Here is a 57671-nt window from a genome sequence, read left to right as displayed (position 1 = left end):
GACGAGATCGTCGAGCAGGACGTCGAGATCAACCGCGGCATCGCCGGCAACGGCCTGAAGCTGATCGAGGCGATCGCGGCGAAGAAACCGGGCGAAGTGGTCAACGTGCTGACCCATTGCAATGCCGGCTGGCTCGCGACCGTCGACTGGGGCACGGCAACGGCGCCGATCTATCTCGCGCATGAGCGCGGCATCAAGGTCCATGTCTGGGTCGACGAGACCCGCCCGCGCAACCAGGGCGCCTCGCTCACGGCGTGGGAGCTCGGCCATCACGGCGTGCCGCACACGGTCATCCCCGACAACACCGGGGGACACCTGATGCAGCACGGCATGGTCGATCTCGCCATCGTCGGCACCGACCGCGTCGCCGCCAATGGCGACGTCTGCAACAAGATCGGCACATACTTGAAGGCGCTCGCCGCGCACGACAACGGCGTGCCGTTCTACGTCGCGCTGCCGTCGCCGACCATCGATTTCGCCGTCGATGACGGCATCCGAGACATCCCGATCGAGCAGCGCAGCGGCACGGAAGTCACCGACATGACCGGCCGCACCGCGGATGGAAGGCTGGAAACGGTTCGCATCGTGCCGGAGGGATCACCGGTGGCGAACTATGCCTTCGACGTGACGCCCGCGCGGCTGGTGACGGGGTTGATCACTGAGCGCGGCGTGCTGAAGGCGGATCGAGCTTCGCTGGCTGCTGCGTTCCCCGAGCGGATTGCTGCTGCGGCGGAATAGGTCTCGTAGGGTGGGCAAAGGCGCGAAAGCGCCGTGCCCACCATCTGCTTGTGGTGGGCACGCTTCCGCTTTGCCCACCCTACGGTCTTTGCGAGCTAGCTCAGCTTCAACCCCGTCGCCGCCTCGAGCTCCGCGATCGCTTGCGAGCCGCTCGTGACCTTGATCGTGGTCATGCCCATCTCCCGCGCCGGCTTCAGGTTGACGCCGAGATCGTCGAGATAAATGCACTTCTTCGGATCGACCTTCAGCGTCTCCACCATCATCCCGTAGATTCGCGGATCGGGCTTGCGCAGGCCGATCTTGGCGGACTCGATGACGTGGTCGAACAGCACCATCACTTCGGCAATGTAAAGCGAGCGTCCGGTCATGCTGCCGATGGCGTTGGCGGGGAGATTGTTGGTGATGCAGCCGGTCTTGAATTGCGCCTTGATGCGCTTGAGCGCCTCGACCATCTCGGGGCGCAGATCGCCCTGGAGCAGCGGCAGCACGTCGCGGCCACGCACTTGCGCGCCGAGCGCGCGCGACTCCTCCGAGAACAAGGCATCGAACGTGTCGATGTCGACCTCGGCCCGCTCGAACTTGGCCCAGGCGTTTTCCAGGTGATTGGCAGCGTTGGTGCGGCGGATGATGTCGGCGGGCAATCCGCGCTCCGTCTCGAACCGTGTGAATGCCTCGAACGGCGAACTGGTCAAAACGCCGCCAAAATCAAAGATCACTGCCTCGATCGCCACTGTCCTGCCCTCGTCAATTCCTTTCCAAGAGCGCTAGCATGCGTTATCGGCAAGGACCAGTCCGAAGCAATCCGCGCCCGCATCGACTCCGCTCCAATACGTGTTCCCATGAAGAAGCTCGCAGCCCTCATCATTGCCGCTCTGCTCGCCACCCCCGCTCACGCCATCGTCGGCGGCGGCACGCCGCAGGCCGATGGCGTTGCACGCGCGGTCGTCACCATTGTCGGCTCGCGCGGCAATTTCTGTACCGGCAGCCTGATCGCGCCGAAAATCGTGCTGACGGTTGCGCATTGCGTGCAGCCCGGCGCGGACTACAAGATCGTCGATCGCGGCACCGACGGTGCGCCGCAATTGCTGAACGTGCGCACCGTCGCGACCCATCCGAGCTTCAACATGCAGGCGATGCAGGCGCATCGCGCCACTGCCGACGTGGCGCTGTTGCAACTCGATATTCCACTCAAGGGAAAATCGACGGTCGTGGTCGGCGCGCCGAATATTCCGATCCAGGTCGGCGGCCGCTTCGTCATCGCCGGCATCGGCGTCACCGTGCGCGGCGACGGCAAGAGCGGCGGCGCCACGCGCGTTGCCGGTCTCGTTGCGACAGGGCAGCCCGGCACGCTTCAAATTCGCCTGGTCGATCCCGTAACCAACGGTGTTCGCGACGGAATCGGCGCCTGTACCGGCGATTCCGGCGGTCCCGTGTTCGAGGACAAGCCGAGTGGTCCCGTGCTTGTCGGTCTTATCAGCTGGTCCACAGGACCGAATGGCGCCGCCGGCTGCGGCGGCTTGACCGGCGTCACGCCGCTCACGCTCTATCGCGACTGGATCTTGCAGACCGCGCGGAGCTGGGGCGCAGCGTTGTAGTTTGACCGCGAATTGATCTATGTCATTTTAATGCGGAAGCGCGATGGGCGACCATGCCCGTCGCGGAGGAAACGCGTCGCCAATAAGGCGGCCTGAAAAAGACAAGGCATAGAAGCAACAATGAATGTCGCTGTTCGCAGTCACGCCATGGCCAAACAGGCTTCTGAACATTTCGACGTGATGATCGTCGGTGCCGGCATCTCCGGCATCGGCAGCGCCTATCACATCGAAAAGCAGCTGCCGGGCACGAGCTACGTCATCCTGGAAACGCAAGAGACGTTCGGCGGCACCTGGTCGACGCATCGCTATCCCGGCATTCGCTCCGACAGCGACCTCCACACCTTCGGCTACAGCTTCAAGCCCTGGGTCGGCCCGCCGATCGCGACCGCCGAAGAAATCCTCACCTACATGAAAGAGGTGATCGACGATAACGATATCGCCGGGCATATCCGCTACAAGCACAAGATCAACTCCGCGAGCTGGTCGAGCGAACAGAATCTCTGGACCATCGAGGCGACGACGACCGATACGGGCGAGGCAAAGACCTTCACCGCGAATTTTCTCTGGATGTGCCAAGGTTATTATCGCCATTCCGAAGGCTACACACCGGAATGGAAGGGCATGGACCGCTTCAAGGGCCGCATCGTCCATCCGCAGACCTGGCCTGACGATATCGATCTCGCGAACAAGAAGGTGGTCGTGATCGGCTCCGGTGCGACCGCGGCGACGCTGGTGCCGAACATCGCCGACGCATGCGCGCATGTCACCATGCTGCAGCGTTCGCCGACCTATTTCCGGCTCGGCCGCAACGCCATCGAGATCGCCGAGGAGCTGCGACGGCTTCAGGTCGACGAGACCTGGATTCACGAGATCGTCCGCCGCAAGATCCTGTTCGAGCAGGACGCGTTCACGAAGCTCTGCATCTCCAAGCCCGAGCAGGTGAAGAAGGACCTGATCGGCCAGATCAGCGCGGTGCTCGGCCCCGACTACGATGTCGAGACACATTTCACGCCGACCTATCGGCCGTGGCGGCAGCGCATCGCCTTCGTGCCGGATGCCGATCTGTTCAAGGGCATTGCCAGCGGCAAGGCTTCCGTCGTCACCGACGAGATCGAATGCTTCGTAGAGAACGGCATTCAGCTGAAATCGGGCAAGCTGCTGGAGGCCGATATCATCGTCACGGCGACCGGCTTCAATCTCTCGGCACTCGGCGACATCGCCTTCGAGGTCGACGGCAAGCCGCTCGCCTTCGGCGACACCGTCACCTATCGCGGCATGATGTTCACGGGCGTGCCGAACATGGCCTGGGTGTTCGGCTATTTCCGCGCGAGCTGGACGCTACGCGTCGACCTCGTCGCCGATTTCGTCTGCCGGCTGCTCGGCCACATGAAGGCGAAGGGTACGAAGAAGGTCGAGGTCAGGCTGCGCCCCGAAGACCACAACATGCCGATCCTGCCGTGGATCGATCCGGAAAACTTCAACCCCGGCTACATCATGCGCAACATGAACCTGCTGCCGAAGCGCGGCGACAAGCCGGAATGGCAGCACAGCCAGGATTACTGGACCGAGAAGGACGAGATCCCGAAGACGGACCTGGACGACAAGGCGTTCGTTTACGGGTGAGGTGCGCTAGTGATAGCCACGGACGATCAAGGTTCATGTGAACGGCGGTCAACACTGCAACGGGGCGGCACAGGCTGCAGATGCGCGGATTGATCATTCTGCGCGGCAAAAGCGTGGCGCAGTTGCAACATGGCGGCCGGATTCTGCTCCGGTTGTGGGGCGAACGGACGCATTTTGGCGCTGCCGTAGTGTTACGGAGCCTCGTCATGACCTAAGTTCCCGGCGGAATTGCTGGGAACGGGGGGTGTGGCGTGCAAGGCGAGGGGCTTTGGAGGCGGCAGGATCGACTGCGCCGATCCGTCGCTGCGTCGCTTGTAAGCGTATCGGCGGTCTTCGTCGGCCTCAGCCTTTGCACGACGCCGGCAAACGCGCTCTGCGCGCCCGATCCGGCCACCAGCGGCCAGACCGTTACATGTAGCGGCACGGACGCGGACGGCTTTCAGGCCGGGGCCGGGGTCGACAGCCTCAATGTCAACGTGCTCTCCGGCGCGACCGTGAACGATAACGGGACGGTCTCGATCGGCGTCAACAATACCAGCACGGTCGTTAACAACGGCACTCTCTCGGCTGGCTCGGGCCTGATCGGCATTGGCGCCGGAAATTCGAACACCGTGACCAACAACGGCAGCATCACGGTGCTGGACAACGGCCTCGGCATCCAGGTGATCGATCACAACGTCGTCGCCAATGCCGGAACGATCACGACAGGTGACAACGGTGCCGCGATCTCGGTCGGCGACAGCAACACCGTCACCAACAGCGGTGCGCTGTCTGTCGGTGCGTCGGGGGTGGGCATCTTCTCGGGCCAGAACAACACGATCACCAACGCCGCGACGGGCACGATCACGGGCGGCGACGGTGCAAGCGGCATTTTTGGGTTTGGCGGCGCGACCATCACCAATGCCGGCACGATCACGGTCGGCGCTTCCGCCGGATTCTCCGGCGGCATCATGGCGATCAGCAACAACAATACGGTCGTCAACACCGCCACCGGCACGATCACGGTCGGGCAGTTCGCCGCCGGCATCTTTCTGCAAGGCAACGTCCAGACCGTCAGCAATTTTGGCTCAATCACGGCCGGCGATATTGGCGTTGGCATCGCCGCGCTCGGCGATGATGTCAAGATAACCAACGGCGGTACGATTACGGCGGGGGATACCGCATCGGCCGGCATTTCTGTGTCGGGTGATCGGGCCATCATCAGCCAGAGCGGCACGATCAATGTCGGCGTGGGCGGTGCGGGCATCGCCTATTCCGGTTCGTCGGCCACGATCACCAACAACGGACGAATTACGGGTGGCGATTTCGCCCAAGCCATTTTCGTGGCCGGTGACTCCAATGTCGTCACCAACGGCGGTACGATCACCGTCGGCGCCACCGGCGTCGGCATCAGCGTGAGCTCGTTCAGCACGACCAACCAGGTCGTCAATACCGGCACCATCACCGTCGGGGCCGGCGGTATCGGCATCACCCTGAGCGGCGGCGGAAGCGTGTTCAACTCGGGCACCATCAACGCCGCGACCGGTCTGGCGGCGATCGAGTTCTGTAGCTGCGGCCCGAACACGCTGACGCTCGGCCCGGGCAGCATCATCAACGGTCAGGTGCTTGGCGCCGGCACTGACACCTTGCAGCTCGGCGGCACCGGGAAGGACACGTTCGACCTCAGCCTGATCGGCAGCCTCCTCCAGTACGACGGCTTTGCGACCTTCAACAAGGTCGACAGCTCGACCTGGACCGTGACCGGCACCGGCAATCAGGACTGGAACGTGCTCGGAGGTACGCTTCTGCTCGCCGGTACCATCAACGGCACCGTGACCGTCGCGAGCGGTGGTACCTTCGGCGGCGTCGGCACGGTCGGCACGACCACCGTCAATGGCGGTACGCTGGCACCGGGCAATCCGACCGGCACGCTCACCGTGTCCGGCGACCTCACATTCACGTCGGCGTCGAACTACCTGGTGCAGGTCTCGGGCGCCAGCAACGGCCTTGCGGCGGTGACGGGAACGGCGACGCTTGGCGGTGCAACGGTCGTGGTCGTCCCAACCGGCTCGATCGCAAAGCACTACACGATCCTGACTGCGACGACGCTCCCCGATGCGTTCAATCCGGTCGTTGCCGGGCTCTCGTCGAACCTGAAGGCGGTGCTGAGCTATGATCCGAACAACGTCTTCCTCGATCTGTCGCTGAGCTACGGCTCCGGCCTCAATATCAACCAGCAGAATGTCGCCAACGCCCTGACGCGCATCTTCAACACCACCGGCAGCCTCCCGGTCGCGCTCGCCAATCTCTCGCCGGCTGGGCTCACCCAGGCCTCCGGTGAATCGGCCACGGGATCGCAGCAGACCACGTTCAACGCGATGAACCAGTTCATGAGCCTCTTGACCGATGTGTTCGGCTCGGGACGCAGCGGTGCGCCCGGTGCGACGCCGCTGGCTGAGGAAACGAACGCGAGCGCCTACGCCGCGCGTGGCAGGGACGCGCGCGACGCCTTCGCCTCGATCTACCGCAAGGCGCCGGCTGCGACCTTCGCGCAGCGCTGGGACGTCTGGGCGGCCGGCTTCGGCGGCTCGCAGACGACCGACGGCCATACCGCGCTCGGCTCGAACAACACCACCAGCAGCATCTATGGCACCGCGGTCGGTCTTGATTATCGCTTCTCGCCCTCGACCATCGCCGGCTTTGCGCTTGCTGGCGGCGGCACGGGCTTTGGCGTCAACGGGCTCGGCTGGGGCCGCTCCGACCTGTTCCAGGCTGGCGCCTTCGTGCGTCACACGGCGGGACCGGCCTATATCACGGCCGCGCTGGCCTATGGCTGGCAGGACGTCACCACCAACCGCATCGTCACAATTGCCGGCGTCGACCAGCTGCGCGCGCAGTTCAATGCCAACGCCCTCTCGGGCCGCATCGAAGGCGGCTATCGCTATGCCATGCAGTGGGTCGGCCTCACGCCCTACGCGGCGCTGCAGGCCACCATGTTCAGCCTTCCGAACTATTCGGAATTCGCCGTGGTCGGCAACAACACCTTCGCGCTCAATTATGGCGCCAAGGATGTGACCAGCACCCGCACCGAGCTCGGCCTGCGCGCCGACCAGTCGTTTGCCGCGGCCGGCGGGCTGATGACCTTGCGTGGCCGGCTCGCCTGGGCGCATGACTACAATCCGGATCGCGCCGTCGGCGCGGTGTTCCAGACGCTGCCGGGCTCCGCCTTCGTCGTCAACGGCGCCGCGCAGGCGCGCGATTCCGCGCTGACGACGGCGGCAGTGCAGATGAACTGGATGAACGGCTGGTCCGCGTCGGCGACCTTCGAGGGCGAGTTCTCCAACGTCACCCGCTCCTATGCCGGCAAGGGCCTCGTGCGCTACGCGTGGTGAGGCGAGGTCGATAGGCCACGGCGGGATTGCCATCCTCCCCTGGAGGAGTAGGGCAATCGCATGTGAATTCCACGAGAATTGTCTGCGGGCTTGCTCCGCCTCTCCCGCTTGCGGGAGAGGCCGACGCGCTCGCAGAGCGCGGCGGGTGAGGGCTCTTTCCTCTTGGGGATTATCCCGTTGAGGAGACACCCTCTCCCCAACCCTCTCCCGCAAGCGGGAGAGGGAGCCCAGTGCCGATGCCGCCGCATCGTGCAAGCCATATGCGATTGCCCTGCCCCTCCAGGGGAGGGTAAGAGGAATCACCGTTTCTGCTGCTCGGGCCGGCGCGGCGGCCGCGGTGCGACGGGGGTGCCGGCCATCTTGTTGGCGGTCTCGCTGACGTCGAGCAGCGAGCGGCGGATGTCCTCGATGTAGCTCGCCGACTTCTTCCGCATGGTGTCGGCGAGCTCACGCAGCCCCTGCACCTTCTCGAACAGCTCGTCAGCCTTGCCGTCGACGAAGCCGGGCACCACGCCCTCGATCTTGGTGACGGCCTTGTCGAATCCCGCAAAGGCGCTGTCGACCTTGGCCATCACGGAATCGATCTCGCCACCCTTGCTGCGGAGATCGGCGGTATTGGTCTCGAACGTGCGCAGGCCCTCCTTGATCGCGGGGGCGTTGCTCACGATGGTGCGGTCGACACTGTGCAGGGTCTCAACGATGGATTCGGCATCGCTGAGATCGGCGGTCAGCACGGGGATGCCGTCCGAGTCCAGCGGCACGGGTGGGGCCGAGGGCGCGCCTCCGACCAGCGAGATCGCGGCAACGCCGGTGAGGCCCTGGAACTCGATGCCGGCGACGGTGTCCTTGCGGATCGGCGCGGCGTTGTCGAGCATCACCAGCGCCACGATCCGGCGCGGACTGTCCAGCTTGATCGACAGGATCTGGCCCGCAGGCACGCCGTCGAAATTCACCGGCCCGCCGCGGCGCAGCCCGCTGGCGGAGCCGCCCTCGAACACGACGCGCAATTGGCTCCGGCTCTGGATCGTGCGCCACTTTTGCACGCCGAGCAGGCCGCCGAACGCCACGGCGATCACCGCCAGCGTCGCGGTTCCGATGACGAGATTGCTCGCGCGTGCCATGCGGGAGATTTTACGGCCAAAGCGGGGAAGTTGGAAGGCGCCCGCAATGATACGCAGGACGGGTTAACGCCCGCCGAAGCTCGCAGAGCGAAGGCGCAAGCGTAACCCGCCGTCGCGACCTCAATGCCCGGCCGCTCGTTTTGCCGCGGCATTGTTCAGCACGATCAGGGCATCGACGGCCACACCCGTCTTCGCATTGATCAGGAACGGGTTGATGTCGATTGAGGCGATCCGGTCGCCGGCATCCGCGATCAAATTGGACAGGCCGACCAGCGCCTTCACCGCGGAGGTCTCGTGCAGGGCCGGCTTGCCGCGATAGCCGCGCATCTTGATGCCGGCCTTGGTGCGGCCGATCAGCAGCCGCGCCTCGGCCTCGTCCAGCGGCGCACCGGCGAGCGCGACATCCTTCATCAGCTCGATATCGATGCCGCCGGTGCCGAACAGCACCACAGGCCCCATCTCGGCATCGAGCGAGGCGCCGACGACGAGCTCCAGGTCGGCCTTGACCTGCTGCGCGATCAAAATGCCGTCGAGCTTCGGCTTGCCCTTCAGCTTCGCCACCCGCGCGGAGATGTCGGCGAAGGCCTTCTTCACCTCGGCCGCACTGTTGAGGTTCAACACCACGCCGCCGATGTCGGATTTGTGCAGGATCTCGGCGCTGACGACCTTTGCGACGACCGGGAAGCCGATTTGCTTGGCGATCTTCGCAGCCTCCGCCGCGGTCTGCGCGATGGCTTCCTTGGAGATCGGGATGCCGTAGGCCTTCAGCAGCTTCTTCGAGGCGACCTCGTCGAGCGCGGCGCCGTTCGCCGCTTTCAATGCCTTCTCCAGCATCGCGCGTGCGGCAGGCTTGGAGCTCGAGACGATGTCGGGCACTTCTTTCCGTAAGCTGGCATAGGCGAGCAGCGACTTGATCGCGGTCACTGCGCGGTCCATGCCCTGCATCACCGCGAGATGCGGCAGCGATTTGCGCAAGCTTTTGGTGAACTCGGTGAAGCCGATCGACATCGCGCTGATATAGATCACGGGCTTTGAAGCCCGGCTCGCCATCTCGTTGACGATACGCAAATTGCGCTCGCGCAATTCGTGCGGCGCCTTCGGCAGCTCGGCATCGATGATGACGATGTCGATGTCGGGATCGTCGATCATCAGCTTGATCGACTTCATGTAGACGGAGGGATCGACCACCGCAGCAAAGCCGGCGTCGAGCGGATTACCGACGATCGAGCCCGGCCCGAGCATCTTTGCCAGTTCGGAACCGACGTGCGGGCTCAGCGGCGCAAAGTTCAGGCCCTCGGCATAGAAGGCATCAAGCAGCATGCCGCGCTTGCCGCCCGACAGCGTGACTGCGGCGAGCCGATCGCCCTTGGGCACGGCCGAGTGGACGAAGCATTCGGTGGTCTCGATCAGCTCGTCGAGCCCGCCGACCCGGATCACGCCCTCGCGCGTCGCAATGGCGTCGAAGGTCTCGATCGAGCCGGCGAGCGCGCCGGTATGGGCCATTGCCGCCGCGCGGCCGCCCTCGGATGCGCCGAGCTTGAGCGCAATCACCGGCTTGCTCGCGGCGCGCGCCGCCTTGCAGGCATCGCGGAACGCCTTGGTGTTGCGCACGCCTTCGAGGTAGACGACGATCACCCTGATGCTGGGATCCTCGGCGAAATAGCGCATCAGATCGGGCGTCTCGAGCCCGGCCTCGTTGCCTGTCGTCACCATGTAGCCGACACCGACGCCGCGATCTTCCAGCGCCTGCCGGATCGCCATGACGATGGCGCCGGATTGCCCGGCGATCGCCACCGCGCCCTGCTCCATGGTGACAATGCGGTCGTCGATATTGGTGAACAGCTTTTCGCCGGCGCTTAAGTTGCCGAGGCAGTTCGGGCCGGTGACGGCAAGGCCGGTCTCGCGCACCGCCGCCTGCAATTCGGCGGCGAGCTTTTGGCTCTCCGCATCCTGCAACTCACTGAAGCCCGAGGTGACGATGGTGGCCGAGCGCGCGCCGGCCGCAGCCGCATCGCGGATCACCTGCACGGCAAAGCGCGCCGGCACCAGCACCAGCACGTGATCGGGCTTTTCCGGGAGGCTCGCAAAGTCCTTGTAGCAGGGGACGCCCCAAATGGTCTCGCGCTTGGCGTTGACCGGATAGAGCCCGCCCTCGTAGCCGTACTTGACCAGATTGTTCCAAATGCGCTCGGCATAGTTGCCGGGCTTGTCGGTGGCGCCCACCAGCACGATGTTGTGCGGGTGCAGCATGGCGTGGATGCCTTTGACGACATCGCTTGCATCGGGTGGCGGAGACCATGGGCGGGGAGACGTCGACGCAGCAGGCACCTGGGCTTCCATGCGCTCACCTCTTGTTCTTGTTGCAGCGCGCGCTCGGGCGCCGAGGTCTGGCGGGACTGATCGTGACATCTTCATCCCGCGTGGCGGAATGGTGAGACGTCACATCGAGGCTAGCATCACCAGAGTTTTGGCGAAAGTGCGAAGGGCCGTCGCTGATCTTCGCCTGCTCAGTAGCGCAGCAGGTTCAGCTTGTAGGCGTAGTGACAGGCGAGTTGCTTGGCGAGATAGGGAGCGATGGCGCGCCGGATCTGCATCTGCGTCGGATCGAAGCCGAGCACCCGGCGCCGCAAGATGCCCATCTCCCTGACGCCGACCGCGTAGGTCGACGCCGTCTTCTGTGCGTCGTGGATCCGGAAGCAGGCGATGAATCGCGGCAGGCGCACGAACTTGAATCCCGCGGCCTGCGCCCTCAGGATGAAGTCCCAGTCCATCGCGTAGTGGAAACTCTCGTCGATCGGCCCGATCCTGTCCCACACGCGCCTGCGCCAGAACATTGTCTCCTGCGGAATGTAGTCGGCATATCGCAGCGCCCTGCCGTCATGCGGCGGCAGTACGGCACGTCCGACCTCGAGCCCCTCGCGATCGACGAAGACGCGATGGCCGTAGACGATATCGACATGCGGATGCGACATGAAGTAGTTGGCGACATAGGCAAGCGTCCCCGGCAGCAGCATGTCGTCGCTGTTCAGGTAAGCCATGATCTCGCTGTCAACGCCGGCGAAGCCGAGATTGATGGCGTTCGATTGTCCCTCGTCCGGCTCGCTCTTCCAGCTGATGCTCGCGCCGCGGCTTTTCAGGAGATCGAGCGTGCCGTCGATCGAAGCACCGTCCTGCACGTGATAATACAGGTTCGGATAGTTCTGGCTTACGATGCTGTCGATCGTAGCGCCGAGATATTGCGCATGGTTGTAGCTCGGCGTGACCATTGCGATCCGGGGTGCATTGTCGCGGATTGCGGGCGCCGGCGGGAAAGCCTTGAGGTTGAGCAGGCGCGGCGGATATTGCTCGAAGGTCCACATCGGCGGACGCCGCCACACGCTCCGCAGCGAGGATCGTCTTTGGCCGGCGGCGATGAGATCTTGGTTCCTCTCCAGCAGCGCGACGCGGTTTTCGAGTTGCTCGAATCGCTGTTCGAAACGCTGCCTGAGGTGGTCGTCCATTACCGCTTGTCCTGAAATTGCAGCGTCAAAAGATCAATCGGCCATTCTTATAGGTCTCCCGGCGATGACGCCAGTTCAGCGGCTCCAACAGGTGCGATGAATCACTGCGAGAGGCCCCGACTGCGAACCGCTATTCATCAGGTCCGATCAAGGTGGCGTGCAACACGTAGCGCTCGGGACCGGAGGTGACGGCGTCGAACGGCCAGCAGGTCGCGAGCACCAGCTCGAAATCCTGCGCCGCGGGATCGATGCCAGACTCATCGAAGCGAACCACGGCGGAGGAATCCGCGCGATAGCGAAAATGCTTGCCGTCCCTGCGCGTGACATCGATGACGTCTCCGATAGTAACATTCCGCAAGAAGCGGAAATGTGTGTCGCGATGGGCGGCATATACGGCAATACCGCGTTCGCCCGCATCAGCCGTTCGGCGGATATGGCCGGGTCCGAACGCGAGCGCCTGACCGCTCACACCGTCCAGCACGATCGTGCTGGCGCCGAGCCGCTTCACCTCGATCCGCGCGACCGGCCAGGTGTCGGCCCACGACCATGGCTTGACCACCTCGCCGGTCGCAACGCTCCTGTCGAACGCGCGCTCCAGCAGCACCTGCGCGAGCCAGGCTTTGGCATGGATGTAGGCGCCGTCGCCGCATAGGATGGCGCCGATGATGGCGAGGGCCAGGGGAGAGATGAGGCGGGGCATTCGAATCTCTTGTTCGTCATTCCGGGGCGATGCGAAGCGTCGAACTATGGTGCGCAATTGCGCACCTGAGAATCTCGAGATTCCGGGTTCGGCTCTGCGCCGCCCCGGAATGACATTCCCAAAAAAAGGCGCGCGCGGCCGTTGGTTACGGGACGGGCGACCGCGCGCGCTAACAGAGGAGTTCGGGGGGCTCCTCTCTCAAGCGGCGTCGGTGAGCAAGGGCCGACGCCGGTTGAACACGAACAGGATCAGGGCGAGCATGATCAGGATGAAGCCTGCGATCATCTTCAGCTCGGCCGAAGTTGCAGTCTTGGGCAGGCGGATCGCATCGGGCGCGGCGGGCGTGGGCCGCCTTGCCGAAGGCTGGTTGCGCGCGTCTGCGTGGCGCTCGCGCAGTTGCGTCGGTGTCAGATGCGGCCGCTCGCCGAAGACCTTCTCGAAATCCCACCCCGCAGGCAGGTTGATCGGCAGCTCGCTGAGCTTGAGCGGTTCGCCCTCGGGGCGGCTCGGCGTCTTGTCGACGGCGACGAGGCTAGTCAGGCGCGTGACGATCTGGTGGTCGAGCGCGAGCGCCAGGATCGCCTTGTCGGAATCTTGGGGCGTCATCTCGCGCAGGGTGCGCGCGACTTCGGCATCGCCGATCTTGCGCTTCGCCCAGAGTTTTGACAGGCCCTTGCCTTCGGCGGCATTTTGCAGCGGCAGCTTCACCGACCACGGACGGTCGCCGACACGGCCCTTGATCTCGAGCGAGCCGGCGAGCTTGTCGAGCCTTGCCGCCAGCACCAGCGGTTCGTCGCGATAGACATCGGGAATGATCGCCGGCGTGACGTCGGCCTTGGCTTCGGAGAACTTTGCGCTGAGGCCGGTCACGGCCGGATTCTCCAGCTTGGCGAACAGGCCGCGCATGCGCTCCTCAACCTGCTCCACCGAGCCGATATGGGTGAAGGCGCCGCGGCCGAGCTCGGCGGCGCGCGTCATCAGATAGGTGTTGGGCGCGGACCCGATGCCGACCATGAACACGCGCGAGCGGCCGCGCATCGCCGTGATGGTCTCGAACAATTGCTGCTCGTTGCCGATCGCACCGTCAGTCAGGAAGACGACCTGGCGAACCATGTTGGTGTCACTGAGCTTGTCGGTCAGCGCGGCGCGCATCGCCGACACCATCTCGGTGCCGCCGCGCGCCTGCAATCCATTCACGAAAGCGAGTGCTTCGCCGAGATGCGCGGGGTCGGCCGGCACGGAGCTTGAGAACAGCACGTCCATGGTGTCGTCGAAGCGGATCACGTTGAAGCGGTCATTGGGCTGGAGGCGGCCGAGCGCATAAAGCAGGCTCGCCTTGGCCTGGACGATCGAGGTGCCGCCCATCGAACCGGAATTGTCGATCACGAACACCACTTCGCGCGGCAACGGTTTCTGCGTTGCCTGCTCGGCGCTGGGCGGGGTGACGAAGGCGAGCAGATAATCGGCATCGCCGACACGCTCGCGGAACAGGCCGACCGACAGCGCCTTCTCCGCGGCGGGCTTCCAGCTCAGCTCGAAATCGCGGTCGGCCGGCACAGCGCCATCAGCGAGCGTGACGACACGCGTCGTGTTGTCGGGGCTGTCGACCTTGACGCTGTGATGGTGGCTTTTGACTTCGCCGAGCGCAAAGCCGGCCTTGAGGCGTACCGTGATGCTGGTCGGGTTGACCGGCGCATTGGTCGCAGGATTCAGCACCGGCGGCGTAATCCGCTCGCGGTCCGGCACCGGGTCCGAACTGGTCGCGCCCCAGCCCGAGCCGTCCTTGCGAAAGTCGACGCTCTGTACGATCGGCGCCGGATTGTAGCGCGGCGCGACCACCAGCGGCAGGCGCAGCGAATATTCGTTGCCGGACTGGTGCACCGGCTCCTGATATTCGATCTGCACCAGTACGGTTTCGCCGGGACCGATATTGGCGACCGAGTTGGTGAAGATGTTCGGCCGTTCCTGCTCGGTGAGTGCGGCCTTCTGGCCGGCGCGGCGCGCCTGCTCGTAGATTACGCGCGCCTGCTGCCGTTCCTTGATGTCGCCGACGATGACGCGGTCGCCGACCACCATCTTCAGCGTGTCGACGGCGCCGCCGGTCGCGAGCGGATAGACATAGGTCGCCTCGACCCAGTCCTTGGTCGGATTGCGGAAGATTTGGGTGATGCGGGCGCGCAGCGTTGGACCTGACACCGTGATGTCGACATCGGTGCCGAGGCGGATCGCTTCGGTAGTGGCGCCATCCTCCTTCAGCAGGAGCGTTCCGGATTTGGCGTCGCCAGGCTGGAGCAGGCTGGCCTGCTCCGTCGTCGCCGACCATCCGGGCTCAAAGCTCACCAGCAGAGCCACGAAGGCGACCAGCATCACCGCGATGCCCTGCACGAGGAGAAACAATCCGAGCTTGATCAGCCGGCCCAGCATGGGGTGCTCGTCGCTGTCGGCTGTGTCGTAGGTGTCCATTTGGCCTGCTCCCGAAGCATGTTCGCTGGCCCAAAGCATCTGCCGGGAGGGCGTGATGTCGCGAGCAGAATGATCGGCAATGTTCCGCCGCGGCCGGCCCGGCACGCCGCCGCCGGGGCGGCCATGTGCGGTTTTGTGCTGGTTTGTCCGCCCTGCTAGAATGGCTGTCCTGGAGCAGGGCCACGATGCAGACGCAGGACAAACTCAACGACGGGCAGCTTTCGGACGAGCAGAGCCGGGAGATCGCAGAGACCATTCGCGAGGAGCTGGCGAGGCGCCGGATCTCCCGGCAGGCGCTGGCCGAGCAGGCCAAGCTCAGCCTCTCGACCCTGGAAAAGGCGCTCGGCGGGCGCCGGCCGTTCACGCTGGCGACGACGGTGCGGCTGGAGCAAGCGCTGGGCGTCTCCTTGCGAAAAAACGCCGTCGTGGTGGCGCCCCCGGCGGCAAGCGATGTCGCACCCGACAGCCTCGGCTCCTATGCGCATCGCGCCGTGACCTGGCTCGAGGATGTCTACATCACGCTGCGGCCCTCGTTCGGCGCCAAGGACGCGATCTTCGCCTATCGCACCGAGATCGTCTGGGAGCCGAAGATCTCGTCGCTGGTCTTCCGCGAGGGCGAGCGGACCGATGCCGCCTACGAGCACACCGGGGAGGTCGCGGTGCCGCATCAGTCCGGCTTCATCTATCTCGTCATCATCAAGCACGGCCAGCATCGGGTGATCACGGTGTCGCGGCCGACGGTGAGCGGCGAGATGTACGGCATCATCTCGACGCTCCGCGCGGGCCCCGGCTCGCAGCTGACGCCGATCGCGGCGCCGGTCGCTTACGTGCCGCTCCGGAACGTCCCGAACCCGTCTCTGGGACGGGTCGGACCTGACGACAGCAACCATGCATTGTACCGGAAACATCTGCGGCGCACGGTGGAAGAACCGTTTGCAGTGTTTCTGTCGGTATAATCCGCAAGAAAGAGTCCGGCGTCGGCTGGGCCTGCGTCTATAAGGGAGCATGCAGGACGTGCTCCAACCTCACGGCGGCGGATCTCCGCTGTTCTCCATCATTATTCCGCTCGAATTCCATCGCGGGCAGTGGGAGCAATCCTGGCTCGGCTGGACCTCGCAGACCGCCGACAAATCCCTCTACGAGATCATCCTGGTGATGCCGCCGGATTTCACCGCGCGCGAGGAGCTGGTAGCGCTTGCCGGTGACGCGGCCCGGATCGAGCAGGCCGGCGTCGCGCACGATATCGGGCTCTGCGCATTCGGCGCGGAGAAGGCGCGCGGCAGATATTTGTTCTTCACGGAATCGCACTGCCGGCCCGAACCCGATGTGATCGAGCTGTGCCTCCGCGCCATCGATGCTCATCCCGACTGGGCCGGCTTTTCCTGCCGTTCGGTGCCGATCTGCCATAACCGGCTGTCCGTGGCGGAAGCTGCCATGTATCAGGCCGACATCGAGTTCGGCATGAAGCAGCATCCTTGGCGTAAGGTGCTGGACCAGTGCTTCGTCACGCGACGCGACATCTACTGGGAATGCGGGGGCCTGCGCGAGGAGTTCGGCCACTTCGCCGAATGGGTGCTCGCCGCCGCCTATCATGCGCGAGGCCATGCGATTGGCTATCTCGAAGAGGCGCGCTTCCACCACTACTATATCGGCGAGCTCGGCGAGCTGAAGACGTTCACGCTCGACTTCGTGCGAGGCGAGATCCGCTATCTCGGCGAGGCGCGCAGCGATGCCGGCAGCGAGCTGCTCGACATTCCCATCGAATGGAGCAGGCGCGACAATTTCGATGTCGCGCTCGCGCGCAGCACCCTGGCCGCGCGGATGCGATCTTCTCACCTGATACACGAGAGCCTGGAGAGCCTTCAGCGCTGGGGGCCGATCGCACTGGCGGGCGGCCGCTCCGCGCGCGGCTCGGCACGCATCTCCGCGGCCTATGCGCGGTGCGTGCTGACCATGCTCACGATGATCGGATCTGACGACAGCATTGCGCGCTGGCTGAAGCGCTATATCGCCTCCCTGATCCATTTTCAGCGCCTCGATTGCATTCACGGCAGCAGCGAGACGCCCGGTGCGAAATTGCCGCGCCTCGGAGATCAGGTGGTGGCGCAGGCCGGCTTCCACGCACCGGAGGTCTGGCGGCAGCGCAGCTTTCGCTGGAGCGAGCCGGAAGCCGCATTGCGGATCGAACTGCCGCAGGGGCGCAACACCATCCGCATTGCATCGCCGGAGATTCGCGAGCCTCTCGATCGAATCGGAGTGCGCTTCTATCTCGACGGCGTGCGCGTCGCCGATGTGGCGATCTCTGCCGGCGCCTTCGTCCTCCAGCTCAATCGGCCGTCATCGGGCATGGCGATACTGGCATGGACATGCCCACGCTTTGCGGCGAAAGGCGACGAACGCCGGCTTGGTCTGCCGGTGGCAGGGATCAGCATCGGGGCGGGCGAGGGCGCGAACGAGGCACCATCACCCGCCGCCATGATGCGAGGTTAGCCGCCGGTTTCGGCGCTGATGATGTCGCCGAACAGCTCCCACTGGCCCTTCTTGAACCGCCACATCTTGAGCTGCTCGATCGGCGCGAAGTCGGTGGAGGAAGTGTTGATCTTGATGCCGGGGATCAGCGTGTCGGGGACGAAGTCCTTCAGGCTGGCGGCCTGCTTCATCACGTTCTCGCGGGTCAGGTTGTCGCCCGACTGTTTCAGCACCTGCACCATGGTCTGGGCCGCCGCATAGGCGTAAACCAGATTGGCGTCCGAGATGTTCGCGCCAGGCATGTACTTGTCGATGAAGGTCATGAACCTCTTCATGCCCTCGTCGTCCTTCCATTGCGGGTCCGACGCATCTTTCAAGTAGCCGGCCGACAGCACGCCTTCGGATGCCTCAAGGCCGGCCGGCTTCATCACCGCGCCGATTGACACCGAGACGTCGGTCATCAGGTGCATCGGCTTCCACTCCAGCTCCGCGATCTTCTTAATCGCTTGCGCTGCGAACTTCGGCGTCGCGATGTTGACGAAGACATCGGCGCCGGTGCCCTTGAGCTTAACGATGTGGGCATCGATCGACGGCTCCGACGTCTCGTAGCTCTCCTCGGCCACGATCAGCTTCGAGGCCTTGTCGCCGAAAATGTCCTTGATGCCGGCGAGGTAGTCTTTGCCGAAATCGTCATTGGCATAGAAGATCGCGACCTTCGCGTCCGGCTTCTCCTTCAGGATGTATTTTGCGAAAATCTGGGCCTCGACCCGGTAGCTGGGCTGGAAGCCCATGGTCCAGGGAAAGTTCTTCGGATCATTCCACTTGCTGGCGCCGGTGGCGAGGAACAGCTGCGGCACCTTCTTGGCGTTGTGATATTTCTGCACTGCGGTCTGGGTCGGCGTGCCCAGCGCGTTGAAGACGAGGAACACCTCGTCGCTCTCGATCAGCTTGCGGATCTGCTCCACCGTCTTCGGCGGCGAGTAGCCGTCGTCATAGGAGATCCAGTTGATCTTGCGGCCGTTGATGCCGCCCTGGTCGTTGATCATCTTGAAATAGGCTTCCTCGGTCTTGCCGATGATGCCGTAGGCGGAGGCGGGACCGGAATAGGCCTCGACGTTGCCAATCTTGATCTCGGTGTCGGTGACGCCGGTGTCGTATTTCTTCTGCGCATATGCGCCTTGAACCGAGAGCAATGTCAGGGCCGTTGCCGCGGCAAGCAGGGCGAGTTTCTTGTTCTTCATGGAAATTCCTTTGACTTCTTTTGGGGTGGAGCAGGCACTTTCAAAACAAAAAGCGCCCGCGAGGGGCGCTTCGATCAGGCGTTGGCGGCTTTCTTGTCGACTTCGGAAGCCACCGAGAATTCCTTGCGCAAGGTCGGCTTGTGGATCTTGCCGGTGGCGTTGCGTGGCAGCGCATCGACGAAGCGGACCTGGCGCGGGCATTTGAAGCGCGCGAGATTCGCCGCGCAATGCGCCAAGACCTCGGCTTCGCTCAGCCGCTGGCCCTGTTTGACCGCGACGATGGCAAGGCCCACTTCGCCCCATTGCGCATCGGGAATGCCGATCACCGCGGCTTCCGCGATCGCGGTGAGCTGGTGCAGGACGTTCTCGACCTCGGCGGGATAGACGTTCTCGCCGCCGGAAATGTACATGTCCTTCCAGCGGTCGACGATGTAGTAGAAGCCTTCTTCATCCACGCGCGTAGCATCGCCGGTGTGCAGCCAGCCGTCGGTGAAGGACGTCTTGTTCGCCTCCGGCCTGTTCCAGTAGCCGGGCGTGATGTTGGGTCCCTTGACCCAGAGCTCACCGAGCTCGCCGGTGTCGGCATCGCTGCCGTCGGGCCGCACGATGCGCACCTCGGTGTGCAGCACCGGCTTGCCGGCGGAGCCGGCCTTGCGGGCCGCGTCCTCACGATCGAGCACCAGCACGGCCGGCGAGGTCTCGGTCATGCCGTAGCCCTGCTGGAGGGCGACGCCGCGGGCTTCCCAGACTTTCAAGAGCGGCACCGGCATCGGCGCGCCGCCGACACCGCAGACGATCAGCCGGGTCAGATCGGTCGTCGCGAAAGCCGGATGCTGCGCCATGAACTGGTAGATCGCGGGCACGCCGAAGAACACGTTGATGCCCTGCGCGGGATTGTTAATCAGGCCGAGCGCCGTGCCGGGATCGAAGGCGCGCATGATCATCACGGTGCCGCCGGCATGCAGAACGGGATTGGTGTAGCAATTCAGTCCGCCGGTGTGGAACAGCGGCAGCACGGTGAGCAGCACCGAGGCCGGTCCGATGCAAGCGGGACCGCCGAGATTGACGCAATTCCAGAAGGTCATGCCATGGGTGATGGTCGCGCCCTTGGGATGACCCGTGGTGCCCGACGTGTACATGATGGTCGAGACGTCATCGAGCGTGACCTCCTCGGCGCGGTCGAGCGGCTTTGCGGCGGCAATGCCGGCTTCATAGGCGCCGCCGGGGCCGAGCAGCAGGCTGGTCGCGACATTGCAGAGCTTTGCGACCGCGAGCGCGGTCTCGGCCAGGTCAGTGTCGTGGATCATCACCTTCGGCGCGCAATCGCTGGTGATGAACTGAAGCTCGGGAACGGTGAGGCGGGTGTTCAGCGGCACGAAGATGGCGCCAAGCCGTCCGCAGGCGAACTGCACTTCCAGCGTATCGGTCGTGTTCAGCGCCAGCACCGCGACGCGGTCGCCGCGCGAGACGTTGAGCGTATGGCGCAGGAACGAAGCGAGGCGCGAGACGCGAGCGTCGAGCTGCGCATAGGTGAAGCGGCGCTCGCTGGCGAGATCGATCACCGCAACCTTGTCAGGTGTGCGGCGGCCATGGTGGGCGATCCAGTCGTAGTAACGAACGGCCAAAAATCCCTCCCTCGGCGGTCTTGTGCCGCCTCGCGTCCCTGTTGCCGTGCACCATGCCCGGCATGGCCCTGGGGCCAGCCGGAGTCTGTGCAGCAGTCTTTTTTTGATCCGGAGTTGGCCTGCGAGGGGTGAAAATCGTCTTGCGTTGAGTTGCTAGGCGATAGGCTGCGGTGGCGCGGTTCCTCCGGTCAGCCACTCTGCGCAAGTGAACGGCAAATGTTCCGGCCATGGTGAATGAGCCGAATCCGCCAACAGGGCGAAAGTTGCGATGACGAGCCCGTTCTATACCGCTGAGCACGACGCCTTCCGCGAGGTCATGCGCCGCTTCGTCGACAAGGAGATCACGCCCTTCGCCCATGAATGGGACGAGGCCGGCGAATTCCCGCGTGCGCTCTATCGCAAGGCGGCCGAGATAGGTCTCCTTGGGCTTGGATTCCCCGAGGAATATGGCGGGATCGCCGCCGACCAGTTCATGAAGATCGTGGCCAGCCAGGAGCTGGCGCGCGCCGGGGCCGGCGGCGTCAGCGCCAGCCTGATGAGCCACACCATCGGCTCGCCGCCGATCGCGCGGGCGGCGCGGCCGGAAGTGAAGGCGCGCGTGCTGCCGCAGGTGCTGTCGGGCGAGAAGATTTCTGCGCTCGCCATCACCGAGCCGGGCGGCGGCTCCGATGTCGCAAACCTCCGCACCAGGGCGCGGCGCGACGGGGATCACTACGTCGTGAGCGGCGAAAAGACCTTCATCACCTCAGGCGTGCGCGCCGACTATCTGACCGTGGCGGTGCGCACCGGCGGCGAGGGCGCCGGCGGCGTTAGCCTGCTGCTGATCGAGGGCGATACGCCCGGCCTGTCGCGCACCAAGCTGAAGAAGATGGGCTGGTGGGCCTCCGACACCGCAACGCTGCATTTCGACGAATGCCGCGTGCCGGCCGAGAACCTGATCGGCGAAGAGGGCCAGGGTTTTAAGATCATCATGCAGAACTTCAACAGCGAGCGCATGGGCATGGCGGCGAGTTGCACCGCCTTCGCCCGCGTCTGTCTCGACGAGGCGATTGCCTACGCCAAGGAGCGCAAGACATTCGGCAAGCCGCTCGCCCAGCACCAGGTCATCAGGCACAAAATCGTCGACATGGCACAGAAGGTCGCCGCAAGTCAGGCAATGCTGGAAATGCTGGCGTGGCGGCTGGAGCAGGGCGAGAGCCCGGTCGCCGAGATCTGCATGATGAAGAACCAGGCGACCCAGACCATGGCGTTCTGCGCCTCGGAAGCCGTGCAGATCTTTGGCGGCGCCGGCTTCATGCGCGGCATCAAGGCCGAGCGCATCTACCGCGAGGTCAAGGTCAACGCCATCGGCGGCGGCACCGAGGAGATCATGAAGGATCTGGCAAGCCGGCAGATGGGGTTGTGAAACCGTCGTCCCGGGGCGCGCAGAGCGCGAACCCGGGACCTAAAGCTGAGTCCTAACATATCGAGATTCCGGGTTCGCGCTTCGCGCGCTCCGGAATGACAGGAAGCAAAATGCTATTCACCGCCGACCACGACGACATCCGCCGCTCCTTGCAGAAATTCATCGCCAATGAGATCAATCCTCGCGTCGATGAGTGGGAGAAGGCCGACATCTTCCCGGCGCATGAGCTGTTCAAGAAGATGGGCAGCCTCGGCTTCCTCGGCCTGAACAAGCCGGTCGGGTTCGGCGGCTCGGGTCTCGATTATTCCTACGCGCTGATGATGGCGGAGGAGCTTGGCGCGATCACCTGCGGCGGCGTGCCGATGGCGATCGGCGTGCAGACCGACATGGCGACGCCGGCGCTGGCGCGGTTCGGCTCGGACGAGGTGCGGCGCGAATTCCTCAGCCCCTCGATATCAGGCGACTACGTCGCCTGTATCGGCGTCTCCGAGCCCGGCGCGGGCTCCGACGTCGCCTCGATCAAGACCAGCGCGAAATCCGACGGCGACGACTACGTCATCAATGGCGGCAAGATGTGGATCACCAACGGCACCCAGGCCGACTGGATCTGCCTGCTCGCCAACACCGGCGATGGCCCCGTTCACCGCAACAAGTCGCTGATCTGCGTGCCCATGAAGAGCAAGGGCGTCACGGTCGCGCGCAAGCTCGACAAGATGGGCATGCGCTCGTCGGACACCGCGCAGATATTCTTCGACAATGTCCGCGTGCCCAAGCGCAACCGGATCGGGGAGGAGGGCAAGGGCTTTACCTACCAGATGATCCAGTTCCAGGAGGAGCGGCTCTGGGGCGCGGCCGCCTGTCTGAAGGCACACGAATACATCATCGACCAGACCATCGAGTACACCCGCAACCGCAAGGCTTTCGGGAAGTCAATCCTCGACAACCAGGTCGTGCACTTCAAGCTTGCGGAGATGCAGACCGAGGTCGAGCTGTTGCGCGCGCTGATCTATCGCGCTGCCGAGCAGCTGGTCGCGGGCGAGGACGTGACGCGGCTTGCGACCATGGCCAAGCTGAAAGCCGGCCGGCTCGGCCGCGAACTCACCGACGCCTGCTTGCAATATTGGGGCGGAATGGGCTTTACCAACGAGACGCCGGTCAGCCGTGCCTATCGCGACAGCCGCCTGACCTCGATCGGCGGCGGCGCCGACGAGGTCATGCTGATGGTCCTGTGCAAGATGATGGGCACGCTGCCGGGAAGTAAGGAAAACGCCTGATGATCACGCTCTATCACTGCGACGCTGCGCGCTCGTTCCGCCCGCTCTGGATGCTGGAGGAGATGGGGCTGCCGTATGAATTGAAGATGCTGCCGTTCCCGCCGCGAGTGTTTGCCAAGGATTATCTCGGCATCAATCCGCTCGGCACTATCCCCTTCCTGATCGACGGCGAGACGCGGATGACCGAGTCCTCGGGCATCTGCCATTATCTCGGCATCAAATACGGGCCGACGCCGCTGATGGTCGGCTCCGAGGATCCCGCCTATGGCGCGTTCCTGAACTGGATGTATTTTTCCGACGCCACCTTAACCTTCCCGCAGACGCTGGTGCTCCGATACACCCAGCTCGAGCCGGAAGAGCGCCGCGTTCCGCAGGTCGCCACCGATTACGCAAAATGGTTTCTGGGCAGGCTGCGCGCCGTCGAGGCAGCGACGGCCAATGCCGAAACCTTGTGCGCCGGTCGCTTCACCGCCGCTGACATTGTCATCGGTTATGCGCTGCGCCTCGCCGACAATATCGGGCTTGCCAAGGACTTTGGGCCAAATGTCGCAGCTTATTGGGCGCGCCTGCAGCAGCGCGACGGTTTCAAGCGCGCGGTTGCTGCGGAGCAGAAGGCCGGCCTTGAGCAGAATGTTGCGCCGCGCGTGAGGGCGTAAGGGAAGCTGTCATTCCGGGGCGCGCAATAGCGCGAACCCGGAATCTCGAGGTTCCGGGTTTGGCCCTTTGGACCGCCCCGGAACGACGGCGCATGTTTACATGACAGCGCTATCCCGTCGTGACAGCGCCCAAATTTCCGCTAAGGTGACCTCCGTCCGCAGCGGCCAAAGAGCCGCGCGAGGAGGATGCCCATGGATTATAACGGTCGCGAATCCGACCATCTGATGCTGATCACGCCGGAGCGGGTGTTCTATGCCGGCCTGCTCGGACGGCCCCGCAAGCGGACTCCGGGTTGCTGCCATGTCTATGTGGCCGTGAAGGGCAATCTCCACCTGACCATCGACGACGTTCTCGCCACCGGCGAGCTGTTCGTCACGCTGCCGAACCAGCGCCATTCCATTGCCAGCGACTACCGCACTGCAATCAGCGTGACGCTTGAGCCCGAGAGCATGCCGGATGGCGTGCTGGAAGCCCTGGCCCAGCGGCTGATGGGGCCGGACCGCGCGGTCTATGCCCGAAAGATCCTGGCTGCCTACGCGCTGCTGCGCCAGCGCCGCTACGGCGACATCACCACCGCCGAATTCGACGAGATGTGTTTTGGCGAGGCGCTGCCGCGCCGCGTGCTCGACCCGCGCGTGATGCGCGCAGTCGCCCGCATCGAGCGTTTCTCCGGCGAGCCGGTGACGGCGGATACATGTGCGGCCGAAGCCGGTCTCTCCGCCTCGCGCTTCCTGCATCTGTTCAAGGAAGAGACCGGCATCTCGTTCCGCTCCTTCCGAGCCTGGAAGCGCGCGCGGCATCTGCTGCACTTCGCCAACCAGGACCTCAACCTCGCCCATCTCGCGCAGGACATCGGTTATCCCGACAGCACCCATTTCAGCCATTCGATCCGCCGCTTCTATGGATTGAAGCCGCGCGCGATCTTCGTCGGCTCGCGCGATCTTGCGATCTATCGCAGCACCGAGACGGTGCGGGTGCTCGCGGAGGCGGGCTAGGCTCGCTCTCGTCGCTTCGTAGGGTGGGCAAAGGCGCTCTTGCGCCGTGCCCACCACCTGTCGGCAACTGGTAAAGTTGGTGGGCACGCTACGCTTTGCCCACCCTACGATAGCTCGTTTTTAGCTAGCTTCTCCGCGCAAGAAGCCGCATGCCCCGCATCACATGATCGCCAGCGTTGAATTCTCAACGTGCGAGACATTTTTGGCATGAGCGACAAGGCCGTCATCACCTGCGCGCTGAACGGCGTGCTTACCGACCCGAAGCAGCACAACGTCCCCGTGACGCCCGAGCAGATGGCGCGCGAGGCCAAGGCTGCGTTCGATGCCGGCGCCTCCATCATGCACATCCATCTGCGCCAGCAGGCGCCGGGCAAGGGCCATCTGCCGTCCTGGGAGGTCAGCGTCAGCAAGGAGATCCAGCAGGCGATCCGCGAAGCCTGTCCCGGGGTCATCATCAACCACACCTCGGGTGTCTCAGGCCCGAACTACTCCGGCGCGCTCGACTGCATCCGCGAGACCAAGCCGGAGATCGCTGCCTGCAACGCTGGCTCGCTGAATTATTTGAAGGTCAAGGCAGACAACACCTGGGCCTGGCCGCCGATGATGTTCGACAACGCGGTCGAGAAGGTGAAGGACTATCTCGACGTCATGAATGAGGTCGGCACTATCCCCGAGTTCGAATGCTTCGACGTCGGCATCGTCCGCTGCGTCGGCATGTATCACCAGGTCGGCATGTACAACGGCCCGCTCGAGTATAATTTCGTGATGGGCGTTGCCTCCGGCATGCCGTCGGACCCGGAGCTGCTGCCGATCCTGATCAAGCTGAAGCGCCCCGAAGCGCAGTTCCAGGTCACCGCGATCGGCCGCGAAGAGATCTGGCCGCTGCACCAGCGCTGCGCCGAGCTCGGCGGTCACTTGCGTACCGGTCTCGAGGACGCCTTCTATCTCGCCGACGGCAAGAAGGTGACCTCGAACGGCCAGCTGATCGAGGCCATCGCCGCCTGCGCCCGCCGCGCTGGCCGCGAGATCGCGAGCCCCGCCGAGGCGCGGAAGATCTTTGGGACGAACAGGTAGCCACACACTCCGTCATTCCGGGATGGCCCGAAGGGCCAGGCCCGGAATCCATAACCACGATCGGGGAGTATGGATTCCGGGCTCGCGCTACACGCGCCCCGGAATGACGACTGGGAAAGAGTTATGTCCATCCTCGAAAACACCATTTCCCCCGGCAGCACCGCCTACCACGCCAACCGCGACGGCATGCTCGCGCTGATCGACCGCATGCGCGCGCTGGAAGAGCGCACGCGCGCGGCGTCTGCTGCTGCAAAGGACCGCTTCCACAAGCGCGGTCAGCTGCTGCCGCGCGAACGCGTCGCGCTGGTGCTTGATCCCGGCGCGCCCTTCATCGAGCTGTCGACACTCGCCGGCTACATGTTCGACGTGCCGGATGCGAGCAAGAGTGTGCCCGGCGGCGGCGTGATCGCCGGCATCGGCTTCGTCTCCGGCATCCGCTGCATGGTCAGCGCCAGTGATTCCGGCATCGATGCCGGCGCGCTGCAGCCCTACGGCCTCGACAAGACGCTGCGGGTGCAGGAGCTCGCTCTGGAGAACAAGCTGCCTTACGTGCAGCTCGTCGAGAGCGCCGGCGCCAATCTGTTGCGCTACCGCGTCGAGGATTTTGTCCGCGGCGGCAATATCTTTCGCAATCTGGCGCGGCTTTCGGCGGCAGGCTTGCCGGTTGTCACCGTCACGCACGGCTCCTCGACCGCCGGCGGCGCCTACCAGACCGGCCTTTCGGACTACATCGTCATGGTCCGCGGCCGCACCCGCGCCTTCCTCGCGGGGCCACCGTTGCTAAAGGCCGCGACCGGCGAGATCGCTACGGAAGAAGAGCTCGGCGGCGCCGAGATGCACACGCAGGTCTCCGGCCTCGGTGACTATCTCGCCGAGGACGATCGCGACGCGCTTCGCATCGCGCGCGAGATCATGGCGGCGCTGGAATGGGAGCGGCCGGGCCGAGCGGCGTCGGAGTTCAAGCCGCCGCGCTACGATCAGGACGAGCTGCTCGGCATCATGCCGATGGACCACAAGCGCCCAGTCGACATGAAGCAGGTGATCGCGCGGATCATCGACGATTCCGATTTCACTGAGATGGCGGCGAACTATGGTCCCGCCACCGTCTGCGGCCATGCCCGCATCGAGGGCCAGGCCATCGGCATCATCACCAACAATGGCCCGCTCGATCCCGCTGGCGCCAACAAGGCGACGCATTTCATCCAGGCCTGCTGCCAGACCCGCACGCCGATCCTCTATCTCAACAACACCACCGGCTACATGGTCGGCAAGGCCTATGAGGAAGCCGGCATGATCAAGCACGGCTCCAAGATGATCCAGGCGGTGACGTCGGCGACGGTGCCGCAGATCACGATCTATTGCGGTGCCTCGTTCGGTGCCGGCAATTACGGCATGTGCGGGCGCGGCTTCCATCCGCGCTTCTGCTTCTCCTGGCCGAACGCCAAGACCGCGGTGATGGGCGGCGAGCAGGCCGCCGAGACTATGGCGATCGTGACCGAGGCCGCCGCCGCGCGCCGCGGCAAGCCGATCGAGAAGGACAAGTTGGAGGCCATGAAGGCGCAGATCGTCGGTGTGTTCGACGGCCAGATGGACGTGTTCTCCACCAGCGCACGCGTGCTCGACGACGGCGTGATCGACCCCCGCGACACGCGCGCGGTGCTGTCGGAGGTGCTCGCGATCTGCCGCGAGGGCGATTCGCGCGCGCCCCAGCGCATGCAATTCTCGGTGGCCCGCCCATGAGGAACGGATCAGTGCAGCACCGGCCGTTCTATAGGGTTCTGGTCGCCAATCGCGGCGAGATCGCGTTGCGTGTGATGCGCAGCGCGCGGCGGCTCGGCCTCGGCGTCGTCGCGGTTTATTCGGACGCCGATCGCGGCGCGCTCCACGTCAAGCAGGCCGACCAGGCCGTGTGCATTGGTGAAGCCTTGCCGGCGCAGTCCTATCTCAACATCCCCGCGATCATCGCAGCCGCGAAGGCGAGCGGTGCGGACGCAGTGCATCCCGGCTATGGTTTCCTCGCCGAGAATGAAGAATTCGCGCAAGCCTGCAAGGATGCCGGGTTGGTCTTCATCGGCCCGTCGCCGCAGGCGATCGAGGCGATGGGCAACAAGGCCGGCGCCAAGGAGATCATGAAGAAGGCCGGCGTGCCCATCGTGCCCGGCTATCAGGGCGCCGACCAAAGCGACGAGATCATGCTCGCCGAGGCCAAAAAGATCGGCTTCCCCGTGATGATCAAGGCGGTTGCCGGCGGCGGTGGCCGCGGCATGCGGCTTGTGACCGATGCTGCATCGTTTCCGGATGCGCTGCGCAGCGCGCGGTCGGAAGCGAAGGCGGCGTTCGGCGATCCCACCGTGATCGTCGAGCGCGCCATCGAAAATCCACGCCACATCGAGATCCAGGTGTTCGGCGACAGCCACGGCAACGCCATCCATCTCGGCGAGCGCGACTGCTCGGTGCAGCGGCGGCACCAGAAGCTGATCGAGGAGGCGCCGTCGCCGGCCGTCACTTCGGAGCTGCGCGCGAAAATGGGCGAGGTCGCGGTCGCGGCGGTGAAGGCGCTGCGTTACGAGGGCGCCGGCACGCTGGAATTCCTGCTCGATCAAAGCGGGGAGTTCTACTTCATGGAGATGAACACGCGTCTCCAGGTCGAGCATCCCGTAACCGAGGCGATCACCGGGCTCGATCTCGTCGAGCTGCAGCTGCGCGTCGCGCGCGGCGAGGCGCTGCCGGTGAAGCAGCAGGACATCCGCTTCACAGGCCATGCCATCGAGGTGCGGCTGTGCTCGGAAGATGCCGCGCACGACTTCATGCCGCAGTCCGGACGCATGGCGCGCTGGCAGGTGCCTGACGGCATCCGCGTCGAGCATGCGCTGCAATCGGGCTCTGAGATCCCGCCGTTCTACGATTCCATGATCGCCAAGGTGATCGGCCACGGCACGACGCGCGAGGAGGCGAGGGGGCGGCTGATCGTTGGCCTCGAGCAACTCACCGCGTTCGGCGTAACCACCAACCAGGCGTTCCTGATGTCGTGCCTGCGTCACCCCGGCTTTGCCAGGGGCGAAGCCACCACGGCCTTCATCGGCGCGCATCGCGACGAGCTGCTGGCGCCGCGCGCGAACGCCGCATTCGATACGGCACTGGCAGGCCTGCTGCTCTACGTCACCAATTCGCGCGCGCCGTCGTGGCAGGGGGGCCGGAGTCTCGCGGCAACATTCCCGCTGCCGGCAAGAATCGAGATCTCCGGCCAGGCGCACGAGCTCGAAATCACCCGCGAGCGCGATGGCAGCTACATTGTCGCCACCGACAGCCGGAAGGAAACGTTCGAGATCGACCAGCTCGATGCCGATGCCATTCGCTTCCGCCACGATGGCGTGATGGACAGCGCAAAATTCCTGCGGGACGGCGATCGGCTGTATCTCCAGCATCGCGGCATCCCGCTCGCGGTGAATGATCTCACCCTCGCTGCGCCGAAGGCCGCCGCAAGCAACGGCGGCGACGGCAAGGTTCGCGCCGCCATGAACGGCCGCGTCGTCGCTGTGCTGGTCAAGCCGGGCGACCGCGTCACCGCCGGCCAACCGGTGATGACGCTCGAAGCGATGAAGATGGAGCACGTCCACAAGGCCGGCATCGATGGCGTGGTTTCGGCAATCGACGTCACCGAGGGCGAGCAGGTGACGACCGGCAGGATCGTTGTGGAGATCGGGGCGTAGTCGGCGCCGCGAACTCCGCGATTGTAGGGTGGGCAAAGGCGCGAAGCGCCGTGCCCACCAATAGCCGGTGATTTTGCAGGGATCGTGGGCACACTTCGCTTTGCCCACCCTACCGCACCTCCTCGGTCGCGAACTCCGGAAACCTGAATAAGTTCAACGACATTCCAGCTCGCAAAGTTTTGCGCACAATCCTCCTTGAACATTGTTCAATTCCCGACTATCAATAATGAACGTCGTTCAATTCGTCTGGAGCCACGCATGCTGCGCGCAAATGATCCTGTCCAAGCGATCGACACGATACTCCCATCAGTGCGCCGCCGTTTCGCAGTCGGCGCCCCGCACTTCCGCGAGAAATGCCTGATCGCCGCGCTCTTCGTCCTGACCCTGGCGGCGGTCTTCGCGCCGACGCTGCACGCCTCCGCTTGGCCCATCCCGCATTACGTCGACACCCGCTTTTGGCTGGGCGTGCCCAACGCCGGCGACGTACTGAGCAATCTCGCCTTCGTGGCAATGGGCGTCTGGGGTCTGATGCTGCTGCGTGGCCGCAATGATGCGCCCGTGGGCGCAGGCTGCTTCTTCGTGGGCCTGATCCTCACCTGTATCGGGTCGAGCATCTATCATCTGGATCCTGACGCGCCGCAGCGGCTCGTGGCTGATCGTCTCGGCATGGCGGTGGCGTTCGCGGGCTTTCTCGGCATCGCGGCCAGCGAGCGCGTCAGCAAGCGCGCGGGCTTGGCGATGGTGATGCTGATGACGGCTGCGGGCCCGCTCGCGGCCTGGGTGGCGCGCGAGAATCTCACGCCATGGGCGGTCGTGCAGTTCGGCGGCATGGCGCTCGCCGTGGGACTGGCGCTGACGCGGCCCCGGCCCGGTGCGTTCGGCGTGCCGCTCGGCGGCGTGATTGTCTTTTATGTGCTGGCGAAGCTTTTCGAGCTCGGCGATGCGACTATTTTCGAAGCCACAGGACACATCGTCTCGGGCCACACGCTCAAGCATCTCTCCGCAGCGCTGGCAGCCTGGCCGGTGATCAGCGCGCTACGGCCTACTGGCTCCGCCCCGTCCCTTCATTGAGCAAGCACGCCACCTGGTGCCCGTCGCCCGCATTCACCAGCGCCGGCCGTTCGGTCTTGCATCGCTCCATCGCAAACCGGCAGCGCGTGTGAAACGCGCAGCCGGAGGGCGGATTGACCGGGCTCGGCACGTCGCCATCGACCAGCGGCGCCAGCTTCTTCGCGAGCGGGTTGGCGATCGGCACGGAAGCGAGCAGGGCCTGCGTGTAGGGGTGGCGTGGGTTCCTGAACAGCTCGTCCTTGTCGGCGATCTCGACGATGCGGCCGAGATACATCACGGCGACACGATGGCTGATATGGGCGACCACGGCGAGGTCGTGCGCGATGAAGAGATAGGAGAAGCCGTGCTGGCGTTGCAGGTCGATCAGGAGGTTGATTACCTGCGCCTGGATCGAGACGTCGAGCGCGGACACCGGCTCGTCACAGACGATCAGACGCGGTTCCAGCGCGAGTGCCCGCGCGATGCAGATGCGCTGGCGCTGGCCGCCGGAGAATTGATGCGGGAAATTGCGCATCTGGTCGGGCCGCAGGCCTACCTGCTCAAACAGTTTTGCAACGCGCGCCTCCAGGGCCTTGCCGGTGGCGAGGCCGTGCACGGCGAGCGGCTCGCCGACGATATCGCCTGCGGTCATGCGCGGATTGAGCGAGGCGAACGGGTCCTGGAACACGATCTGCATCGAACGGCGATGCGGGCGCAGCGCCGTCTTGGATAGATGCGTGATGTCCTCGCCGTCGAGACGGATCTGGCCCGAGGTCGGCTCGACCAGCCGCAGCACGCTGCGCGCCACCGTCGACTTGCCGCAGCCGGATTCGCCGACGAGCCCGAGCGTCTCGCCGGCGCCAAGCGAGAACGAGACGCCGTCGACCGAGTGCACGGTGCCCACCTGCCGCCGCAGCACGCCGGCGCGCACCGGATAATATTTCTTGAGGTCGGTGACTTCGAGCAGAGCCTGGGTCATGCCACCTCCGCAACTTCAGCCGCACGCCAGCACGCCGCGAGATGGCCGCCGCCCCAATCCGCCAGCGGCGGATATTCTGCCTCGCAGCGCTTGATCGCGAGCTTGCAGCGCGGCGCGAAAGCGCAGCCCTTCGGCAGCCGCACCAGCGACGGCACGGTGCCGGGAATCTCGTTGAGCCGCTCCTGCGCCGCGACGCCGGACGCTGGCACGGACGGGATCGAGGCCATCAGCCCGCGCGTATAGGGATGCTTCGGCGCCGCGAACAGCGCCTCGACGCTGGCTTCCTCGACCTTCCGCCCCGCATACATCACGATCACGCGCTGCGCGGTCTGGGCGACGACGCCGAGGTCGTGCGTGATCAGCACCAGACCCGTGCCGAGCTCCTTCTGGAGATCGAGGATCAGCGCCAAAATCTGCGCCTGGATGGTGACGTCGAGCGCGGTGGTCGGCTCGTCCGCGATCAGCAGCGCCGGCCGGCAGGCCAGCGCCATCGCGATCATCGCGCGCTGGCGCATACCGCCGGAAAGCTGATGCGGATACTCCTTCGCGCGCCGCGCCGGCTCGGGGATGCGCACCAGCCGCAGCATCTCGACCGCGATGTTTTGCGCCTCCTTCGACGAGATGTTCCGGTGCAGCCGCACGGCCTCGACGATCTGGTCGCCGATCCGCATCACCGGGTTGAGCGAGGTCATCGGCTCCTGGAAGATCATGGAGATGCGATTGCCCCGGATCTTGCGCATCTGGGCTTCGTCCAGCGCCAGCAGATCGGTGCCTTCGAGCGTAACAGATCCGCCGACGATGCGTCCGGGCGGATCGGGCACCAGCCGCATCAGGGACAGCGCGGTGACGCTCTTGCCGCAACCGGATTCGCCGACGATCGCCAGCGTCTCGCCGCGCTTCACCGTGAAGGAAACGTCGTCGACCGCCTTGAACAGCCCCGAATTGGTGAAGAACACCGTCTTCAGGTTCTTCACATCGAGCACGAGGTCGGATTCTTTCGCCATCAGCCGCGCTGCCGGGGATCGAGGATGTCGCGCAGGGCGTCGCCGAACAAATTGGCGCCGAACACGGCGAGACTGATCGCGATGCCCGGGAAGATCACCAGCCACGGCGCAGTGCGGACATATTCGGCGGCGGACTCGGAGAGCATGCGGCCCCAGGACGGATAAGGCTCGGGAATGCCGAGACCGAGGAAGGAGAGCGAGGCTTCGGTGAGGATGGTCGAGCCGAGCTGGGCGGTGGCGAGCACGATCAGCGGCGCCAGCGTGTTGGGCAGCACATGGCGCAGTGCGATGCGGACCTCGCTCATGCCGATCGACTTGGCGGCCTCGACGAAGGGCTGCTCGCGCAGCGCCAGCGTGTTGGCGCGGATGACGCGCGACACGGTCGGAATCAGCGGAATGGCAATGGCGATGATGACGTTCGGCAGTGACGGGCCGAGCGCCGCCGTCATGATCAGCGCGAGGACCAGCAGCGGCAGCGCCTGGAGGATGTCGGAGACGCGCTGGAACACAAGGTCGACCCAGCCGGAGAGATAGCCGGAGGTGAGGCCGACGATGACGCCGATCGTGCCGCCGAGCGCGGTCGAGCCGATGCCCACCGCGAGCGAGATCCGCGCGCCGTGGATGATGCGGCTGAACACGTCGCGGCCGAACGAATCCGTGCCCATCCAGTGTGCCCAGCTCGGCCGCGCCAGCGCACGCGCGGCATCGACGGTGAGTGGATCATAGCGCGCGATGAAGTCGGCGAAGATCGCGGTCAGCACGAACACCGTCATGATGACGAGCCCGGCCGCGCCAAGCACGTGTCGCTGCGCCATGAACAGCACGCGTCGCCAGCCTCCGGTCGCGTTCGCCCCGGCGCGTCTCAGCTCAACGTCAAAGTCGATCGCGGCCAAACAGCTCTCCTAATCCGTGTACCTGATCCGCGGGTCGAACACCGCGTAGAGCATGTCGACGGTGAAATTCGCGAACACCACGACGACCGCGATGAACATCACGAGGTTCTGCACGATCGGATAATCGCGCCAGCGGATCGCCTCGACCAGGAAGCGGGCGACGCCGGGGATGTTGAACACGGTCTCGGTGACGATCAGGCCGCCGATCAGGAATGCCGCCTCGATGCCGATCACGGTGATGACGGGCAGGATCGCATTCTTCAGCGCGTGGTGATAGTTCACGGCGGCATCGGAGGCACCCTTGGCGCGCGCGGTGCGGATATAGTCCTGCCGCAGCACCTCCAGCATCGAGGACCGCGTGATGCGCATAGTCAGCGCCGCGCTGCGGAAACCGACGGCGGCGGCCGGCACGGCGTAGGTCGCGAATGCCTCGAGCCAGGTCTGCGGATTGGGATTGAAGATCGGCATCTGGCCGAACATCGCCACCGACGCCGTGAGGATGAGGAGGCCAAGCCAGAACGAGGGCAGCGACAGGCCGCTGAGGCTGACGACGCGCAGCGCGTAGTCGAGCCGCGTTCCCTGTTTCACCGCGCTGATGACGCCGAGCGGGATGCCGATCGATGCCGAGAACAACAGCGCAAGGCCGGCGAGCCGCGCGGTGATCGGAATCCGCGGCAATATCTCCTGCAACGCCGGCTTCTCGGAGACGTAGGAATAGCCAAAATCGCCGCGCAGGAAACCGCTGATCCAGTGCCAATACTGCACGATCAGCGGCTGGTCGATGCCGAGCTCCTTTTCCAGATTGGCCTTGTCGGCGGGATCGACATAGCCGGCGGCGGCGAACAGGATGTCGACGATGTTGCCGGGCACGATGCGCAGCAGGAAGAAGATGACGACCGAGATCCCGAACAGGGTCACGAGCATCAGGAACAGGCGCCGCACCAGATAGGCAAACATGCATCGCCTCCTGTCGAACCCGTCAGCCGCCCGCCGCTACTTGTCCATCCACACGTCCTCGTAGCGGTACCCATTATAGGAGCTGTTCGACATCACCGTCACGCCCTTGACATAGGGCTTCCAGCAGGTGCCGGTGCGCGCATGGAAGATGATCGGGCGGGCGACGTCCTCCTGCAACTTCTTGTCGATCTCCCACACCAGCTTCTTGCGTTTGGCGATGTCGGTCTCCTGCGACTGCACGTCGAACAGCTTCTCGATCTCCTTGTTGCAATAGTTGGTGTAGTTGCGCTCCGAGCCGCAGGAATAGTTCTCGTAGAAGGACTGGTCGGGATCGTCGACCGCGTTGCCGGTGAGGTTCAGGCCGAGCATGTAGTCCTTGCGCGCGACCTTCGGGAACCAGTTTGCGGTCTCCACCACGTCGAGCTCGCCGTCGATATAGATGCTCTTGAGCTGGTCGATCAGGATCACCGCGGGATCGCGGTAAACCGGGATGTTGCGGGTCGAGATCTTCACCGCGAGATGCTTGTCCGGCCCGTAACCGGCCTTCTGCATCAGCTTCTTGGCCTGCTCGCGGTTGGCGTTCACGTCGGGTCCATAGCCCGGAATGCTCTCCAGCATCTCCTTCGGCATCGCCCACAGCCCGGCCGGCGCAGGTTCCATGGTGCCGCCGATGTCGCCCTGACCCTCGAACATGATGTTGATGAAGGCCTTGCGGTCGAGCGCCAGCGCCATGGCCTTGCGGATGTCGGCATTGTCGAACGGCGCAGCGGTCGAATTGACGATGATGTTGGTGGCGACGTTGTTGGGCTCGACGACGCAGACCGCGCTCGGATCCTGCGATTTGACGTCCTTGAGCAGCGGAATGCTTACCTCGGTCGGGAAGGTCATGTCGAACTTGCCGGCGACGAAGGCGAGGATCGCGGTCGAGCGGTTCGGGATGATGGTGAACTCGATGCCGTCGAGATAAGGCCGGCCCTTGCGCCAATAGTCGGTGTTGCGGGTCAGCTTGATCGATTCGTTGGCCTTGAACTCGACGAACTTGAACGGGCCGGTGCCGATCGGATGCGTGCGCATGTCGCCGGGCGAGACGTGGCAGGGATAGACCGGCGTGTAGCCCGAGGCGAGCAGCGCCAGCAGCGACGGCTGCGGCCGCTTCAGGTTGAAGGAGACCTCGAAATCGCCGTTGGTCGAGACGTCATTGACTTGCTCGTACCAGGTCTTGCGCGGATTCTGCCGGAACTTCTGCTGCGCCTTGCCCATCAGCATGTCGAAGGTGCATTTGACGTCGGCCGAGGTGAACGGCTTGCCGTCGTGCCATTTCACGCCCTGGCGGAGCTTGAAGGTCAGCGTCTTGTTGTCGTTCACCCAGGCCCAGCTCTCGGCGAGCTCCGGGACGATGTTGTCCATCCTGTTCTGGGCTTCGTCCTGCTTGTAGATAACGAGGTTGTTGAAGACGGGCATGAAGGGAACATTGAGCGAATAGGTCGCGCCTTCATGGATCGAGGCGTTGCCAGGGCTGTCGCGGTGATACATCCGCAGGATTCCGCCCTGTTTGGGCTCGCCGGCGACCGCAATGGTCGAAAACGCCAGCAAAGATAGCGCCGCCGTCGCGGCGAGCGCCCGCACGCTCCGCATCCTCGTCCTCCCTGGACATTAGTTCTTTTGGGCCTTTTGTGGCCTGTTTGTCAGGACGATAGCGACGCGAATAGAGGGAGGCAACCCGTAACGCCGCAAGCCGCCTCGACAATTCGGATGACGGAAGGCCGCAGGGGTTCACACTTTCATCATGTGAGAGTGCAGGTGCGAAGAGCTGGTTCCTGTGTGGATTTTTGTGCGCAGTTGCATCGCCAACCTCCGCCGTCGTCCCGGGTTCGCGACTTCGTCGCGCCCCGGGACGACAGCGGGGCTCACACGATCCGCGACGTCTTGTTGCCCCAATACCGATCCCTTAGCAGCCGCTTGTACAGCTTGCCGGTCGGGAGCCGCGGCAACTCCTTCTCGAAGTCCACCGAGCGCGGCACCTTCTGCCGCGACAGCGACGCCCCGCAGAAGGCGATCAGCTCTTCGGCAAGCGCCGGGCCCGGCACCACGCCCGGCATCGGCTGCACCACCGCCTTCACCTCTTCGCCGAGATCGGGATTGGGCACGCCGAACACGGCGGCATCGGCGACCTTCGGGTGGGTGATCAAGAGATTCTCGCATTCCTGCGGATAGATGTTCACCCCGCCCGAGATGATCATGAAGGTCGCGCGGTCGGTCAGATACAGGAAGCGGTCCTCGTCGACATAGCCGACGTCGCCGACCGTGCTCATGTTGCCGTCGGCCGAGCGCGCTTCCTTCGTCTTCTCCGGATCATTGAAATATTCGAACGGCGATCCCGTCTTGAACCAGACTTGCCCCGGCGTTCCGGTCGGGCGTGGCTGCATGTTCTCGTCGAGAATATGGAGGTCGCCGAGCAGCACCTTGCCGACGGTGCCGCGATGCGCCAGCCATTCCGCGCTGTTGCAGGCGGTGAAGCCGAGGCCTTCGGTGGCGCCGTAATATTCGTGGATGATCGGACCCCACCATTTGATGATGTCGTCCTTGACGAGGGCCGGGCAGGGCGCGGCGGCATGGATCGCGATCTCCAGCGAGGAGAGGTCGTAACGCTTGCGCACCTCCTCCGGCAGCTTCAGCATCCGCGAGAACATCGTCGGCACCAGCTGGGTGTGGGTGATGCCCCATTGTTGCACCAGCTGGAGATAGCGCTCGGGATCGAACGTCTCCATGATGATCACGGTGCCGCCCATGCGGATCGTGAGATTTACCGCGGCCTGCGGCGCCGAGTGATAGAGCGGGGCCGGCGACAAGTAGACCATGCCCTCGCGGTAGTGCCAGAGTTTCGTCAGGAAATCGAACAGCGGCAGATTCTGTTTTGGCGGCTCCTCCGGCAGCGGCCGCAAAATGCCCTTCGGCCGTCCCGTCGTGCCCGATGAATACAGCATCGCAGTGCCAAGCCATTCGTCCGCGATCGGCGTCGCCGGCAGATCGGCGGTCACATCCGCCAGCCCGACGATGCGCTCGCTCTCGCCGGGACCGTCGGCGACGATGCAGAGCCTGACGTCGGGGCAGGCGTTGATGGCCTCACGTGCGATGTCCAGCTTCGCCCTGGAGGTGATCAGGATTTTCGACTGGCTGTTGACGAGGAGATAGGCGAGCTCGCCGGGCGTCAGGAACGAGTTGATGCAGGTGTAGTAGAGCCCCGAGCGCTCGCCCGCGCCGCAGGCTTCGAGATAGCGCGCATTGTTCTCCATGAAGATCGAGTAGTGGTCGAGCCGCTTCAAGCCGTGCCTGCGGAACAGATGCGCCAGGCGATTGCTGCGCGCCTCCAGCTCGCGATAGGTGACGGCCTCGCCTGTCGCGGCCATGATGAAGGCGGGCTGCAGCGGGCGCAGGCGGGCGTGGTGACCTGTGTACATCTATCCTCCGGCTTGGATCATGCGGCGAGAAGCAGGATTTCGCGGATATCGGCGGGGCCGTCGATCCTGCGCGGGTTGCGCGGGATCCAGTTGGTGCGCATCGCCTGTTCGGCGATGGCGTCGAAATGCTCCGGCGTGACCCGCATCTCGGCAAGGCTGCGTGGCATGCCGAGCGAGCGGATGAAGGCATCCAACACGTCGGCGGCGTTGTGGCCGGGAAAGCCCATCGCGGCGGCGACGATCATCTGGCGCTCGGCATTGTCGCGTGCGTTCCAGCGCATCACCGCCGGCAGCATGATGCAGGAGGTGTAGCCGTGCGGCACGTCGAACGCCGCGCCCAGCACATAGCCGATGCCGTGGCTCGCCCCCATCGGCACCCCGGCCGCGAGCGCGCCCATCGACAGCCAGGTGCCGATCTGCGCATCCATCCGCGCGTCGAGATCGGCAGGGTCGGCCTTCACCCGCGGCAGCGCGTCGGCAAGCATGGCAAGGCCCTTGACCGATTGCGCATCGGCATAGGGATGCGTCTCGCGCGAGCAGATCGCCTCGACGCAGTGATCGAGGGCGCGAATGCCGGTCGAGAGGAACAGCCATTCCGGCGTGTGCACGGTGATGCCTGGGTCGAGAATGGTCGCGCGCGGCACGGTGAGCGGATGCCGCAGCATCTGCTTCACATGCGTAGCGCGGTCGGTCACGCCTGCGATGGAGCTGAATTCGCCGCCGGCGATGGTGGTCGGCACGCTGACCTGGCGCACGCTTGGCGCCGTCATCTCCGGCGCAACGCCCTTGTGCACGCGGATGCGGTCGATGCCGTCGATCGTGTCGATGCCATTCGCAAGACAGAGCTGCACCGCCTTGGCGCCGTCGGTGATCGAGCCGCCGCCCACGGTGACGATCAGATCGGCGCCCACCTCGCGCGCTGCGTTGGTGGCGGCAATGACGGCCTCGCGCGGCGTGTGTGCCGGCATGGCGTCGAACAGGCCGGCACAGCGTTCGCCGAGCGCGTCCTTGATTTTCGTGATTTCGTCGGTCTGCCGGTTCAGCGTGCCTGAGACCATCAGGAAGGCGCGGCGTGTTCCCAGCCGGTCCATCTGCGCGACGATGGCATCCGCCGCCGGATGGCCGAACACGACCTCCTCGATCGCGCCGTAGACGACACGTCCCTGGTGCACGCCGGTCCTCCCCGGACAATTCGTCTTGTTTTTGGAAGGCAAGTCTAGCCGAGCGCCCGCCGCCCGTCATGTGCGAAGACGCTGGCCGCTTACCCTCCCCCTCCAGGGGAGGGTGGAGAACGCCGCGCCTTCATCGCCAACTCATTGGCACCAACCGCCGCGTGTGCGCCCACCTCACCCACTGTCAACCCGCCATCCGGTCAGGCCATGCGTTGTACTATTGCACGCGCATTGGTCTTGAAGAGTTCATCATTGCCGCCCATCTTGTGTCGCCCGCGAGCAGGCGCGTACCCTGCTTTTTCCGCGGCTTTTGATGCGAGGACCTGGGATGACTGGACCGGACGGAAGCGAGCCATTTGTCAAAAAGCACGATTTCGTTCAGATGCGGCATTACGCGATCGCGGGTCTCCTCGCCGCTTCCTTCGCGCTCGCGGGCTGCGGACAGCCGGCCTCGCAAGCGTCTGCGCCGCCGCCCGCGCCGGTGACGGTCGCCCAGCCGGTCAAGCGCACCGTCACTGATTGGGACGAGTTCACCGGCCGCTTCGAGGCGATCGAGGAGGTGCAGGTGCGCCCGCGCGTCGGCGGCTTCGTCAACTCGGTCGAATTCCAGGACGGCGCCATCGTGCGTCAGGGCGATCTGCTCTACGTGATCGACCCGCGTCCGTTCGAGGCTGTGGCCGAGCAGGCCGACGGCCAGCTGTCCGACGCGCGCGCCAAGGTGGAGCTGGCCAAGCGCGAGCTCGACCGCGGCCTGAACCTGGTCCAGACCAGCGCGGTCTCCGAGCAGGTCGTCGACCAGCGCCGCCAGGCCTTGCAGGCCGCGCACGCTGCGGAGACGCAGGCCGCGGGCGCGCTGAAGGCCGCTCGCCTCAACATCGAGTTCACCCATGTCACCGCGCCGCTCACCGGGCGCGTCAGCCGCCATCTCGTCAGCCCCGGCAATCTCGTGCAGGGCAGCGATACCGGCACTTCGACACTGCTCACCTCGATCGTCGCGCTCGACCCGATCTACGTCTATTTCGACATGGACGAAGCGACCTTCATCAAATACAGCAAGCTGTGGTTCGAGGGTAAGCGCCCGAGCTCGCGCGATACCGCAAACCCGGTTCAGGTGACGCTCGCCGGCGAGACCAAGCCGTCGCATGACGGCTCGATCAACTTCCTCGACAACCGCCTCGATGTCTCCACCGGCACGCTGCGCAGCCGCGCCGTGGTCAAGAACACCGATCTGTCGATCCTGCCCGGCCAGTTCGGCCGAGTCCGCCTGATCGGCAGCGCGCCCTATGAGGCGCTGCTGATTCCGGACGCCGCGGTCGCGACCGACCAGTCCCGCAAGATCGTGTTCGTAGTCAAGCCTGACGACACCGTCGAGGCGCGCGCCGTGGTACTCGGTCCGCTCGACGAAGGCTTGCGTGTGATCCGCGACGGGCTCAAGCCCGACGATCGCGTCATCGTCAACGGCATCCAGCGCGCCCGCGTCGGCGCCAAGGTCGCCCCGCAGACTGCTCAAGCGCCGGCCGGTGGCAAGTCATGAATCTTGGCCGTCTCTCCATCAACCAGCCCATCCTCGCGATGGTGCTGTCGATCGTGCTGCTGATCGTCGGCGCGATCGCCTACACCACGCTGCCGGTCTCCGAATATCCGCAAGTGGTGCCGCCGACCGTCGTCGTCACCACGCAATATCCCGGCGCCTCCGCGCAGACCGTGTCCGACACGGTCGCGGCCCCCATCGAGCAGGAGATCAACGGCGTCGAGGACATGCTGTATCTCTACAGCCAGGCGACCTCCAACGGCCAGCTCACCATCACCGTCACCTTCAAGCTCGGCACCGACCTCGACAAGGCCCAGGTGCTGGTGCAGAACCGCGTCGCGATCGCGCAGCCGCGGCTTCCTGAGGAAGTCCAGCGCAACGGCGTCACGACGCGCAAGAACTCGCCCGACATCCTGATGGTCGTGTTCATGCTGTCGCCGGACGACACGTTCGACCAGCTCTACATCTCCAACTACGCGCTGCTCCAGGTCCGCGACCAGCTGCTGCGCCTCGACGGCGTCGGCGACATCCAGATCTTCGGCGCGCGCGACTACTCCATGAGGTTGTGGCTTGACCCCGACCGCATCGCCAATCTCGGCCTGACCTCGACCGAGGTGATCGCGGCGATCCGCGCGCAGAACATCCAGATCGCAGGCGGCCAGGTTGCCGAGCCGCCGATCACCGACCGCGCGTTCCAGCCGAATCTCGTGTTCACCGGACGCCTGAAGGATCAGAGACAGTTCGAGGATATCCTGATCAAGGCCGGCTCGGACGGCCGAACCGTGCGTCTACGCGATGTCGCCCGCATCGAGCTCGGTGCGCTCTCCTACTCCACCAACAGCTTCCTGTTGCGCAAATCGGCCGTCGGCATGCTGGTGACGCAGCGGCCCGGGTCGAACGCGCTGGCGACCGCGAAAAGCATCTCCGACACCATGGTCAAGCTGAAGGAGAGTTTTCCGAAAGGCCTCGACTACAATATCGGCTACAATCCGACCGAGTTCATCGCGCAATCCGTCCACGAGCTGATCAAGACCATCTACGAGGCCATGCTGCTTGTGGTCGTCGTGGTGCTCGTGTTCCTGCAGGGCTGGCGCCCGGCGATCATCCCGATCATCGCGATTCCGGTCTCGCTGGTCGGCACCTTTGCGGTGATGGCGGCGCTCGGCTTCTCCATCAACAATCTCACGCTTTTCGGCCTCGTGCTCGCCGTCGGTATCGTCGTCGACGACGCCATTGTGGTGGTCGAGAATGTCGAGCGGCATCTCGAGCATGGCCTCAGTCGGCGCGATGCCGCGCTGAAAACCATGGAGGAGGTCGGCGGCGCGCTGGTCTCGATCGCGCTGGTGCTATGTGCCGTGTTCGTGCCGACGGCGTTCCTTGGCGGCATTTCCGGGCAATTCTTCCAGCAATTCGCCGTCACCATCGCGGTTGCGACCGCGATCTCCTGCTTCTGCTCGCTGACGCTGTCGCCGGCGCTGGCCTCGCTGATCCTCACGCCGCACGAGGAGAAGCGGCCGCCGGCGGCCTGGAACGTCATCGCGCGCGGATGGAATGCCTTCACCGGCGTCTTCAACCGCGTGTTCGACCGGCTGTCGCATGGCTATGCGGGTCTTGCGAATTTCGTGATCCGGCACTCGGTGGTGATGTTGCTGATCTACGTCGTGCTGATCGGCAGCGCCGGCTGGCTGATCGGGACCACGCCGCAGGGCTTCATCCCCGCGCAGGATCGCGGCTACGTCATCGTCTCCGTGCAATTGCCCGGCGCGGCGTCGCTGGCGCGCACCACCGAGATCGTGCGCGAGATCGAGCGGATCGCGCTGGATACCCCGGGCATCATCCGAGTTGCCGTCTTCGCCGGCTTCTCGGGTGCGACGCGCACGCAGCAGGGCAACGCAGCGGCGCTGTTTCCGGTGTTCGATGAACCCGAGGTGCGCCTGAAGAAGGGGCTGACGGCGAACGCCATCACGGCCGAGCTGCGCAAGCGGCTCGCCGCGCTCCAGGGCGCGTTCATCATCGTCATTCCGCCGCCGGCCGTCCCCGGCATCGGCACCGGCGGCGGCTTCACCATCCGCATCCAGGACCGCCAGGGCCGCGGGCCGGAGCTGCTCGCCGCAGCCACCGACGAGCTTGTCGCCGCTGCGCGCAAATCGCCGTCGCTGCTCGGCCCCACGGTGTTCTCGCCGTTCACGGCGAATACGCCGCAACTCTTCGTCGACATCGACCGCACCAAGGCGCAGAAGCTCGGCGTTCCCATCGCCAACGTCAACGACACGATCCAGACCTATTTCGGATCGACCTATGTCAACGACTTCAACCTGTTCGGCCGCACCTATCACGTCACGGCGCAGGCAGACTTCCCGTTCCGGAAAGAGCCAAGCGACCTCGCGCGGCTGCGCACGCGCAACGCCTCCGGCGACATGGTGATGCTGGGCAGCGTGGTCGAGTTCAAGGACGTCTCGGGCCCCGACCGCGTCGCGCGCTACAATCTCTATGCGGCCTCCGAACTGCAGGGCGAGCCGGCGCCGGGCGTCAGCTCGACCACCGCGCTCAACACCATCAAGAAGCTCGCCGACGACATCTTGCCGAGCGGCTTTACCTTCGAATGGACCGACCTGTCCTATCAGCAGATCACCGGCGGCAATGCGGGCCTCTACGTGTTCCCGATCTGCGTGCTGTTCGTCTATCTCGTGCTCGCCGCGCAATATGGCAGCTGGACGCTGCCCTTCGCGGTGATCCTGATCGTGCCGATGTGCCTGCTCGCCGCCACCATCGGCGTGCGAATCATGGGGCAGGACGTCAACGTCCTGACCCAGATCGGCTTCGTGGTGCTGGTGGGGCTAGCTGCAAAGAACGCGATCCTGATCGTCGAGTTCGCGCGCGACATCGAGAACGAAGGCAAGCCGCGGCTGGAGGCCGTGATCGAGGCCTGCCGCCTGCGTTTGCGGCCGATCCTGATGACGTCCTTCGCCTTCATCCTCGGCGTCCTGCCGCTGGTGATCTCGAGTGGCTCCGGCTCGGAGATGCGGCAGGCGGTCGGCGTTGCCGTGTTCTTCGGCATGATCGGCGTGACGCTGTTCGGGCTGCTGTTCACCCCGATCTTTTACGTCGTGGTGCGGAACCTCGCCGAAGGGCGGCGCGACAAGAAGCCGGAGGTGGCGGCCTGACGATGGTCAGGTTGCCATCGGCACCTCCACACCCACCGCTGTCGTCCCCGCGAAGGCGGGGACCCATAACCCCAGGGAGAAGTGGTGGCGCGAAGGGGGTAACCACGAGTCTTCGTCAAACCACTCCCTGTGGTTATGGGTCCCGGATCTTCGCTTCGCTCGTCCGGGACGACAGCTGTTGTTTGGCGCGCTCCCTCCATACTAACGACCAACATGAAATGGATGGGCAGGGCCGGGGTTCTTCACTACTATCCGCGCGATTTCAAAACAGAACACTGCTGGGAGCTAACTCATGAAATCATCCCTTTTGGCCGCCGTCGCAATGTCGGCCCTGCTGCTGGCGGCACCGGCCTCCGCGCAAGGCGTCAAGATCGGCATCCTCAACGATCAGTCCGGCGTCTATGCCGACTATGGTGGCAAATGGTCGGTCGAGGCCGCCAAGATGGCGATCGAGGATTTTGGCGGCGAGGTTTTGGGCCAGAAGATCGAGCTCGTCACCGCCGACCACCAGAACAAGCCTGACCTTGCGACCTCGATCGCCCGGCGCTGGTATGACGTCGAGAACGTCGACATGATCACGGAGCTGACGACCTCCTCGGTCGCGCTCGCGGTCCACGAGCTTTCCAAGGAGAAGAAGAAGGTCGACATCGTCGTCGGCGCCGCGACCTCGCGGCTCACCGGCGATGCCTGCCAGCCCTACGGCTTCCACTGGGCCTATGACACCCGCGCGCTCGGCGTCGGCACCGGCGGTGCGCTGACCAAGGCCGGCGGCGACACCTGGTTCTTCCTCACCGCGGACTACGCCTTCGGCTATGCGCTGGAGAAGGACACCAGCGAGATCGTCACCGCCAATGGCGGCAAGGTGGTCGGCTCGGTGCGCGTGCCGCTCAACTCCTCCGACTTCTCCTCCTTCCTGCTGCAGGCGCAGAGTTCGAAGGCGAAGATCGTCGGTCTCGCCAATGCCGGCCTCGACACCACCAACTCGATCAAGCAGGCGGCCGAGTTTGGCATCGTCTCCGGCGGCCAGAAGCTCGCGGGCCTCCTGATGACGCTTGCCGAGGTGAACGGCCTCGGTCTTCAGGCCGCGCAAGGTCTGGTGCTGACCGAGGGCTATTACTGGGATCTCAACGACAAGACCCGCAATCTCGGCGAACGCTTCCTCAAGCGCACCGGCCGGATGCCGAGCATGATCCATGCCGGCACCTATTCGGCGACGCTGAGCTACCTGAAGGCGGTCAAGGCCGCCGGCACCAAAGACCCGGAGGCCGTTTCCAAGAAGCTGAAGGAGCTACCGGTCAACGACGATTTCGCGCAAGGCGGCAAGGTGCTCGAGAACGGCCGCATGGTCCACGACATGTATCTGTTCGAGGTCAAGAAGCCCTCGGAGTCGAAGAAGCCCTGGGATTATTACAAGCTGCTCGCCACCGTTCCCGGCGACAAGGCGTTCTTCTCCGCCAAGGACAGCGGCTGCCCGCTGACGAAGTGACGCGTAGCGTCATTCCGGGGCGATGCGAAGCATCGAACCCGGAATCTCGAAGCTCCGAGTCCGGCGCCAGCGCCACACATTCCGCTGTCGTCCCGGACAAGCGCGCCTCAAGCGCGCGCCGATCCGGGACCCATAACCACAGGCCGGTGTGGTTACGGAGACTCGGAGTTACCAGCTCGCGCCAAACTACTCCCTGTGGATATGGGTCCCGGATCGGCGCTTCGCTTCGCTGCGCTTGTCCGGGACGACGACTGAGATTGAGGCGCGACCTTCCCTCACACCATCCGCAACACCACCGCGCCCAACGCCCCCGCCCACAGCGCGATTGCGGCCAGCGCCTGGATCGCGAAACCCGGGCCGCGTTTTGCGGCGGCCTGCGAATAGCCGATGAAATAGACGATGCGGCCGATGATCCACACCGCGCCGATCCCGGCCGCAACGGCATCGCCGATATAGATCGCGAACAACCAGAGTGCCGGCAGGAAGATCGGCATCCATTCCAGCGTGTTCATCTGGATGCGGAACGCGCGCTCGAAATCCGGATGGCCCGACATCGCCGGCACCTTGACGCCGGTTTGGGTGCGCGAGCGCGAGACGTTGATGCAGGTGAAGAAATAAAATGCGATCGCCAGCAGCGTGACGAGAGCGGTGAGATGATACATCGCGAATCCCCTTAGAGACCGCGCTTCAATAGCCCGTCAACTCGAGATAGCCAACGCCGTCATGCGTGCCGGCAAAGCTGATCGGGCCCTCCCAATAGGAGAAGCCCGTCCCCATCCATGCCTTCGGATTGAGCGGCTTGCAAAGAATCGAGAACGAGCGCGAGGGAATCGCGATCTGCCATTCCACCGGCAGCTTGCGGCCCGCGACCTCGGCCGTTGCTTTCGGACTCATCTGGATATCATTGCCCGCAATCATCTGTGTGTCGCCGGCGGCGCTGATCCAGTTGCCGAACGGATAATCCTTGCCGTCCTTCTGGCGCAGCCGGTACAGCATCAGCTTGTCGCCGGATGCGAGATGCAGCGACAGCCAGTCCCAGCCGGTCTGGTCGGCATCGAGCGGCTGGCTGCTCCATTCGCGGTCCATCCAGGCTTGCCCGGAAACATCGACAGGCTTGTCGTCGATGGTGAGCGTGCCGCGCGCACGATAGAACGGCTGGCTGTAATAATACGACGCCTGTCCGCGCTCCGATTTGCGGCTGTAGCCGTGGTCGCCCTGCAGCACCACCGGACGATCGGCCTCCAGCGTCAACGCGTAGCTGAAGTCGGTGCCCGAGGCCTTCAGCGTCAACGGCGCCAAGATGTGGTCGCCGGTCTTTTCAAAACCTTTCATCTCCCAATCATCGATCCAGGCCGCGAACGGCTTGTCCGTGACGTCGGCCTGTCCGATCCCGCCGCGCGAAAACACTTCGCTGAAGCGGTGCGTGCCTGCGCGCGTCACTGCGGCATGCGCCATCCAGATCTGCTGATTGGCCCAGCCTTCGCCTTGCGGCCCCGGCCGCGCCGCCTGCCGAAACAGCGTCCATTGCAGGCCGCACGCCGCGCCGCTGCTGTCGATGAGATTCGCCGTGAGATACCACCATTCGATGCGAAACTCCGGATGCGGCCCGTGATCGGCTGGGAAAGCAAAGGCCTTTCCCGGCGTCACCTTGGCAAAGCCGTCGGCGGTCTCGCCGAGCCCGGCATAACCTTGCGCGCTGGCGCGGCGTGCGAGAGCGAGTGCGGCGAGGCCGCCGGCAAAGGCGCGCCGGGAGATCCGATCAGCGCTCATTGGCAAACACCTTGACGAGGCTCGCCGGCTGCATCCGCGCCAGCCGCACCATCGGCAGCAGCGCTGCAAGCAGCGAAGCGAGCAGCGCCACCGCAACCAGCTCGACCAGTTGCAGCGGAAAGACGTGGAACGGCAGCCGCCAGCCGAACGCCTTTACGTTCACGATCGCGATCAGGCACCACGCCACCAGGAGCCCGAGCGGCACGGCCAGGAGCGAGGTGAACAGCGCGACCGACAGCGTCTTGGTCAACTCGATCGCGGCAAGGCGCGGCCGCGTGATGCCGACCGCCCACAGCGGCGCGAGCTGCGGCAGGCGCGAGTTCGCCAGCGTCAGCAGGCTGGTCAGGAGCGCAATGCCGGCGACGCCGAGCGTGAAGGCGTTCAGCGCCGACGTGACGGCAAAGGTGCGATTGAAGATGCGGATCGATTCCGCCTTCACCGTCGCCTGGTCGGCGACGCTGCGATCGTCGAGCGCGAACTGCTTCTGCAGCGCCGCGATCAGGCCGGCGATATTGTCCTTCGCGACGATCAGGCCAATCCGGGTCTGCGGCGTCTGCGGAAAATGCCGGATCAGCGCCGCGACATTCACCGCGAGCTGGCCCTTGGGGTTGCCGTAATCGGCATAGATGCCGACGATGTCGAGCTCCCACGTCCCGCCCGGCGCCGGCACCTCGATCACATCGCCGACGCGGACGTTGAGGCGGCGGCTGAGCTGCTCGCTGATGAAGGCGGCATTGCCCGGCACGAGCTGAGTCCAGGCGCGCGGCGCGGTCTCCAGCAGCGGCCAGCGCTCGCGATAGAGCGGGTGGTCGGGCAGGCCGAACAATTCCACCGGCTGGCCCTGAACCTGCGTCTCGGCGCGTCCGCCCGACAGGATCGCCTGTACGTCGCTGCGCTCCTTCAGCCAGTTGCGGATCGCAACGCCCTGCGAATTGTCGGCCGCGCTGATGTAGACGTCGGCGGCGAGCCGCCCGTTGAGCCAGCCGATGAAGGTGCGGCTGAAGGTTTCCACCATGGTGGACACCCCGACATTGACGGCGAGCGCGAGCAGCAACGCCATCAGCGCCAGCGACAGTCCCGACAGCTGTTGCCGGCTATCCGCCCAGAACCACAGCGATAGCGGACCTTGCGCCGTGCGCTGGCCGGCGAGCAGGATGATTTCGAGGAAGGCCGGCAGGATCAGCGCCGCACCTAACATCAGCGCCGCCAGCACGCCGAATCCCGCGATCAGCGACACGCCGTAATGAAGCAGCAGCAGCGCAACCGCGAACACGGCGCCGGCGGCAAGGCTCTGCAGAATCAGCCAGCGCCGCTGCCGCTGCTGCCAGGCGCGCGGCTGCGCCGTCGCCAGCACCGGCATCCTGATCGCCTTGATCAGGCTGGTCGCCGCCGCAACAAGCGCGCCCGCAATGCTGATGCCGATCCCGGCGAGCCACCATTCAGGCCGCAATGTGAGTTGCCCCGGGATCTGCGCGCCGTAGAGCCCGCGCAGCGAGGCCGCGACATCGGGGAGAAGCGCCGCCGCGATGAAATAGCCACAGACGAGCCCGATCAATCCTGCGACCAGCGCCAGCGCCACCAGCTCGATCACCAGCACCGTGTTGACCAGCCGCGCCGAGGCACCGCAGGCCCGCAAGGTGCGCAGCATCGGCAGCCGCTGCTCGAAGGCGAGGCCCACGGCCGAATTGACGATGAAGAGGCCGACGAAGAACGACAACAGGCCGAAGGCCGTGAGGTTGAGATGAAAACTGTCGGTGAGGCGCTCGAGCTCCGTCTCCGCATTCGGCTCGACCCGTTGCAACTGATCGCCGACGACGTCTTGCAGCGGCGCCGGCTTGCCCTTCGGCTTGCCGATGAGGAGCCGCGAGACCTGATCTGGCTTGTTCAGCAGCCGCTGCGCCACGCCGATATCGACCACTAGCACATCGGGTACGAGCTGCGGCAGCACGCGCAGCGGCGGCAGCTTTGCGCCGCTGCTGATCGGTGGCGCCGCGCCCTCCTGCTCCTGCAGATCGCTCAGCGTCTCCCGCGCCACCAATGTCTGACCGGGCGGGGCAACGAAGCCGCTCAAATCAGAGGCTCCAGGGCGCGGCGCGTTGCCGACATCGGTCGGCAAAGTCACCGGTTCGATGCCGAGCAGCCGCACCGAGCGTCCGTTGACCTGGACGCGTCCTTCCAGCACTGGCGAGACCGGCCAGCCGGCGCGGCGGAGCTTGACGAACAAGTCTTGGGAGAACGTCGCCGCATTCGGCGCCACCAGCATGGCCGTGCGCACGCCGCCGAATGTCGCCGCGGCGCGGTCATAGGCGTTGCGGGCCTGCTGGTTGATCGCCTGCACGCCGCTCCACAAGGCGGTCGCCGCGATCAGGCCGATCAGGAGCGTTGCGAACTGCATCTTGTGACGCCGCCAATGGCTGAGCAGCACGGCGAGGACCCACAGCGCGCGTCTCATGCGATCCGCCCCGCATGCAGGGTGACGTGGCGGTCGAGCGTGCCGGCCAGATGCAGGCTGTGCGTCACCATCAGGAAGCCGCAGCCGGTGCGCGCGACGAGGTCGCGCGTCAGCGCCAGCACGTCGTCGGCGGTGTCTTCGTCCAGATTGCCGGTCGGCTCGTCCGCGAGCAGCAGCGAGGGCTTTGTCGCGAGCGCGCGGCCGATCGCGACGCGCTGCTGCTGGCCGCCCGATAATTGCTCCGGATAACGCCTGAGCAGCTGGCCGAGCCCGAGCCGCTCGACCAGCTCTTTGGTCCAGGCCGCATCATGCCGGCCGGCGATCCGCGCCTGGAAGGCGAGATTGTCGGCGACCGAGAGAGACGGGATCAGGTTGAACTGCTGGAACACGAGGCCGATGCGGTCGCGCCGCAGCTCTGCGCGCCCGGCGTCGGAGAGCTTGGTGACCTCGATATCCTCCAGCCGGATCGAGCCGCCGTCGGCGGCATCGAGGCCGGCGATCAGGTGCAGCAGCGTGCTCTTGCCGCTGCCGGACTCGCCGGTCAGCGCCACGCGCTCGCCTGCCCTAAGGTCGAGATCGACGCCGCGCAGCACGTGAACCGGCTCACCGGCCGAGGCGAAGGTCTTGGAGAGATTTCGGATAGTCAGCACGATGAATGGCGCCGGGCGGAATTAACGGAAATGTTGCGTAGCACACTTGGTGGGGAAATGCCGGGGTTGCGTTGCTGTCGCAGCCGTTGTTAGCTTCACGAAGGCCAAATCAAAAAAGTGCCAAAAAACACAGACGGGGAGAATCATGAGCGCTCAGGGAATGCCGTCCGCGGCGGGTACGACGGCAGGGACGTCCAAAGAAACGCCGAAGGGCGCCTGGACCGTCACGTTTCTGCTCTTTCTCTTCATGCTGGTAAACTTCGCCGACAAGATCGTCGTCGGCCTCGCCGGCGTGCCGATCATGACCGACATGAAGCTCAGCGCCGAGCAATTCGGCCTGCTCGGCTCCTCGTTCTTCTTCCTGTTCTCGATCTCGGCCATCGTCGTCGGCTTCATCGTCAACAAGGTGCCGACGCGCTGGGTGCTGCTCACGCTGGCCGTGATCTGGGCGCTGGCACAGTTTCCGATGGTCGGCACCGTCTCTTTCACCACGCTCCTGATCTGCCGCATCGTGCTCGGCGCGGGCGAGGGTCCGGCCTTCTCGGTCGCCGCGCACGCGATCTACAAATGGTTCCCCGACGAGAAGCGCACGCTGCCGACCGCGATCCTGTCGCAAGGCTCGGCCTTCGGCGTCATCCTCGCGGTGCCGGCGCTGAACTGGGTCATCGTCAATCACTCCTGGCACTATGCCTTCGGTGCCCTTGGCGTCGTAGGCCTGATCTGGGTTGCGGCCTGGCTCGCGCTCGGCAAGGAAGGGCCGCTCGAGAGCACGCAGGTCTCGGCCGCGACCGAGCCGGCGATTCCCTACCTGCAGCTTCTCACCTCGCGCACCTTCATCGGCTGCGTCGCGGCGACCTTCGGCGCTTACTGGGCGCTGTCGCTCGGCCTCACCTGGTTCACGCCTTTCATCGTCAAGGGTCTCGGCTTCTCGCAGAGCCAGGCTGGCTTCATCTCGATCCTGCCCTGGGTGTTCGGTGCCACCATCGTGATTCTCACGGGGTGGATCTCGCAGGTGATGATGGCCCGCGGCTACAACACCCGCATCGCCCGCGGCGTGCTCGGCGCGGTGCCGCTGGTGATCGGCGGGCTGATCCTGGCGATGATGCCGCATGTCCAGGGCGCGAGCTTCCAGATCGTCCTGCTCGTGGTCGGCACCGGCCTGTGCGGCGCGATCTACGTCGTCTGCCCGCCCATGCTCGGCGAGTTCACGCCGGTATCGCAGCGCGGCGCCATCCTCGCGATCTACGGAGCGCTCTACACGCTCTCGGGCATCATCGCGCCGAACGTGATGGGCACCGTGATCCAGCACGCCGGCAGCATGCTCGATGGCTACATGACCGGCTTCAGCATCAACGCCGCCGTCATGGTCGGCTCTGGCCTGCTCGGCCTCTTGCTGCTCTGGCCGAACACGGAAAAGGCGAGGCTCACGGGTGGTGCGGCGGCGCAGCCCGCCCCGCTGAAAGGCGCGGTCTCGCCGACGTAAGCGGGCTGCAAGGCAAGCTGTTCGCCCCAACCACAACTGTCGTCCCGGACAAGCGCAGCGAAGCGGAGCGCCGATCCGGGATCCATAACCACAGGGAGAAGTTTGGCGGAAGCTCGTAACTCCGAGTCTTCGCCAAATTTCTCCCTGTGGTTATGGGTCCCCGCGTTCGCGGGGACGACAGCGGGGAGTGAGGCGCGGCTTGTGCGCCTCAGCGACAGCCCTCGCCTAATTCATCCCCTGCGCGCCACGAATCAGCTTGCCCGGCCGCTGCCCCGTGGCCTCGCCGTGCCGCCGCGTCAGCACGCCCGACACGATCGTCGCCTCATAGCCGTCGACATCCTGCAACAGCCTGCGACCGCCGACCGGCAGATCGTAATGCACCTTCGGCGGATGCAGGTGCAGGCGGTCGTAGTCGATCACGTTGACGTCGGCCTTGTAGCCGGGCGCGATAAGCCCGCGATCGGTGAGGCCGACCGAGAGCGCGGTCTTGCGCGACTGCGCGGCGACCACGAACGGGATCGTCAGCTTCTCGCCGCGCTTGCGGTCGCGCGTCCAGTGCGTCAGCAGATAGGTCGGGAAGCTGGCATCGCAGATGATGCCGCAATGCGCGCCGCCGTCGGACAGGCCCGGCACCGATTGCGGATCGATCAGCATCTCGCGCGTCGCATCGAGATTGCCGTCGGCATAATTGAGGAACGGCACGTAGAGCATGCCGCGGCCCTCTCCCGACAGCATCGCATCATAGGCGAGCTCCTCCGGCTGGCGGCCCTGCCTGCGCGCCTGCGGGCCCAGCGCGTTCTCCGGCGGCTGCTCGTAGTCGGGGGGATCGCCGAGCAGGAACATCTTGTCGTAGTTCGGACGGAAGAACAGCGGATCGTCGGTCGACGTCGCCGTCTCGCTGAGGATCGCCTTGCGCACCTCGCTCTGGTGCAACCGCGCCAGCCGCTCCGTCAGCGGCAAATGCGCGATCGCCTTGTAGCTCGGATGGGTCTGGAACGGGTTTCGCGACAGCTCGAGCCCGAGCAGGAGGCCGACCGGGCGTGCCGCGATCTGCGCGGCGATGGAAAGGCCGCGCTTGGCCGCCGCATTGATCTCGTCCAGCGTCTGGCGCCAGCGGTCGGGCGCCTTGTCGTTCTGCGTGATCGAGAACGAGATCGGGCACTTCGTGGCGTCCGCGACCCGCAGCATCATCGGCAGATCTTCGTGGATGGTCGAGAGATCAAGCACGAATTGCAGCACGCTGCGGCCCTCGCGATGCATCGCGCCGGCGATCGCGGTCAGCTCGTCCTCGCCGGCTTTCAGCGTCGGGGTGAAATCGCCGGTCGAGGTGCGGTGGTTGAGCGTGCGGGAGGTCGAGAAGCCGAGCGCGCCGGAGCGCACCGCCTCGCCCGCGAGCTTCGCCATCGCAGCGTTGTCCTCGGCGGTCGAGGGATCGCGGCGCGCGCCGCGCTCGCCCATGACATAGACGCGCAGCGCGGCATGCGGCAGCTGCGCGCCGACATCGATGTCGAAATCGCGCTTGGACAGCCAGTTCATGTAATCCGGAAAGCTCTCCCAGGCCCAGGGAATGCCGGCACTCAGCACTGGTTCCGGAATGTCCTCGACGCCTTCCATCAGCTGGATCAGACGGGTGTGATCGGCGGGCTTGCACGGCGCGAAGCCGACGCCGCAATTGCCCATGATCGCCGTGGTGACGCCGTTCTGCGAGGACGGCGTGATGTCCTGGCTCCAGGTGACCTGGCCGTCGTAATGGGTGTGCACGTCAACGAAGCCCGGCGTCACCAGTTTTCCGCGCGCGTCGATCTCTTCTTGTCCCTTCGCCGAAACTTTCCCGACCTCACTGATCCTGCCGCCGGAGATCGCGACGTCAGCCTCGAACAGCTCGCCGCCGCTTCCATCCGCAACAGTGCCGCCGCGGATCACGAGATCAGGGGTGCTCATGGTGTTTCTTCCCGTTTTGTCTTGTTGTGTTGTGTTTTGCTCGTCTCTCTCAGCCGTCGTCCCGGACAAGCGAAGCGCAGATCCGGGACCCATAGCCACAGGGAGGTGTTTGGCGAAGACTCGGAGTTACCGGTCTTGCACTACGACTCCTCCCTGTGGTTATGGGTCCCCGCGTTCGCGGGGACGACAGTTGAATTTGTAGCGATATTGACCGCTCAATTCGCCTTACCTTGCGCCCGCCGCTCGGTGAACGGCGACAGCACCACCGTCGCCAGCATGAAGATCACGGAGGCCCCGAACACCCAGTGCGGCGCGCTTTGGTCCATGATCCAGCCGAACAGCAGCGGCGAGACGATGCCGCCGAGATTGAAGCCGGTGGAGACGATGCCGAAGGCGCGCCCGGCGGCGCCGGGAGGCGCGGCGTTGCGCACCAGCATGTCCCGCGACGGGGCGATCACGCCGGAGAGGAAGCCCGCGGTCGCCATCGTCGCGGTCAAGACCCAGCCGGGCAGCGTGACCAGCGCGATCAGCAGCACGATCGCTGCGTTGGCGGCAAAGCAGGCGGCGGCGACATAGCCGTGATGCTCGGTGTAATCGGCGAGGAAGCCGCCCGCGAGCACACCCACGGCGCTGCAGCCAAGGAACGCCGTCAGCGCGACATTGGCGATCGAATAGGACGCCCCATAGCCGCTCATCAGCGCCACCACGCCGAAATTGTTGATGCCGGCGACCGACAGGCTGAGCAGCGTGAACAGCACAGTGAGCATGATCAGCGCCGGCGTGATCACGGCCTGCTTCGGCGCGGCTGCGTGGCCCGGCTTCTTCTTGTGCGCGCCGGCTTCGGGGATGCCCATGGCCACCAGCAGCAGCGCCACCAGGATGGCGATCGCGCCCGAGGCGATCAGCGCGCCGACACCGCCGGACACCGTGACCAGCGCAGCCACGATCGCCGGCGTCACCGCGCCGCCGAGATAGCCGGCAAAGGTGTGGACCGAGAAGGCACGGCCCATCCGTGCCTCGTCCATGTGCTCGGCGAGGATGGCGTAGTCGGCGGGGTGATAGACGCTGTTGGCGAGTCCGAGCAGCACCGCGCAGGCGATCAGCGCGGGGTAGCTGAGATGCAGGCCGAGCAGGATCAGCGCGAGGCCGCCGAGCGTGAGGCCGCACAGCAGAAGCTTCCGCGCGCCAAAATGGTCGACGAGATAGCCGGTCGGCGCCTGCGTCAGCCCCGACACCACCGCGGACACGGTCAGCGCAAAGCCGAGTTCGACATAGCCGACGCCGAGCTTCTCCTTCAGGAACGGAAACAGCATCGGCAGGACCAGCAGATGGAAATGGCTGACCCAATGCGCGATCGAGATTCCCGTCAGGGTACGCAGCGCGCTGTCCGCCTTGCCTTGTTGCGGTGCGGCGAGAACATCGGCCATTGCAGTTCCGTTTTCACATCCTGGAGGGGATGGGCAAACTATCGGGGAGAGCGGTTATTTGTCCATGAACGCAGGCGCATGGCAGGTAGTGCGGGTGGGGGCTGCATCCCCGCTGTCGTCCCTGCGTTCATGGGGACGACAGCGGTGTTTGGGGCTACCCCCTCACAACGGCTCGTCGTCATTGCCGTAGCGATCCCGCTTCGGCGTGGCGATGTCGCCGTCCTCGTAGTCGTCGTCGAAATCGCGCGGAGGCGGGGGTGTCTTTGCCTTGTCGTCAGCCGTCTTCGTCTTCGGCGGCTCGCTTGGCTTGGCGGTTTTGGCCATGGCTGGTCCCGGATGGTGATGCTGCACCCGATTCTATCCGGAAAATATGTGGGCTTCCTGATCTGCCGCAAGACGGGGTGTCAACGCACCACCGGCCCGCCCGCCTTCTTCCAGGCATCGATGCCGCCGGCAATGTGCGCGGTGTTCGATAATCCCGCATCCTTCGCGGCGGCCACCGCCATCGCCGAGCGCTCGCCGAAGGCGCAGAAGAACACGACTCGGCGGCCCGTGGCGGCGGCGACCTCGCGCAGCATGCCGCCGGGCTTCAGGCTCTCCTCGACCGACGGATAGGGCGTGTGCAGCGCGCCTTCGAGCATGCCGTGCTTCATGCGCTCATTGGTCTCGCGGAGATCGACAAGCAGGATGTCGGGCCGGTGGAGCGAACGGATCGCCTCCGCGGCGCTGAGCGCGCGGCCTTCCTTCTCCAGTTCCTCCTGATGCAGGCCGACGCGCATGTTGGCGGGCACCGCCACGTCCATCATCTTCGGATTGGGCAGCTTCAGGTTCGCCATCAGCTCGATATATTCGTCGACCGAGCGCACCTGGAGCCGCGGATTGTAGCGCTTCTCCTCGCCGATGGTGGAGACGGTGTCGCCCTTGTAGTCGTGCGCCGGAAACACCATCGTCTCATCAGGCAGTTTCAGCAGCCGGTTGAAAATCGACTCATACTGCGCGCGCGAAGAACCGTTCTGGAAATCGGTGCGGCCGGTGCCGCGGATCAACAGCGTATCGCCGGTGAAGACGCGGTCGCCCATCAGATAGGAATAGGAGTCGTCGGTGTGGCCGGGCGTGTACATCACGTCGAGCGACAAGCCCTCGATCGTCACCTTGTCGCCATCGGCAACCCGCATCGCCACCACGTCGGCCTTGGTCTGGTCGCCCATCACGGTCATGCAATGGGTGCGGTCGCGCAGCTCGCCGAGCCCGGTGACGTGGTCGGCATGCAGATGAGTGTCGACCGCCTTGACCAGCTTGAGGTCGAGCTCGCGCAGCAGCTGGCAATAGCGATCGACCTTCTCCAGCACGGGATCGAGGATCAACGCCTCGCCACCGGGGCGGCTCGCGAGCAGATAGCTGTAAGTGCCCGAAACGCTGTCGAAGAGCTGGCGGAAGATCATGGGCAGGCCCCGGTGTGGAACTGATTTCGAGGATTCTACTACGGGGCGGGGCAGAAAGAGAAGCAATTCACTGTGTAGACGGTAAAATTTGGAAGATTTTTATTCTGCGAGGGGCCGCCCTACCCACCGCTGTCATCGCCCGGCTTGACCGGGCGATCCAGTATTCCACAGACGTTCGTGAAATACGGAGGGGCCGCGGCGTACTGGATTCCCCGCCTTCGCGGGGAATGACACCGGGTGTGGCGAGGCGGCGCCGCCCCAAACTCCGGACGGGCTTACGGCCTCACCACCGTGTACCCGTTCTCCGCCAGGAACAGGATCTGCCCGACCCCGACCTGCACCGGTGTCGCCGCCGGAATGAACTCCGGCCGCTTCCCGGTCTCCCGCTCGATCGTGTCGACCGTGTTGAGGCAGATGTCGAAGCGCACGCCCTGCGCGATCAGGCTCTCGACCTGCTTGCGGCGCTCGCTGCCTGACAGCAGAAGATCGATGCCGGGACCGAATGCGACGACCTCGATCGCAACCTTGTCGGGATCGTAGGCTTTCAGGAGATTGTTGGCTACGCTGAGCACCAGCGCCTGCTTCTTCGCATCGCCGTCGGAGAGCTGGAGCACGATCTTGTGCTCGGCGAACGGCTTGTCCTGGAGCGGCACCTGCTGGGCAAAAGCCTGCGGCATCGTCATCCAGGCGAGCAGCATCAGCACGCGAAGAATTTGCGACCGCATCATCCCTATCCCGCAATGCCCGGATTGCCCTCGACGCCCTTCAGCGTGACGCCGCTGCCGAGCCGTTCCTGAAGCATCCGGCCCGAGCGCAGATATTTGGCGACGACATCCCACACCGGTGCGCCCTGCTGGCCGTTGACCGAGGCCCAGCCCGCGACCTTGTAGCGGTGGCTCGCATTGATCGCCTTGCCGCCACTGAGCTTCAGCTCCGAGATGCGGCTGCCGATCGCGTTCGTCGGGCTGCAGGTGTAGCTGAGCCCGCCGGCGCGCACCATGTCGCCGCCCTGCTGGTAATAGGGATCGGCGTTGAAGAGGTTGTCGCAGATGTCTTCCAGCACGTTCTTGATCTCTGCGCCGGTCATCTCCTGCACATAGGTCTCGGGATAGCTGATCGCGGTCTCCGCGAGCACATCCTCCATGGTCAGCGCCTGGCCCGACAGCGCGGTGACGCCCCAGCGGAAACCCGGCGACAGCGCGATCTCGGCGTCGAGCTCGGTGCGCAGCGCAGTGCAGATCAGCTCGTCCA

The 57671-nt window shown here is 65.0% G+C and carries 43 protein-coding genes (2 of these 43 cut by a window edge); 18 read left to right on the top strand and 25 right to left on the bottom strand.

From position 1 onward, the window contains the following. Positions 1-738, top strand: partial view of an S-methyl-5-thioribose-1-phosphate isomerase gene (mtnA, locus tag WN72_RS45895; protein ID WP_027563243.1) — the 3' portion only. It extends 369 nt beyond the left edge of the window; the window shows 738 of its 1107 coding nt (coding positions 370-1107); its start codon lies off the left edge, out of view; it ends in the stop codon at positions 736-738. Between the two features lie 95 nt (positions 739-833). Here the strand turns inward: mtnA and WN72_RS45890 are convergent, their stop codons facing one another. Further along, complete coding sequence (locus tag WN72_RS45890) at positions 834-1469, bottom strand: HAD-IA family hydrolase (RefSeq protein ID WP_167380575.1); 636 nt, start codon at positions 1467-1469, stop codon at positions 834-836. Between the two features lie 108 nt (positions 1470-1577). Here WN72_RS45890 and WN72_RS45885 point away from each other — a divergent pair, with 108 nt between their 5' ends. The 3 genes from WN72_RS45885 (at position 1578) to WN72_RS45875 (ending at position 7327) form a co-directional block, all read left to right on the top strand. Continuing rightward, a complete protein-coding gene (locus tag WN72_RS45885) occupies positions 1578-2333 on the top strand; it encodes a S1 family peptidase (protein WP_092211965.1) in 756 nt (251 codons plus the stop codon). A gap of 120 nt (positions 2334-2453) precedes the next feature. Next, positions 2454-3956: a flavin-containing monooxygenase gene (locus WN72_RS45880; protein ID WP_092211967.1), complete on the top strand. Its 1503-nt coding sequence runs from the start codon at positions 2454-2456 to the stop codon at positions 3954-3956. Between the two features lie 251 nt (positions 3957-4207). Then, a complete protein-coding gene (locus WN72_RS45875; RefSeq protein ID WP_092211969.1) occupies positions 4208-7327 on the top strand; it encodes an autotransporter outer membrane beta-barrel domain-containing protein in 3120 nt (1039 codons plus the stop codon). Between the two features lie 299 nt (positions 7328-7626). On the opposite strand, the gene WN72_RS45870 is transcribed toward WN72_RS45875, so the two are convergent. From WN72_RS45870 to WN72_RS45850, 5 genes are all read right to left on the bottom strand, one after another. After that, complete coding sequence (locus WN72_RS45870) at positions 7627-8448, bottom strand: MlaD family protein (protein ID WP_027563238.1); 822 nt, start codon at positions 8446-8448, stop codon at positions 7627-7629. Positions 8449-8568: 120 nt separating this feature from the next. Continuing rightward, positions 8569-10788, bottom strand: coding sequence for an acetate--CoA ligase family protein (locus WN72_RS45865; protein ID WP_092211971.1), 2220 nt, complete (start codon positions 10786-10788; stop codon positions 8569-8571). 167 nt (positions 10789-10955) lie between these two features. Next, entirely contained in the window at positions 10956-11948 is a 993-nt protein-coding gene (locus WN72_RS45860; RefSeq protein WP_092211973.1) for a glycosyltransferase family 2 protein, read from the bottom strand. A 130-nt stretch (positions 11949-12078) separates the two neighbouring features. After that, positions 12079-12648, bottom strand: a complete 570-nt coding sequence (locus WN72_RS45855) for a class GN sortase (protein ID WP_092211975.1) — start codon at positions 12646-12648, stop codon at positions 12079-12081. A gap of 198 nt (positions 12649-12846) precedes the next feature. After that, positions 12847-15111, bottom strand: coding sequence for a marine proteobacterial sortase target protein (locus WN72_RS45850; protein WP_092211977.1), 2265 nt, complete (start codon positions 15109-15111; stop codon positions 12847-12849). 185 nt (positions 15112-15296) lie between these two features. Between WN72_RS45850 and WN72_RS45845 the strand changes: the two genes are divergently transcribed. Then, positions 15297-16067 (top strand): helix-turn-helix transcriptional regulator, encoded by a 771-nt coding sequence (locus tag WN72_RS45845; RefSeq protein WP_092211979.1) that lies wholly within the window; start codon positions 15297-15299, stop codon positions 16065-16067. 49 nt (positions 16068-16116) lie between these two features. Beyond that, a complete protein-coding gene (locus WN72_RS45840) occupies positions 16117-17601 on the top strand; it encodes a glycosyltransferase family 2 protein (RefSeq protein WP_092211981.1) in 1485 nt (494 codons plus the stop codon). Here WN72_RS45840 and WN72_RS45835 read toward each other — a convergent pair. Then, positions 17598-18821, bottom strand: coding sequence for an ABC transporter substrate-binding protein (locus WN72_RS45835; protein WP_027563231.1), 1224 nt, complete (start codon positions 18819-18821; stop codon positions 17598-17600). The two genes, WN72_RS45840 and WN72_RS45835, sit on opposite strands and share 4 nt — an antisense overlap. A gap of 74 nt (positions 18822-18895) precedes the next feature. Continuing rightward, positions 18896-20446: an acyl-CoA synthetase gene (locus tag WN72_RS45830; RefSeq protein ID WP_092211983.1), complete on the bottom strand. Its 1551-nt coding sequence runs from the start codon at positions 20444-20446 to the stop codon at positions 18896-18898. A 268-nt stretch (positions 20447-20714) separates the two neighbouring features. Between WN72_RS45830 and WN72_RS45825 the strand changes: the two genes are divergently transcribed. From WN72_RS45825 to WN72_RS45790, 8 genes are all read left to right on the top strand, one after another. Then, positions 20715-21851, top strand: a complete 1137-nt coding sequence (locus WN72_RS45825) for an acyl-CoA dehydrogenase family protein (RefSeq protein ID WP_092211985.1) — start codon at positions 20715-20717, stop codon at positions 21849-21851. Between the two features lie 110 nt (positions 21852-21961). Beyond that, positions 21962-23125, top strand: coding sequence for an acyl-CoA dehydrogenase family protein (locus tag WN72_RS45820; protein ID WP_092211987.1), 1164 nt, complete (start codon positions 21962-21964; stop codon positions 23123-23125). Continuing rightward, entirely contained in the window at positions 23125-23781 is a 657-nt protein-coding gene (locus WN72_RS45815) for a glutathione S-transferase family protein (protein WP_092211989.1), read from the top strand. Before WN72_RS45820 ends, WN72_RS45815 begins: the two co-directional genes overlap by 1 nt. Before the next feature lie 192 nt (positions 23782-23973). Beyond that, positions 23974-24777, top strand: a complete 804-nt coding sequence (locus WN72_RS45810) for a helix-turn-helix domain-containing protein (RefSeq protein WP_092211991.1) — start codon at positions 23974-23976, stop codon at positions 24775-24777. A gap of 207 nt (positions 24778-24984) precedes the next feature. Beyond that, the gene (locus tag WN72_RS45805) at positions 24985-25851 is read left to right on the top strand and encodes a beta-keto acid cleavage family enzyme (protein ID WP_092211993.1); all 867 of its coding nucleotides are present in this window, start codon (positions 24985-24987) and stop codon (positions 25849-25851) included. A 123-nt stretch (positions 25852-25974) separates the two neighbouring features. After that, positions 25975-27591: an acyl-CoA carboxylase subunit beta gene (locus tag WN72_RS45800; protein WP_092211995.1), complete on the top strand. Its 1617-nt coding sequence runs from the start codon at positions 25975-25977 to the stop codon at positions 27589-27591. Next, positions 27588-29561, top strand: coding sequence for an acetyl/propionyl/methylcrotonyl-CoA carboxylase subunit alpha (locus WN72_RS45795; protein ID WP_092211997.1), 1974 nt, complete (start codon positions 27588-27590; stop codon positions 29559-29561). Before WN72_RS45800 ends, WN72_RS45795 begins: the two co-directional genes overlap by 4 nt. Positions 29562-29819: 258 nt before the next feature. Then, positions 29820-30632: a hypothetical protein gene (locus WN72_RS45790; RefSeq protein ID WP_092211999.1), complete on the top strand. Its 813-nt coding sequence runs from the start codon at positions 29820-29822 to the stop codon at positions 30630-30632. Here the strand turns inward: WN72_RS45790 and WN72_RS45785 are convergent. The 7 genes from WN72_RS45785 to WN72_RS45755 form a co-directional block, all read right to left on the bottom strand. Continuing rightward, on the bottom strand, positions 30604-31590 hold the full coding sequence (locus tag WN72_RS45785; RefSeq protein ID WP_092212001.1) for an ABC transporter ATP-binding protein: 987 nt from the start codon (positions 31588-31590) through the stop codon (positions 30604-30606). The genes WN72_RS45790 and WN72_RS45785 overlap by 29 nt on opposite strands. Further along, positions 31587-32594 (bottom strand): ABC transporter ATP-binding protein, encoded by a 1008-nt coding sequence (locus tag WN72_RS45780; protein ID WP_092212003.1) that lies wholly within the window; start codon positions 32592-32594, stop codon positions 31587-31589. The genes WN72_RS45785 and WN72_RS45780 overlap by 4 nt, the downstream gene beginning before the upstream one ends. Continuing rightward, the gene (locus WN72_RS45775; protein ID WP_092212006.1) at positions 32594-33487 is read right to left on the bottom strand and encodes an ABC transporter permease; all 894 of its coding nucleotides are present in this window, start codon (positions 33485-33487) and stop codon (positions 32594-32596) included. The genes WN72_RS45780 and WN72_RS45775 overlap by 1 nt, the downstream gene beginning before the upstream one ends. 9 nt (positions 33488-33496) lie before the next feature. Then, a complete protein-coding gene (locus WN72_RS45770; RefSeq protein WP_027563218.1) occupies positions 33497-34444 on the bottom strand; it encodes an ABC transporter permease in 948 nt (315 codons plus the stop codon). A gap of 36 nt (positions 34445-34480) precedes the next feature. Further along, positions 34481-36079 (bottom strand): ABC transporter substrate-binding protein, encoded by a 1599-nt coding sequence (locus WN72_RS45765; protein ID WP_027563217.1) that lies wholly within the window; start codon positions 36077-36079, stop codon positions 34481-34483. Between the two features lie 272 nt (positions 36080-36351). Beyond that, positions 36352-37902: an AMP-binding protein gene (locus WN72_RS45760; RefSeq protein WP_092212008.1), complete on the bottom strand. Its 1551-nt coding sequence runs from the start codon at positions 37900-37902 to the stop codon at positions 36352-36354. Positions 37903-37919: 17 nt separating this feature from the next. Then, positions 37920-39074, bottom strand: a complete 1155-nt coding sequence (locus WN72_RS45755; protein WP_027563215.1) for an iron-containing alcohol dehydrogenase — start codon at positions 39072-39074, stop codon at positions 37920-37922. A gap of 328 nt (positions 39075-39402) precedes the next feature. Between WN72_RS45755 and WN72_RS45750 the strand changes: the two genes are divergently transcribed. The 3 genes from WN72_RS45750 to WN72_RS45740 all read left to right on the top strand — a co-directional run bounded on the left by WN72_RS45750 (position 39403) and on the right by WN72_RS45740 (position 45255). Continuing rightward, positions 39403-40608 carry an efflux RND transporter periplasmic adaptor subunit gene (locus WN72_RS45750; protein ID WP_167380576.1) on the top strand — a complete coding sequence of 402 codons (1206 nt, stop codon included), beginning with the start codon at positions 39403-39405 and terminating at the stop codon, positions 40606-40608. After that, positions 40605-43769, top strand: coding sequence for an efflux RND transporter permease subunit (locus WN72_RS45745; protein ID WP_092212012.1), 3165 nt, complete (start codon positions 40605-40607; stop codon positions 43767-43769). The genes WN72_RS45750 and WN72_RS45745 overlap by 4 nt, the downstream gene beginning before the upstream one ends. A 292-nt stretch (positions 43770-44061) precedes the next feature. Then, positions 44062-45255, top strand: a complete 1194-nt coding sequence (locus WN72_RS45740; RefSeq protein WP_027563212.1) for an ABC transporter substrate-binding protein — start codon at positions 44062-44064, stop codon at positions 45253-45255. Positions 45256-45530: 275 nt separating this feature from the next. Here the strand turns inward: WN72_RS45740 and WN72_RS45735 are convergent, their stop codons facing one another. Genes WN72_RS45735 through WN72_RS45720 form a run of 4 tightly spaced genes read right to left on the bottom strand, consistent with a single transcriptional unit; the run spans position 45531 to position 50127 of the window. Then, a complete protein-coding gene (locus WN72_RS45735) occupies positions 45531-45917 on the bottom strand; it encodes an MAPEG family protein (protein WP_092212014.1) in 387 nt (128 codons plus the stop codon). Positions 45918-45942: 25 nt separating this feature from the next. Then, the gene (locus WN72_RS45730; protein ID WP_092212016.1) at positions 45943-47025 is read right to left on the bottom strand and encodes a lipocalin-like domain-containing protein; all 1083 of its coding nucleotides are present in this window, start codon (positions 47023-47025) and stop codon (positions 45943-45945) included. After that, a complete protein-coding gene (locus WN72_RS45725; protein ID WP_092212018.1) occupies positions 47015-49477 on the bottom strand; it encodes an FtsX-like permease family protein in 2463 nt (820 codons plus the stop codon). Before WN72_RS45725 ends, WN72_RS45730 begins: the two co-directional genes overlap by 11 nt. Then, positions 49474-50127, bottom strand: coding sequence for an ABC transporter ATP-binding protein (locus WN72_RS45720; protein ID WP_027563208.1), 654 nt, complete (start codon positions 50125-50127; stop codon positions 49474-49476). The genes WN72_RS45725 and WN72_RS45720 overlap by 4 nt, the downstream gene beginning before the upstream one ends. Positions 50128-50272: 145 nt before the next feature. Between WN72_RS45720 and WN72_RS45715 the strand changes: the two genes are divergently transcribed. After that, complete coding sequence (locus WN72_RS45715; RefSeq protein WP_092212020.1) at positions 50273-51610, top strand: MFS transporter; 1338 nt, start codon at positions 50273-50275, stop codon at positions 51608-51610. A 225-nt stretch (positions 51611-51835) separates the two neighbouring features. Here WN72_RS45715 and WN72_RS45710 read toward each other — a convergent pair whose 3' ends face one another. The 6 genes from WN72_RS45710 to soxB form a co-directional block, all read right to left on the bottom strand. Beyond that, a complete protein-coding gene (locus WN72_RS45710) occupies positions 51836-53551 on the bottom strand; it encodes an N-acyl-D-amino-acid deacylase family protein (RefSeq protein ID WP_092212022.1) in 1716 nt (571 codons plus the stop codon). 215 nt (positions 53552-53766) lie between these two features. Beyond that, positions 53767-54978, bottom strand: a complete 1212-nt coding sequence (locus WN72_RS45705; protein ID WP_027563205.1) for an MFS transporter — start codon at positions 54976-54978, stop codon at positions 53767-53769. Between the two features lie 162 nt (positions 54979-55140). After that, the gene (locus WN72_RS45700; RefSeq protein ID WP_035730608.1) at positions 55141-55302 is read right to left on the bottom strand and encodes a hypothetical protein; all 162 of its coding nucleotides are present in this window, start codon (positions 55300-55302) and stop codon (positions 55141-55143) included. A gap of 80 nt (positions 55303-55382) precedes the next feature. Beyond that, positions 55383-56420: an MBL fold metallo-hydrolase gene (locus WN72_RS45695; RefSeq protein WP_027563204.1), complete on the bottom strand. Its 1038-nt coding sequence runs from the start codon at positions 56418-56420 to the stop codon at positions 55383-55385. 275 nt (positions 56421-56695) lie between these two features. Next, positions 56696-57148, bottom strand: coding sequence for a DsrE family protein (locus WN72_RS45690; RefSeq protein WP_027563203.1), 453 nt, complete (start codon positions 57146-57148; stop codon positions 56696-56698). Positions 57149-57150: 2 nt separating this feature from the next. Next, on the bottom strand, positions 57151-57671 hold the 3' end of the coding sequence (soxB, locus tag WN72_RS45685; protein ID WP_092212028.1) for a thiosulfohydrolase SoxB. 1225 nt of this gene lie beyond the right edge of the window; 521 of the gene's 1746 nt are visible here — the last part of the coding sequence; its start codon lies off the right edge, out of view; it ends in the stop codon at positions 57151-57153.

This window comes from Bradyrhizobium arachidis (assembly GCF_015291705.1).
Lineage (GTDB): Bacteria > Pseudomonadota > Alphaproteobacteria > Rhizobiales > Xanthobacteraceae > Bradyrhizobium > Bradyrhizobium arachidis.
This window is presented reverse-complemented; position numbering and strand designations above follow the sequence as displayed.

What these genes read in the sequence shown, in the direction of transcription:
- WN72_RS45885 (WP_092211965.1), top strand. Translation starts at nt 1,578, where the DNA reads ATGAAGAAGCTCGCAGCCCTCATCATTGCCGCTCTGCTCGCCACCCCC.
- WN72_RS45880 (WP_092211967.1), top strand. Translation starts at nt 2,454, where the DNA reads ATGAATGTCGCTGTTCGCAGTCACGCCATGGCCAAACAGGCTTCTGAA.
- WN72_RS45870 (WP_027563238.1), bottom strand. Translation starts at nt 8,448, where the DNA reads ATGGCACGCGCGAGCAATCTCGTCATCGGAACCGCGACGCTGGCGGTG.
- WN72_RS45865 (WP_092211971.1), bottom strand. Translation starts at nt 10,788, where the DNA reads ATGGAAGCCCAGGTGCCTGCTGCGTCGACGTCTCCCCGCCCATGGTCT.
- WN72_RS45860 (WP_092211973.1), bottom strand. Translation starts at nt 11,948, where the DNA reads ATGGACGACCACCTCAGGCAGCGTTTCGAACAGCGATTCGAGCAACTC.
- WN72_RS45855 (WP_092211975.1), bottom strand. Translation starts at nt 12,648, where the DNA reads ATGCCCCGCCTCATCTCTCCCCTGGCCCTCGCCATCATCGGCGCCATC.
- WN72_RS45850 (WP_092211977.1), bottom strand. Translation starts at nt 15,111, where the DNA reads ATGGACACCTACGACACAGCCGACAGCGACGAGCACCCCATGCTGGGC.
- WN72_RS45845 (WP_092211979.1), top strand. Translation starts at nt 15,297, where the DNA reads ATGCAGACGCAGGACAAACTCAACGACGGGCAGCTTTCGGACGAGCAG.
- WN72_RS45840 (WP_092211981.1), top strand. Translation starts at nt 16,117, where the DNA reads ATGCAGGACGTGCTCCAACCTCACGGCGGCGGATCTCCGCTGTTCTCC.
- WN72_RS45835 (WP_027563231.1), bottom strand. Translation starts at nt 18,821, where the DNA reads ATGAAGAACAAGAAACTCGCCCTGCTTGCCGCGGCAACGGCCCTGACA.
- WN72_RS45825 (WP_092211985.1), top strand. Translation starts at nt 20,715, where the DNA reads ATGACGAGCCCGTTCTATACCGCTGAGCACGACGCCTTCCGCGAGGTC.
- WN72_RS45820 (WP_092211987.1), top strand. Translation starts at nt 21,962, where the DNA reads ATGCTATTCACCGCCGACCACGACGACATCCGCCGCTCCTTGCAGAAA.
- WN72_RS45815 (WP_092211989.1), top strand. Translation starts at nt 23,125, where the DNA reads ATGATCACGCTCTATCACTGCGACGCTGCGCGCTCGTTCCGCCCGCTC.
- WN72_RS45810 (WP_092211991.1), top strand. Translation starts at nt 23,974, where the DNA reads ATGGATTATAACGGTCGCGAATCCGACCATCTGATGCTGATCACGCCG.
- WN72_RS45805 (WP_092211993.1), top strand. Translation starts at nt 24,985, where the DNA reads ATGAGCGACAAGGCCGTCATCACCTGCGCGCTGAACGGCGTGCTTACC.
- WN72_RS45800 (WP_092211995.1), top strand. Translation starts at nt 25,975, where the DNA reads ATGTCCATCCTCGAAAACACCATTTCCCCCGGCAGCACCGCCTACCAC.
- WN72_RS45795 (WP_092211997.1), top strand. Translation starts at nt 27,588, where the DNA reads ATGAGGAACGGATCAGTGCAGCACCGGCCGTTCTATAGGGTTCTGGTC.
- WN72_RS45790 (WP_092211999.1), top strand. Translation starts at nt 29,820, where the DNA reads ATGCTGCGCGCAAATGATCCTGTCCAAGCGATCGACACGATACTCCCA.
- WN72_RS45785 (WP_092212001.1), bottom strand. Translation starts at nt 31,590, where the DNA reads ATGACCCAGGCTCTGCTCGAAGTCACCGACCTCAAGAAATATTATCCG.
- WN72_RS45780 (WP_092212003.1), bottom strand. Translation starts at nt 32,594, where the DNA reads ATGGCGAAAGAATCCGACCTCGTGCTCGATGTGAAGAACCTGAAGACG.
- WN72_RS45770 (WP_027563218.1), bottom strand. Translation starts at nt 34,444, where the DNA reads ATGTTTGCCTATCTGGTGCGGCGCCTGTTCCTGATGCTCGTGACCCTG.
- WN72_RS45765 (WP_027563217.1), bottom strand. Translation starts at nt 36,079, where the DNA reads ATGCGGAGCGTGCGGGCGCTCGCCGCGACGGCGGCGCTATCTTTGCTG.
- WN72_RS45760 (WP_092212008.1), bottom strand. Translation starts at nt 37,902, where the DNA reads ATGTACACAGGTCACCACGCCCGCCTGCGCCCGCTGCAGCCCGCCTTC.
- WN72_RS45750 (WP_167380576.1), top strand. Translation starts at nt 39,403, where the DNA reads ATGACTGGACCGGACGGAAGCGAGCCATTTGTCAAAAAGCACGATTTC.
- WN72_RS45745 (WP_092212012.1), top strand. Translation starts at nt 40,605, where the DNA reads ATGAATCTTGGCCGTCTCTCCATCAACCAGCCCATCCTCGCGATGGTG.
- WN72_RS45740 (WP_027563212.1), top strand. Translation starts at nt 44,062, where the DNA reads ATGAAATCATCCCTTTTGGCCGCCGTCGCAATGTCGGCCCTGCTGCTG.
- WN72_RS45735 (WP_092212014.1), bottom strand. Translation starts at nt 45,917, where the DNA reads ATGTATCATCTCACCGCTCTCGTCACGCTGCTGGCGATCGCATTTTAT.
- WN72_RS45730 (WP_092212016.1), bottom strand. Translation starts at nt 47,025, where the DNA reads ATGAGCGCTGATCGGATCTCCCGGCGCGCCTTTGCCGGCGGCCTCGCC.
- WN72_RS45725 (WP_092212018.1), bottom strand. Translation starts at nt 49,477, where the DNA reads ATGAGACGCGCGCTGTGGGTCCTCGCCGTGCTGCTCAGCCATTGGCGG.
- WN72_RS45715 (WP_092212020.1), top strand. Translation starts at nt 50,273, where the DNA reads ATGAGCGCTCAGGGAATGCCGTCCGCGGCGGGTACGACGGCAGGGACG.
- WN72_RS45710 (WP_092212022.1), bottom strand. Translation starts at nt 53,551, where the DNA reads ATGAGCACCCCTGATCTCGTGATCCGCGGCGGCACTGTTGCGGATGGA.
- WN72_RS45705 (WP_027563205.1), bottom strand. Translation starts at nt 54,978, where the DNA reads ATGGCCGATGTTCTCGCCGCACCGCAACAAGGCAAGGCGGACAGCGCG.
- WN72_RS45700 (WP_035730608.1), bottom strand. Translation starts at nt 55,302, where the DNA reads ATGGCCAAAACCGCCAAGCCAAGCGAGCCGCCGAAGACGAAGACGGCT.
- WN72_RS45695 (WP_027563204.1), bottom strand. Translation starts at nt 56,420, where the DNA reads ATGATCTTCCGCCAGCTCTTCGACAGCGTTTCGGGCACTTACAGCTAT.
- WN72_RS45690 (WP_027563203.1), bottom strand. Translation starts at nt 57,148, where the DNA reads ATGATGCGGTCGCAAATTCTTCGCGTGCTGATGCTGCTCGCCTGGATG.